General features: G+C 36.6%; 52 protein-coding genes, 1 other RNA gene and 1 pseudogene (2 of these 54 cut by a window edge). 23 read left to right on the top strand and 31 right to left on the bottom strand.

Going from position 1 to position 57,671, the window contains the following annotated elements:
- The 3 genes in view from B4F31_RS13820 to B4F31_RS13810 are tightly spaced (at most 3 nt apart) and all read right to left on the bottom strand, a layout consistent with a single transcriptional unit that may run on beyond the window.
- Positions 1-166, bottom strand: partial view of a LysE family translocator gene (locus tag B4F31_RS13820; RefSeq protein WP_286761540.1) — the 5' portion only. 449 nt of this gene lie to the left of the window's left edge; only the first 166 of its 615 coding nucleotides appear in the window; its start codon is at positions 164-166; its stop codon lies off the left edge, out of view.
- Between the two features lie 3 nt (positions 167-169).
- Entirely contained in the window at positions 170-418 is a 249-nt protein-coding gene (locus B4F31_RS13815) for a hypothetical protein (protein ID WP_075327613.1), read from the bottom strand.
- Complete coding sequence (locus B4F31_RS13810; RefSeq protein WP_286761539.1) at positions 419-1,444, bottom strand: quinone-dependent dihydroorotate dehydrogenase; 1,026 nt, start codon at positions 1,442-1,444, stop codon at positions 419-421.
- A gap of 110 nt (positions 1,445-1,554) precedes the next feature.
- Between B4F31_RS13810 and pepT the strand changes: the two genes are divergently transcribed.
- Positions 1,555-2,796, top strand: coding sequence for a peptidase T (gene pepT / locus B4F31_RS13805; RefSeq protein ID WP_075327615.1), 1,242 nt, complete (start codon positions 1,555-1,557; stop codon positions 2,794-2,796).
- Between the two features lie 22 nt (positions 2,797-2,818).
- Positions 2,819-3,412 carry a YdeI/OmpD-associated family protein gene (locus B4F31_RS13800; protein ID WP_075327616.1) on the top strand — a complete coding sequence of 198 codons (594 nt, stop codon included), beginning with the start codon at positions 2,819-2,821 and terminating at the stop codon, positions 3,410-3,412.
- A gap of 161 nt (positions 3,413-3,573) precedes the next feature.
- Here the strand turns inward: B4F31_RS13800 and yajC are convergent, their stop codons facing one another.
- From yajC to B4F31_RS13780, 4 genes are all read right to left on the bottom strand, one after another.
- Positions 3,574-3,900 (bottom strand): preprotein translocase subunit YajC, encoded by a 327-nt coding sequence (yajC, locus tag B4F31_RS13795; protein ID WP_070053409.1) that lies wholly within the window; start codon positions 3,898-3,900, stop codon positions 3,574-3,576.
- Between the two features lie 3 nt (positions 3,901-3,903).
- Positions 3,904-4,368, bottom strand: a complete 465-nt coding sequence (locus B4F31_RS13790) for a DUF1573 domain-containing protein (RefSeq protein WP_075327617.1) — start codon at positions 4,366-4,368, stop codon at positions 3,904-3,906.
- Between the two features lie 48 nt (positions 4,369-4,416).
- Positions 4,417-5,361: a transcription antitermination factor NusB gene (gene nusB / locus B4F31_RS13785; RefSeq protein WP_075327618.1), complete on the bottom strand. Its 945-nt coding sequence runs from the start codon at positions 5,359-5,361 to the stop codon at positions 4,417-4,419.
- An 82-nt stretch (positions 5,362-5,443) separates the two neighbouring features.
- Positions 5,444-6,547, bottom strand: a complete 1,104-nt coding sequence (locus tag B4F31_RS13780) for a Glu/Leu/Phe/Val family dehydrogenase (RefSeq protein ID WP_075327619.1) — start codon at positions 6,545-6,547, stop codon at positions 5,444-5,446.
- A gap of 136 nt (positions 6,548-6,683) precedes the next feature.
- Here B4F31_RS13780 and B4F31_RS13775 point away from each other — a divergent pair, with 136 nt between their 5' ends.
- The 4 genes from B4F31_RS13775 (at position 6,684) to B4F31_RS13760 (ending at position 12,058) form a co-directional block, all read left to right on the top strand.
- A complete protein-coding gene (locus B4F31_RS13775; RefSeq protein ID WP_075327620.1) occupies positions 6,684-8,441 on the top strand; it encodes an ABC transporter ATP-binding protein in 1,758 nt (585 codons plus the stop codon).
- 73 nt (positions 8,442-8,514) lie between these two features.
- A complete protein-coding gene (locus B4F31_RS13770; RefSeq protein ID WP_075327621.1) occupies positions 8,515-8,895 on the top strand; it encodes a PUR family DNA/RNA-binding protein in 381 nt (126 codons plus the stop codon).
- Between the two features lie 169 nt (positions 8,896-9,064).
- Positions 9,065-11,581, top strand: a complete 2,517-nt coding sequence (locus tag B4F31_RS13765) for a M14 family metallopeptidase (RefSeq protein WP_286761538.1) — start codon at positions 9,065-9,067, stop codon at positions 11,579-11,581.
- A 69-nt stretch (positions 11,582-11,650) separates the two neighbouring features.
- Positions 11,651-12,058 carry a hypothetical protein gene (locus tag B4F31_RS13760; protein WP_075327623.1) on the top strand — a complete coding sequence of 136 codons (408 nt, stop codon included), beginning with the start codon at positions 11,651-11,653 and terminating at the stop codon, positions 12,056-12,058.
- A 3-nt stretch (positions 12,059-12,061) separates the two neighbouring features.
- On the opposite strand, the gene B4F31_RS13755 is transcribed toward B4F31_RS13760, so the two are convergent.
- The gene (locus tag B4F31_RS13755; RefSeq protein ID WP_286761537.1) at positions 12,062-12,397 is read right to left on the bottom strand and encodes a tRNA-binding protein; all 336 of its coding nucleotides are present in this window, start codon (positions 12,395-12,397) and stop codon (positions 12,062-12,064) included.
- Positions 12,398-12,568: 171 nt separating this feature from the next.
- Here B4F31_RS13755 and B4F31_RS13750 point away from each other — a divergent pair, with 171 nt between their 5' ends.
- Together B4F31_RS13750 and B4F31_RS13745 are read left to right on the top strand one after the other, a co-directional pair.
- Entirely contained in the window at positions 12,569-13,138 is a 570-nt protein-coding gene (locus tag B4F31_RS13750; RefSeq protein ID WP_286761536.1) for a thioredoxin family protein, read from the top strand.
- A gap of 142 nt (positions 13,139-13,280) precedes the next feature.
- Positions 13,281-13,922 (top strand): peroxiredoxin, encoded by a 642-nt coding sequence (locus tag B4F31_RS13745; RefSeq protein WP_075327626.1) that lies wholly within the window; start codon positions 13,281-13,283, stop codon positions 13,920-13,922.
- 179 nt (positions 13,923-14,101) lie between these two features.
- Here B4F31_RS13745 and B4F31_RS13740 read toward each other — a convergent pair whose 3' ends face one another.
- The 5 genes from B4F31_RS13740 to B4F31_RS13720 all read right to left on the bottom strand — a co-directional run bounded on the left by B4F31_RS13740 (position 14,102) and on the right by B4F31_RS13720 (position 22,957).
- Complete coding sequence (locus tag B4F31_RS13740) at positions 14,102-15,034, bottom strand: peptidylprolyl isomerase (RefSeq protein WP_286761535.1); 933 nt, start codon at positions 15,032-15,034, stop codon at positions 14,102-14,104.
- 47 nt (positions 15,035-15,081) lie between these two features.
- Complete coding sequence (locus tag B4F31_RS13735; RefSeq protein ID WP_286761534.1) at positions 15,082-16,710, bottom strand: amidohydrolase; 1,629 nt, start codon at positions 16,708-16,710, stop codon at positions 15,082-15,084.
- A gap of 75 nt (positions 16,711-16,785) precedes the next feature.
- Positions 16,786-17,913, bottom strand: coding sequence for a hypothetical protein (locus tag B4F31_RS13730; protein WP_075327629.1), 1,128 nt, complete (start codon positions 17,911-17,913; stop codon positions 16,786-16,788).
- 267 nt (positions 17,914-18,180) lie between these two features.
- Positions 18,181-19,857, bottom strand: coding sequence for a TonB-dependent receptor domain-containing protein (locus tag B4F31_RS13725; protein WP_286761533.1), 1,677 nt, complete (start codon positions 19,855-19,857; stop codon positions 18,181-18,183).
- Between the two features lie 82 nt (positions 19,858-19,939).
- Positions 19,940-22,957 carry a tetratricopeptide repeat protein gene (locus B4F31_RS13720; RefSeq protein WP_286761532.1) on the bottom strand — a complete coding sequence of 1,006 codons (3,018 nt, stop codon included), beginning with the start codon at positions 22,955-22,957 and terminating at the stop codon, positions 19,940-19,942.
- Between the two features lie 161 nt (positions 22,958-23,118).
- On the opposite strand from B4F31_RS13720, the gene B4F31_RS13715 reads away from it, so the two are divergent.
- Positions 23,119-23,802 carry a cell division ATP-binding protein FtsE gene (locus B4F31_RS13715; RefSeq protein ID WP_075327632.1) on the top strand — a complete coding sequence of 228 codons (684 nt, stop codon included), beginning with the start codon at positions 23,119-23,121 and terminating at the stop codon, positions 23,800-23,802.
- Here the strand turns inward: B4F31_RS13715 and B4F31_RS13710 are convergent.
- The 4 genes from B4F31_RS13710 to B4F31_RS13695 form a co-directional block, all read right to left on the bottom strand.
- Positions 23,799-24,059 (bottom strand): YgjV family protein, encoded by a 261-nt coding sequence (locus tag B4F31_RS13710; protein WP_075327633.1) that lies wholly within the window; start codon positions 24,057-24,059, stop codon positions 23,799-23,801. The genes B4F31_RS13715 and B4F31_RS13710 overlap by 4 nt on opposite strands.
- 141 nt (positions 24,060-24,200) lie before the next feature.
- A complete protein-coding gene (gene typA / locus B4F31_RS13705) occupies positions 24,201-26,000 on the bottom strand; it encodes a translational GTPase TypA (protein WP_075327634.1) in 1,800 nt (599 codons plus the stop codon).
- Between the two features lie 143 nt (positions 26,001-26,143).
- Positions 26,144-26,341, bottom strand: coding sequence for a hypothetical protein (locus B4F31_RS13700; protein WP_093305072.1), 198 nt, complete (start codon positions 26,339-26,341; stop codon positions 26,144-26,146).
- A 41-nt stretch (positions 26,342-26,382) separates the two neighbouring features.
- Complete coding sequence (locus B4F31_RS13695; RefSeq protein ID WP_075327636.1) at positions 26,383-26,868, bottom strand: DinB family protein; 486 nt, start codon at positions 26,866-26,868, stop codon at positions 26,383-26,385.
- A gap of 145 nt (positions 26,869-27,013) precedes the next feature.
- On the opposite strand from B4F31_RS13695, the gene kdsA reads away from it, so the two are divergent.
- From kdsA to B4F31_RS13675, 4 genes are all read left to right on the top strand, one after another.
- Positions 27,014-27,832: a 3-deoxy-8-phosphooctulonate synthase gene (gene kdsA / locus B4F31_RS13690; RefSeq protein ID WP_075327637.1), complete on the top strand. Its 819-nt coding sequence runs from the start codon at positions 27,014-27,016 to the stop codon at positions 27,830-27,832.
- 335 nt (positions 27,833-28,167) lie between these two features.
- Entirely contained in the window at positions 28,168-29,322 is a 1,155-nt protein-coding gene (locus B4F31_RS13685; RefSeq protein ID WP_286761531.1) for a hypothetical protein, read from the top strand.
- Positions 29,323-29,345: 23 nt separating this feature from the next.
- Positions 29,346-30,971, top strand: a complete 1,626-nt coding sequence (locus B4F31_RS13680; protein ID WP_093305076.1) for a BCCT family transporter — start codon at positions 29,346-29,348, stop codon at positions 30,969-30,971.
- Positions 30,972-30,983: 12 nt separating this feature from the next.
- On the top strand, positions 30,984-31,841 hold the full coding sequence (locus B4F31_RS13675; RefSeq protein WP_286761530.1) for a universal stress protein: 858 nt from the start codon (positions 30,984-30,986) through the stop codon (positions 31,839-31,841).
- A 102-nt stretch (positions 31,842-31,943) separates the two neighbouring features.
- Here the strand turns inward: B4F31_RS13675 and B4F31_RS13670 are convergent, their stop codons facing one another.
- A complete protein-coding gene (locus tag B4F31_RS13670; RefSeq protein WP_075327640.1) occupies positions 31,944-32,777 on the bottom strand; it encodes an endonuclease/exonuclease/phosphatase family protein in 834 nt (277 codons plus the stop codon).
- Between the two features lie 121 nt (positions 32,778-32,898).
- Here B4F31_RS13670 and B4F31_RS13665 point away from each other — a divergent pair, with 121 nt between their 5' ends.
- The 5 genes from B4F31_RS13665 (at position 32,899) to B4F31_RS13645 (ending at position 35,431) form a co-directional block, all read left to right on the top strand.
- Complete coding sequence (locus tag B4F31_RS13665; RefSeq protein ID WP_075327641.1) at positions 32,899-33,528, top strand: hypothetical protein; 630 nt, start codon at positions 32,899-32,901, stop codon at positions 33,526-33,528.
- Positions 33,528-33,830, top strand: a complete 303-nt coding sequence (locus tag B4F31_RS13660) for a winged helix-turn-helix domain-containing protein (RefSeq protein ID WP_286761529.1) — start codon at positions 33,528-33,530, stop codon at positions 33,828-33,830. Before B4F31_RS13665 ends, B4F31_RS13660 begins: the two co-directional genes overlap by 1 nt.
- Positions 33,831-33,905: 75 nt before the next feature.
- Positions 33,906-34,190, top strand: coding sequence for a hypothetical protein (locus tag B4F31_RS13655; RefSeq protein ID WP_286761528.1), 285 nt, complete (start codon positions 33,906-33,908; stop codon positions 34,188-34,190).
- Between the two features lie 34 nt (positions 34,191-34,224).
- Positions 34,225-35,016: an oxygenase MpaB family protein gene (locus tag B4F31_RS13650; RefSeq protein WP_075327644.1), complete on the top strand. Its 792-nt coding sequence runs from the start codon at positions 34,225-34,227 to the stop codon at positions 35,014-35,016.
- Positions 35,017-35,026: 10 nt separating this feature from the next.
- Positions 35,027-35,431 carry a DUF2809 domain-containing protein gene (locus B4F31_RS13645; protein ID WP_232228864.1) on the top strand — a complete coding sequence of 135 codons (405 nt, stop codon included), beginning with the start codon at positions 35,027-35,029 and terminating at the stop codon, positions 35,429-35,431.
- On the opposite strand, the gene B4F31_RS13640 is transcribed toward B4F31_RS13645, so the two are convergent.
- The gene (locus tag B4F31_RS13640) at positions 35,413-36,618 is read right to left on the bottom strand and encodes an NAD(P)-dependent oxidoreductase (protein ID WP_286761527.1); all 1,206 of its coding nucleotides are present in this window, start codon (positions 36,616-36,618) and stop codon (positions 35,413-35,415) included. The genes B4F31_RS13645 and B4F31_RS13640 overlap by 19 nt on opposite strands.
- A 134-nt stretch (positions 36,619-36,752) precedes the next feature.
- Between B4F31_RS13640 and ssrA the strand changes: the two genes are divergently transcribed.
- Together ssrA and B4F31_RS13630 are read left to right on the top strand one after the other, a co-directional pair.
- Positions 36,753-37,155: a transfer-messenger RNA gene (ssrA, locus tag B4F31_RS13635) on the top strand.
- 256 nt (positions 37,156-37,411) lie between these two features.
- On the top strand, positions 37,412-38,662 hold the full coding sequence (locus B4F31_RS13630) for a site-specific integrase (RefSeq protein ID WP_286761526.1): 1,251 nt from the start codon (positions 37,412-37,414) through the stop codon (positions 38,660-38,662).
- A gap of 28 nt (positions 38,663-38,690) precedes the next feature.
- On the opposite strand, the gene B4F31_RS13625 is transcribed toward B4F31_RS13630, so the two are convergent.
- The 3 genes from B4F31_RS13625 to B4F31_RS13615 all read right to left on the bottom strand — a co-directional run bounded on the left by B4F31_RS13625 (position 38,691) and on the right by B4F31_RS13615 (position 42,638).
- Positions 38,691-40,073, bottom strand: a complete 1,383-nt coding sequence (locus B4F31_RS13625; protein WP_286761525.1) for a S41 family peptidase — start codon at positions 40,071-40,073, stop codon at positions 38,691-38,693.
- 179 nt (positions 40,074-40,252) lie between these two features.
- Positions 40,253-41,707: an alpha/beta hydrolase family protein gene (locus B4F31_RS13620; protein WP_286761524.1), complete on the bottom strand. Its 1,455-nt coding sequence runs from the start codon at positions 41,705-41,707 to the stop codon at positions 40,253-40,255.
- Positions 41,708-41,867: 160 nt separating this feature from the next.
- Positions 41,868-42,638: a LytR/AlgR family response regulator transcription factor gene (locus B4F31_RS13615; protein WP_286761523.1), complete on the bottom strand. Its 771-nt coding sequence runs from the start codon at positions 42,636-42,638 to the stop codon at positions 41,868-41,870.
- Positions 42,639-42,719: 81 nt separating this feature from the next.
- Here B4F31_RS13615 and B4F31_RS13610 point away from each other — a divergent pair, with 81 nt between their 5' ends.
- Positions 42,720-43,115 carry a MotA/TolQ/ExbB proton channel family protein gene (locus B4F31_RS13610; protein WP_286761522.1) on the top strand — a complete coding sequence of 132 codons (396 nt, stop codon included), beginning with the start codon at positions 42,720-42,722 and terminating at the stop codon, positions 43,113-43,115.
- Between the two features lie 114 nt (positions 43,116-43,229).
- On the opposite strand, the gene B4F31_RS13605 is transcribed toward B4F31_RS13610, so the two are convergent.
- Together B4F31_RS13605 and B4F31_RS13600 are read right to left on the bottom strand one after the other, a co-directional pair.
- Entirely contained in the window at positions 43,230-43,571 is a 342-nt protein-coding gene (locus tag B4F31_RS13605; protein WP_286761521.1) for a hypothetical protein, read from the bottom strand.
- Between the two features lie 100 nt (positions 43,572-43,671).
- Positions 43,672-43,970, bottom strand: a pseudogene (locus B4F31_RS13600) (type II toxin-antitoxin system PemK/MazF family toxin).
- A gap of 350 nt (positions 43,971-44,320) precedes the next feature.
- On the opposite strand from B4F31_RS13600, the gene B4F31_RS13595 reads away from it, so the two are divergent.
- Entirely contained in the window at positions 44,321-45,418 is a 1,098-nt protein-coding gene (locus tag B4F31_RS13595) for an ATP-binding protein (protein WP_286761520.1), read from the top strand.
- A gap of 70 nt (positions 45,419-45,488) precedes the next feature.
- On the opposite strand, the gene B4F31_RS13590 is transcribed toward B4F31_RS13595, so the two are convergent.
- Complete coding sequence (locus tag B4F31_RS13590; protein WP_286761519.1) at positions 45,489-46,799, bottom strand: paraquat-inducible protein A; 1,311 nt, start codon at positions 46,797-46,799, stop codon at positions 45,489-45,491.
- Between the two features lie 190 nt (positions 46,800-46,989).
- Here B4F31_RS13590 and B4F31_RS13585 point away from each other — a divergent pair, with 190 nt between their 5' ends.
- Positions 46,990-47,397 carry a BLUF domain-containing protein gene (locus B4F31_RS13585; RefSeq protein ID WP_286761518.1) on the top strand — a complete coding sequence of 136 codons (408 nt, stop codon included), beginning with the start codon at positions 46,990-46,992 and terminating at the stop codon, positions 47,395-47,397.
- 764 nt (positions 47,398-48,161) lie between these two features.
- On the opposite strand, the gene B4F31_RS13580 is transcribed toward B4F31_RS13585, so the two are convergent.
- From B4F31_RS13580 to B4F31_RS13555, 6 genes are all read right to left on the bottom strand, one after another.
- On the bottom strand, positions 48,162-49,640 hold the full coding sequence (locus tag B4F31_RS13580; protein WP_286761517.1) for a glutamate racemase: 1,479 nt from the start codon (positions 49,638-49,640) through the stop codon (positions 48,162-48,164).
- 4 nt (positions 49,641-49,644) lie between these two features.
- Complete coding sequence (locus tag B4F31_RS13575) at positions 49,645-51,213, bottom strand: N-acyl-D-amino-acid deacylase family protein (RefSeq protein ID WP_286761516.1); 1,569 nt, start codon at positions 51,211-51,213, stop codon at positions 49,645-49,647.
- Between the two features lie 33 nt (positions 51,214-51,246).
- Positions 51,247-52,602, bottom strand: a complete 1,356-nt coding sequence (locus B4F31_RS13570; protein WP_286761515.1) for a serine hydrolase domain-containing protein — start codon at positions 52,600-52,602, stop codon at positions 51,247-51,249.
- A 100-nt stretch (positions 52,603-52,702) separates the two neighbouring features.
- Complete coding sequence (locus B4F31_RS13565; RefSeq protein ID WP_286761514.1) at positions 52,703-54,118, bottom strand: RagB/SusD family nutrient uptake outer membrane protein; 1,416 nt, start codon at positions 54,116-54,118, stop codon at positions 52,703-52,705.
- Between the two features lie 11 nt (positions 54,119-54,129).
- On the bottom strand, positions 54,130-57,516 hold the full coding sequence (locus B4F31_RS13560; RefSeq protein ID WP_286761513.1) for a SusC/RagA family TonB-linked outer membrane protein: 3,387 nt from the start codon (positions 57,514-57,516) through the stop codon (positions 54,130-54,132).
- Between the two features lie 90 nt (positions 57,517-57,606).
- Positions 57,607-57,671, bottom strand: partial view of a FecR family protein gene (locus tag B4F31_RS13555; RefSeq protein ID WP_093305770.1) — the final stretch only. Its footprint extends 904 nt past the window's final position; the window shows 65 of its 969 coding nt (coding positions 905-969); its start codon lies off the right edge, out of view; it ends in the stop codon at positions 57,607-57,609.

Here is a 57,671-nt window from a genome sequence, read left to right as displayed (position 1 = left end):
CAAGACTGGTATGAATAATAATCCCCGCAGCAAGCCCCAAAGCAGTTACAAAACCGTGTTTTTTTCCATTGGCCATTCCCTGTACCATTACATAAATAATATCGGGACCGGGAGAAATGGTAAGAATTGCCGAGGCAGTTAAAAACGGAATAAGTTGTTCTAACAAAATTTATCTTCTTTCAGATTTTTTCCTAGTAAGCAAAAAATAAATCACGTAAAACCAGCTAAAAATTCCGTGTATAATCATTAATAAAACCGAACGGTTACGCTCCCATGAGGTGATGGCAGCTACAACGGTTCCTAAACTAATCCCATTCCTAATTACTGTATGGGTAACTTCAGAAGTAGTTTCAGAGAAGCTATAGGCATCAAGACTAATTATAACTATTAATAAAAAACTTAGGTGAAATTTCTTCATTTATGACTTGTTTTTAGCTAAAATTGCCTGGTTAATCTTTTTTATTAATTCTGGGCCTTCATAAATAAACCCCGTATAAAGTTGTACTAAACTGGCACCGGCTTCAAGTTTTTCCAAAGCATCTTTTGCAGAATGAATTCCGCCTACACCAATTATAGGAAAAGCTTTATTGCTTTTTTCAGAAAGAAACCTAATCACTTCTGTAGCGCGATTTTTTAGGGGTTTTCCGCTTAGGCCGCCCATTTCGTTCTTGTTTTCTGACTGTAAACCATCTCGCGCAATGGTGGTATTTGTAGCAATAACCCCGGCAATTTTAGTTTCCTTAACTATGTCTATAATATCTAAAAGTTGCGCATCAGTAAGATCGGGTGCAATTTTTAGTAGAATTGGTTTCTGTTTTGGCTTTGTAGCGTTTAAGCTTTGCAGCGTATTTAGTAAATTAGTGAGTGGCTCTTTATCCTGTAATTCCCGTAAGTTTGGAGTATTGGGGGAACTCACATTTACCACAAAATAATTCACATAATTGTAGAGTGCTTCAAAACAAATCTTATAATCGTCTACGGCATTCTCGTTTGGCGTAATTTTATTTTTACCAATATTTCCGCCAATCAGCACGTTTTTATTCTTTTTTAGTCTTTCAACAGCGGCTTCTACACCATCGTTGTTAAAACCCATTCGGTTAATAATCGCGCCGTCTTCTTTTAATCTGAATAATCGCTTTTTTTCATTTCCGGGTTGCGGCTTTGGAGTCACGGTACCAATTTCAATAAAACCGAAGCCAAGATCTGATAATTCCTGAAATAGCTTTGCGTCTTTATCAAAACCGGCAGCAAGCCCAACCGGATTTTTAAACTTTAAACCGAAAACTTCACGCTCTAACCTCGAATCTTCCACCCGAAAATTCTTCCGCACAAAACTTTTAAAAGCAGCTGTTTTGCCGAATTTCTTTAGTGTTTTAAAGGTGAAGTGATGTACCCATTCCGGGTCAAAACGAAATAATAAAGGCCTAATCGAAGATTTATACATGGCGGTTGGTTTGTGCAAAAATAGCAGAAATCATAAAAAACCGGCAGTAAATCTTAAAAGGTTTTGAAGCTGAAACGTGAATGTTTAATTTTGAATCAAACTACTAACCAATGATTAATAAACAGCGCATCATAGATCGCTTTATTAGCTATATTACAATTGATACCCAAAGCGATCCCCATAGCACAACAACTCCAAGCACCGACAAACAATGGGTTTTAGCCCAAAAACTGGCTAGTGAATTAAAAGAAATGGGAATGACCGAGGTAAGCATAGACGATCACGCCTATGTAATGGCTACGCTCCCGGCAAATGTTCCGCATAAAGTACCGGTAATTGGATTTATTTCGCATTTTGATACTTCGCCAGATTTTAATGCTACCAATATAAAACCCCAAATTATTGAAAATTACGACGGTAATGATATTATCCTGAATAAGGAAAAAAACATCATATTATCTTCAGAATATTTTGATGATTTAAAACAATATAAAGGCCAAACCATAATTACAACCGATGGTACCAGCCTTTTAAGCGCCGATGATAAAGCGGGAATTACCGAGATTATGACCGCAATGAAATATTTGCTGGATAATCCTGAAATTCCTCACGGGAAAATTAGGGTAGGTTTTACACCCGATGAAGAAATAGGTCGTGGTGCTCATAAATTTGATGTAGAAAAATTTGGTGCAGAATGGGCGTATACTATGGATGGTAGCCAAATTGGCGAACTGGAATTTGAGAATTTTAATGCCGCAAAAGCAATTGTTAAAGTTAATGGGAAAGGTGTTCACCCCGGCTACGCAAAAGATAAAATGGTAAACAGCCAGTATATTGCCGTAGATTTTATTAACTCGCTACCGCGTTTGGAAACCCCAGAGCATACTGAAGGCAGACAGGGATTTTTTCACCTAAGTGATATGAAAGGCGATGTTGAAGAAACCGTGTTGGAATATATAATTCGGGATCACGATTTAGGCCATTTTGAAGCTCGTAAAGAAATGATACAGGACCTGGCTTCAGAGATTTGTTCGCAATATGAAAATGATTGTATTTCAGTTGAAATTATCGATCAATATTTTAATATGAAAGAAAAAATAGAGCCGGTAATGCATATTATTGAAATAGCTGAGAATGCAATGAAGGCAGTAAATGTTGAGCCTATTTTAAAACCAATTCGTGGCGGAACTGATGGCGCGCAACTAAGTTACATGGGACTACCCTGTCCTAATATTTTTGCCGGCGGCCACAACTTCCACGGGAAGTATGAATATGTACCGGTAGAAAGTATGCAAAAAGCCACTGAAGTAATTGTGAAAATCGCTGAATTAACTTCAGAAAATTATAAGTAATCAGTTTGTCTAAAAGTTAAAAATGGCAGTAAAATCGGTAGATCAGTATATTGAAACCCACCCAACCTGGGAGCAGGAATTACTTTCTTTACGTGAAATACTACAAAACACTGAATTGGAAGAATGTATAAAATGGGGTGCACCCGTTTATGCTTTAGATGGGAAAAATGTAGTAGGAATGGCTGCTTTTAAAAATCATTGTGCACTTTGGTTTTTTAATGGCGCTTTATTAAAAGAAAATACCGCTTTACTTTACAATGCCCAGGAAGATAAAACCAAAGCTTTAAGACAAATAAGGTTTAAAAAAGAAGATGAAATAAAACCGGAAATTCTTCAGAAGTATATAGCCGAAGCCATACAGAATCAACGGGAAGGAAAAGAAATAAAACCTTTAAAAAATAAAACACTGGTACTGCCTTTAGATCTCAAAGAGGCATTAGAAAAAGATGAACATTTCAAGAATTCCTATTATCAGTTAACTAAAGGTAAACAAAGGGAATACGCCGATTATATTTCTGAAGCAAAAAGAGAGGTTACAAAAAAATCCCGCCTGGAGAAAATTAAACCGATGATTCTAAGCGGGGTCGGGTTAAATGATAAGTATAAAAATTGCTAAGATCTTTTATAAGAACCTAAAACAGTTTCTGTTTCTAATATCTTAGATTCTGAAACGAGTTCAGAATGACGTTTTTTACAGTTCTTAAATCTTCTATAAAATAAGAATCCCCAGCGCTATGGCCTGGGGATTCTAAATTCTATTGATTAAAACAGAAAAAACTATTTCTTTTCTTTAATAGCTTTTGCCTTACTTTCTTTTTCTGGCTTCGCCGGTTCGTTGAGTTTTTTACTCATTTCCATCGAGATGGAAGAACGATCAAAGGTTATTTTTCCTGCTCCGGTTTCTATAATTACCGCATTATTTTTTTCGCTAAAATCAACAATTTTGCCGTGCATTCCGCTTTTGGTAACCACACGGTCACCACGCTTTAATTCTGATGCAAAATTACGTTCCTGTTTAGCTTTTTTCATTTGCGGGCGTATCATAAAAAAATACACCACCACAAACATTAATATTATTGGGGCAAACTGGGTTAATTGATCCATTTACTAGCTAGCATTTTCTTCGGTTTCTACAAAGGCTTTAATTCTAAGACGCTCTGTACCAGCTTCAGTATTAGCAGTTACTGTAACAGTTTTTGTTACCTGTCCTTTTCCAGAACCGTTGAATTTAACCAACATTTCACCACTTTCTCCTGGCTGAATTGGTTCTTTGGTCCAGGTTGGTACTGTACAGCCGCAAGTACTTTTTGCATTGGTAATTACCAATGGTGCCTGGCCGGTATTAGTGAATGTAAAAGTATGCTCTACGTTCTCACCTTTTGGAATATTCCCGAAATCATGTTCAGATTTCTCAAATTCCATTTTAGGATAAACAGTAGCCTGAGCATCACGCTCTGCAGCGCTTTCTACGTTTTCGGCTTTAACTTTTTCTGAGGCGTTATTGTTGTTTTCTTTACAAGAAGTAAATAGCAGCGCCCCTACTGCAGCTAACATTAAGATTCCATTTTTCATAATAGTGAACTTTATAATTTAATTTTTAAAAATAAGAAATTTTATTGACTACATAAGGCCCCGCCCTACTTTATTTAACTTATTATCATCTTTATATTCTTTAGAAAGTTTATCTAAAACTCCGTTAATAAAAATGCTACTCTTTGGGGTACTATACTCTTTGGCAAGTTCCAGGTATTCGTTAATAGTAACCTTTACCGGGATTGATGGGAACTTTAAAAACTCACAAATTGCCATTTTAATAAGGATCATATCAATTTCAGCAATTCTATCTTTATCCCAATTGGGGGTTTTCCCTAGCATTTCGTTGGCCAGAGTTTCATCATTCAAATACGTTTTTCTGAATAATTCTTTGGCAAAATCTTTATCCTCTTCATTTTTATATAGTTTCCCTATCTTAAGATTTTCAGCAGAATTAGGCTTTAATTTCTGAAGGAATTTCAGCACGGCCGTGTTTACCAGCGGTAGATCGTCTACCCAGGTAAGTTTCGCATCTTCTAGATAATCGTATAATTTTTCATTGGGTGCTATTACTTCTTTAAAAATAGCTATGATAAACTCTTTGTCTTCTTTAAAACTGGAATCGCGGGTTTCCATGTAATTTTCGTAAAGATCGCTCTTCTTTATCTCCTGCCAGATAATTTGTACATAATCATCATCCCTTTTCCAGTGTGTTATTTTTCTTGATTCCAGTGCGTCCTGCAGGCTTTCATTATGCTCTAGAATTTCAAAAATGGCGTTAGAAACAAATTTTTTATTAGGATCTTTATCTTCGCTGGTAGCAAGATGTTTTTGTTGGGATTTTTCTAAAAAGTTTTCGGCCTGGCCCTTTAGTTCTGCAATTAGGCTTAATTGTACAAGGAACAGGTCGTACATCTCTTCCATACTTTTAAGCAGGAATCTCTCCTCGGTTCCCAGGTTGTCGTTTTGGCTTTGGTTAAAGGCGTAAAGTGATTGCATTACTTTAACCCGAATATGTCTTCTTGTCAACATAAGTGTAAAAGAACTTTTTAGAATTAGAAAAGGCGAAAGAATATTCTTTCGCCTTGCAAAAATACCAAACTTTTGAAATTGATTACTTCAAATTTTGTTTTTTTCTATCATCAATTCTTTGCTGTGCAATTTTAAGTGCTGCAAAGTGGGATGTCATATCTTCCTTATCTGCTTTAGAAAGAATTTCTAGCGTAGTATTGTAGATATTTTCAGTCTTACGTATAATTTCCTTTTTATCATAATTCTCTAATTCGGCGTAAACATTTATAATTCCGCCGGCATTAATTAGAAAATCCGGAGCGTAAACAATTCCTCTTTCTCTTAAAATTGTACCGTGAGTAACCTCATCAGCCAACTGGTTATTGGCAGCACCGGCAATTACCTTAGCCTTAATACGGTTTACTGTATCATCGTTAATGGTAGCGCCAAGGGCACAGGGGGCGTAAATATCTACTTCGGCTGCATATACATCAGCGTCATCATAAATAATTGCTCCATATTTATTTTTTACTGCTTCAAGACGTTCTTCGTTAATATCACTGATAAAAACTTTAGCTCCATCTTGAGTTAAATGCTCTACAAGGGTCTCACCAACGTGACCAATCCCCTGAACCAATACGGATTTCCCTTCAAGATCGTCACTTCCAAATTTGTGTTTTGCAGCGGCTTTTATTCCCATAAAAACACCGTAAGCGGTTATTGGAGATGGGTTTCCTGCTCCACCTTTATCTTCAGAAATTCCGGTAACGTATTTAGTTACTTCACGAACAGTATCCATATCTGCAGTTTCCATTCCCACATCTTCTGCTGTGATATATTTTCCGCTAAGGGAATCTACAAAACGTCCAAAACTTTTCATAAGTTCAGGAGTTTTTTGGGTTTTAGCATCCCCAATAATTACGGCTTTTCCACCGCCAAGATTAAGTCCGGTAATCGCACTTTTAAAGGTCATACCTCGAGAAAGACGCAAAACATCATTTAAGGCTTCCCATTCACTGCTGTAATTCCACATTCGGGTACCACCAAGTGCTGGTCCTAAAACCGTGTTATGAATACCAATAATTGCCTTTAAACCTGTATCTTTGTCGTTGCAAAAAACTACTTGCTCGTGGTTGTCAAAAGAGAGCTGACCGAATACCGGTGCAGACTTTTTAAGTTCATTTGCATTTAGAACATCAACTTGCATAACTTGTTACATTTTATAAATTAGTGTTTTCATATTTCTGAAAATCACAGTGCAAAAATAAAGAATATTTCAACAAAGAGGTTTTTAAAACGTGTTAAAATAACATATCCTCAATTTTTAGCTTTTTTACTCTTAAATGAAGAACCTTAAGCATCTCAATAAATATTTCCTGAAGTATAAATGGAAACTACTAATTGGCCTCGTAATTACCATCGTTGCCCGTATTTTCGCATTGTATTATATTCCGTTAATCGGTGATTCTACTGATGCGATAGAGCAATATATTAACGGTGAAATAAGTACTATTGACGTTCTTAGAACCGAACTTGCTATAAACATTGCGCTAATTATAGGAGCAACATTAGTAGCTGCATTTCTTACCTTTTTAATGCGACAGACCTTTATTGTGGTTTCGCGTTATATTGAATTTGATCTTAAAAACGAGATTTACAAACACTACCAGGAACTTTCGCTTAATTTTTATAAAAAGAACCGTACCGGCGATTTAATGAATAGAATTAGCGAAGATGTGAGTAAAGTAAGGATGTACCTTGGCCCGGCCATTATGTACACGGTTACCACGTTCACTTCTACCGTTGTGGTTTTAATTTTTATGGTTCAGGCAGCGCCAGAGCTCACTTTATATACTGTAGCACCCTTACCGGTTTTAGCATTTTCTATCTATAAAATTAGCGTTGCCATTCATAAACGCAGTACTGTAGTGCAACAATATCTTTCCAGGCTCAATACATTTACACAGGAGAGTTTCAGTGGAATTGCCGTTATAAAATCTTACGGGATGGAAACCCAGATTAACCACAATTTCGTAGACCTGGCTAATGGAAGTCGCGATAAAAATATTGATTTGGTTAAAGTCCAGGCTTTTTTCTTCCCGCTAATGGTATTATTAATAGGGATTAGTAATGTACTGGTAATTTATATAGGTGGTAATCAATATATAAACGGCGAGATTGATAATATTGGAGTTATTGTTGAATTTCTCCTCTATGTAAATATGCTTACCTGGCCAATTGCATCTATAGGTTGGGTAACTTCTTTAGTACAGCAAGCTGATGCTTCCCAGGAACGCATCAATGAATTTTTAGACGAAAAACCTGAAATTACGAATAAGAAAAAAACACCAGATGAAATTCACGGGAGCATCGCTTTTAATAATGTGAGTTTTACCTACGATGATACGAATATTACTGCGCTTAAAAATGTTTCTTTTGAAGTTGAAAGTGGAGAAACTCTCGCCATAATTGGAAAAACCGGCGCAGGAAAATCTACCATCCTGGAACTTATTGGAAGACTGTATGATGTTGACCAGGGCACTATTAGTATAGACGGAAAAAATATTGAAAATCTAAACCTGGATAGCTTAAGAAACAGCATTGGTTACGTTCCCCAGGATGCATTTTTATTTAGTGATTCTATTAAAAACAATATCAAATTCGGAAAAACCAATGCCAGCGACGAAGAAATTTTTGAAGCTGCCAAAAATGCATCGGTTCATAAAAATATTGTTGGCTTCAGCAAAGGTTATGATACGGTTTTAGGAGAACGCGGTATAACGCTTTCCGGCGGTCAAAAGCAACGTGTTTCTATTGCGCGTGCCATAATTCACGATCCTAAGATCTTATTGTTTGACGATTGTCTTTCTGCCGTAGATACTGAAACTGAAGAGGCTATACTGAATAACCTTTTTAAAATTTCAAAAGAAAAAACGACCATAATTGTAAGTCACAGGATTTCTTCAGCAAAAAATGCCGATAAAATTATTATCCTGGAAGACGGCGCTATAGTGCAACAAGGGACTCATTCCCAATTACTAAACCAGCAAGGCTATTACAAAGAATTGTATGCAAAACAGCTAAATGAAAAAGAAATGTGAAAATTTTTTGCTAGATGTTAAAAATTTTTAGATTTTTGAGCAGTACTAAACCAAATTATAAAGAATCTATTTTATGAGCGACAAGGGAATGATGGAGAAAGAAGAAATATTCTCTAAAGTGCTAAGGGCGGGAAGAAGAACTTACTTCTTTGATGTGAGAGCCACACGTGCAGACGATTATTACCTAACTATTACCGAGAGTAAAAAGTTTACCAACGATGACGGTTCTTTTTTCTACAAAAAACACAAAATTTACCTTTACAAAGAGGATTTTGCCGGTTTTAATGAAATTTTACAGGAAATGACCGACTTTATTCTGAATGAAAAAGGAGAAGAGGTAATTAGCGAACGTCACCAGAAAGATTTCAAAAAAGAATATGAAACTTCAGAAAACGGTGAGACGCAAGGTGTTTCTCCAGAGAAGTTTACCGATGTGAGTTTTGACGACATCTAAAATTTTACCTGAGCATTGAGATTAATTGCTCTAATGCTTAACTTAAAATTACAGTAATTTTATAAAGTGCCTCGTGCATTTGTTTCGAGTTAACTATTTAAAAACTATACAAAACCGTCCCGATATTTTCAGGACGGTTTTTTTATATTTATAACTAAATAAAAATAACATGCAAAGACTTTTACCCCTACTTATTTTCTTTCTTTGTTTTAGCGCTTTTGCCCAACAAGAAGAACTGAGTTTAGATTATTACCTACCCCAGGATGTAAGTTACAATGAAGAAATTCCAAAACCCCAGGATATTATTGGCTACATCCCGGGAGAATGGCACGTAACCCACGATTTACTTTTAAATTATATGCGGGAACTTGCAAGAGTTTCCCCGAGAATTGAGGTAGAAAATCGCGGCAAAACCTATGAAGGCAGACCGCTTATTCTGCTTATTATAACCTCAGAAGAAAATCATAATAACCTGGAAGAAATCAGGGAAAATCATCTTGCTCTAACCCGGGAAAACGCTTCTTCGCTTAATACCGAAGAAATGCCCATTGTAGTAAACCAGGGGTTTTCCATTCACGGGAACGAAGCAAGCGGTTCTAATGCTGCGCTTTTAGCAGCTTATCACCTGGCTGCGGCTGAAGGTGAGGAAGTTCAGGAATTATTAGACAATACGATTATTCTTTTTGACCCAGCTTTTAATCCTGATGGTTTACAACGTTTCTCCTACTGGGCTAACACCCATAAAAGTGAAAATATAAATCCCGATCCGCAGGATAGGGAGTACGATGAAGTTTGGCCGGGCGGAAGAACAAATCACTATTGGTTTGATATGAATCGTGACTGGCTGCCGGTACAATTACCGGAGTCTCAGGCTCGCATTGAAACTTTTCATAAATGGATGCCGAATATTTTAACCGATCATCATGAAATGGGCTCTAATTCCAGTTTTTTCTTTCAGCCAGGAATTCCCTCAAGAACACACCCGCTTACGCCCGATATTAACCAGGAACTTACAAAGGAAATTGGCACTTATCACGCAGCAGCTTTTGATGAGTTAGGCTCCTTTTATTATACCGAAGAGAACTACGACGACTTTTACTACGGAAAAGGCTCTACTTTCCCCGATATCAATGGAAGTATAGGAATTCTTTTTGAACAGGGAAGTTCCCGTGGCCACGCCCAGGAAACCGATAACGGTATTCTTACTTTTCCGTTCACCATAAGAAATCAATTTACTGCGGCACTTTCTACTTTAGAGGCTGCTAAAAATATGCGAGAGAAAATTCTTAATTATCAACGCGATTTTTATAAGAATGCCCGCAATTCTGCTGAAAATGGAGCTTATGTTTTCGGCAGTGAAAAAGATGCTTCATCAGCTTACGAACTGGCGAAAATCCTGGAAAAACATAAAATAGAAATTCATAAAATCAAGGAAAATTTTGAATCTGACGGGAAGAATTTCAAAAAAAATTCGGCTTATGTAGTTCCTAAAAATCAGCGCCAGCATAGATTGGTAAAAGCTATGTTTGAGCGTAGAACCGAGTTTGAAGATAGTTTATTCTACGATATTTCGGCCTGGACGCTTCCTTTAGCTTTCAACCTGGATTATGCTGAAGACGTAAAAATGAATAAAGCCGGGGAGAAAATAAAAAACCTGGAAAAACCAGAAATTGATCAGGTAGAAATAAGCAATTATGCTTATGTGATGCACTGGCACGATTTCTATTCACCGAAAGCTTTAAATATGATCCTGGAAAAAGGTTTGCGTGCAAAAGTTGGGATGCAACCATTTTCTTTGGAAAATAAAGAATACGATTATGGAACAATTTTAATTCCGGTTCAAAATCAAGAATTAGAGGCTGATAAAATGCACCAATTTCTGCAAGAAGTATCTCAAAAATCAAATGTACAAATAGAAGGGATAAACACCGGTCTAACCCAGGGCGTAAACCTTGGAAGTAATCAATTTAGAGCATTGCAACCTGCTAAAGTTGCTTTAATTGTAGGCGAAGGGATCACGCCGTACGATGCTGGTGAGATCTGGCATTTATTCGATCAGCGTTACGACATGAAAATTACAAAACTTGACACCCGAAATTTTTCAAGAGCAGATCTAAGTAGATATACTGACATTATTCTGCCAAATTCCTGGGGCAGCGCTTTAGATGATAGTGATATTGATAAATTAAAAGAATGGGTTCGCGATGGCGGAACTTTAATTGGTTATCGCAATGCCGCTCGATTTTTTGAAAAAGAGGATTTTATGGATCTCGAAATTAAAAAAGACAGCCTGGTGGCCGAAAATATTAGTTTTGAAGAACAACGAGATTTTAGAGGTGCACAGGGAATTGGCGGCGCTATTTTTGAAGCTAATATAGATCGTTCTCATCCAGCGAACTTTGGTTATACAAATGATAAACTTCCTTTATTTAGAAATACTACGATTTTTGTAGAAGCAGATAAACAGAGTTATAATAATCCAATTCAGTATACCGAGGAACCTTTACTAAGCGGTTATATTAGCGCACCGAGATTAGATTCTATTGCCGGGACGGTTCCGTTTAAACATACAGGAATGGGACGCGGAAATGTTATATTGTTCACCGATAATACCAACTTTAGAGCTTTCTGGTTTGGAACCAATAAATTATTGATGAATGCTATCTTCTTTGGCGATGAGATGTAAATTTCTGGATAGATGCACGCAACCTTTTGCGGTTGTGTGCATCTATTTAATATAACTAAAAACCAAAAGATGAAAAATTTGCTCTTTATTGTATTATTCGCAGCGATAACAAGTTGTTCTACCACTCCAAATAGTCCAGACCTTAATTTAGATAACCAAGAAATTACCGGAATATGGCAATTAACCGAAACCCTCGCCGATCCCGGTGACGGAAGCGGTACCTGGCAAACTGTTGAAAATGGAAGAACCCTCGAATTTACCTCTAATGGTTTAGTGAAGACTTCAGGTAGCTTTTGCAACGAAGAGGAAATAAATGAAACCTCGTACGATAACGCTGAAAAAATGATAAGTACAGATTGCGGTGAAAATACTTTTGAGCTTAAATATGAATTAAAAGAAGGAAAATTATTTATTTATCCTCATAGCCCAAGATGTATTGAAGCTTGTGGGAGTAAATATGAAAAAATAGAAGATTAAATTTTAACCGACCCGCAAGCCGTTTTCAACTTTAAAATCGGGGTTTAGTAGCACAATATCATTGTTTTTACCTACTGCCCCCAAAACCAAACATTCGCTCATAATATTAGCGATTTGTTTCTTCGGAAAATTAACCACCGCTACAATTTGCCTGTTGAGTAAATCCTCTTTTTTGTAACGCTTAGTGATTTGAGCGGAAGTTTTTCTTTCCCCAATTTCTTTTCCAAAATAGATAAGCATTTTATAGGCAGGATTTTTAGCTTCAGGAAAGTCGGAAATTTCAGTAATAGTCCCTATTCGCATTTCCACTTTTTCAAAATCTTTCCAGGAAATTTCCATAGTTTATTTTTAAGTCCAATTTAGAAAAAAAATGGCTATTCCGAAGTGAATTCGTAAATTACCTTGTGGCGAGCCAGTGAGGCATAAATATGGAAAAATATTTTAATTTCAAGGCAAGCACGGGAGCATTTTAATTCTCAACTATCGAGTAAATTTATAAGAAAAGAGACTATGGTCAGAACTGCTTCAAATATGATCGCTTTGGGTACCAGGGCCCCAGATTTTAACCTTGTAGATGTAATTACCAGCAATAGGTATTCTCTTGAAAATATTCGGGGAAAAAAGGGCACTTTAATTATGTTTATAAGCAACCACTGTCCTTTTGTAAAACATGTAAACGAAGAAATAGTAAGACTGGCGGGCGATTACCGTGTTTTGGGTTTTGGTTTTGCCGCTATTATGAGTAATGATGTAGAAAATTACCCGGCAGATCATCCTGATAATATGAACGAGGTAGCCAGGAAACATCAATATTCTTTTCCTTATCTCTATGACGAATCCCAGGAAGTAGCAAGAGCTTATAAAGCTTCCTGTACACCAGATTTCTATCTTTTTGACGATGAATTAAAACTAATCTATCGCGGCCAGTTAGATGATTCCAGGCCCGGAAATGGAATTCCCGTAAACGGTAGACATTTGCGGGATGCTATGGATGCCGTTCTTTCTAATAAAAAAGTTCCTGAGCTACAGAAACCCAGTTTGGGCTGTAGTATTAAATGGAAATATGCCCCGGAATCTTAAACATAGAAATTTGCTCATTTTTAAAGCAAAAAGTAACAATCAGTTAATCTTATCACAAAGCAAGTAAATCCTATTGGTTTAATAGGTTTTACTGAATATTATTCTTTAATTTTATAATTCGAATCACTAAAAATATAATATTATGAGCGAATTAAAATTAGGAGATAAAGCACCAAATTTTGATGCTGAAACTTCAGAAGGAAAAATCAATTTTTACGATTATTTAGGAGATAGCTGGGGAATTTTATTTTCGCACCCTGCCGATTATACTCCGGTTTGTACTACCGAGTTAGGAACGGTAGCGAAATATAAAGATAAATTTGAAGCCCGTAACACTAAAGTAATGGCTTTAAGTGTAGACGGCGTTGAATCTCATAAAGGCTGGATAGACGATATTAACGAAACCCAGAATACTACGGTTAATTTCCCAATTATTGCCGATGAAGATAAGAAGGTTTCTAACCTATATGGAATGATTCACCCAAAAGCCGACAACACGCTTACAGTACGTTCGGTTTATGTAATTGGGCCAGATAAAACCATTAAATTAATGATTACCTATCCCGCCAGTACCGGGAGAAATTTTGATGAATTACTTAGGGTAATAGATTCGCTACAACTTACCGCCTATCAAAAAGTAGCCACACCGGCTAACTGGAAGCACGGAGACGATGTAGTGATAAGTCCTTCGGTTTCTAATGAAGATGCCAAAGAGATGTTCCCTAAAGGTTTTAAAGAGGTAAAACCATACCTTAGAATGACCCCGCAACCAGATTCTAAGTAAAACGAACTGCTATTAAGCACGTCATTCTGAATTTGAATCGGGATTCTAAGCTTTTATATTTCGAAACAATTTAGATTCTGAAATAAATTCAGAATGACGCATAAAAAAAGACCTCACAAGTTTCGAAACTTGTGAGGTCTTTTTTTATTCAAATTCCCCCTCCAGGGGTTAGGGGGCTGTTATTTTACCGAAACCAATTCCACATCAAAAACCAAAGCTGCGTTTGGCGGTATCACACCACCGGCGCCCTGTTCCCCGTAAGCCAAATGCGACGGAATCACAAAACGAGCCTGGTCTCCAACATTCAATAGTAAAATACCTTCATCCCATCCGCTAATTACGTGCCCAACTCCTACCGGAAATTCCAACGGCTGATTTCTCTTGTAAGAAGAATCAAAAACACTACCATCGGTAAGCATTCCTTTGTAATGAACTGAAACGGTTTGTCCTTTTTCAGGTTTTGCGCCTTCGCCTTTCTTTTCAATTTTATACCGAAGTCCGCTTTCTGTGGTTTTAAAACCTTCTGAAAGTTTTCCTAGCAGTTCGTCTTCCCTTTTTTTAGCAGCTTCTTCTCTTTTAGCTTTAGCTCCATCAAATTGTCTAAAAGACTCTACAGCATTATAGTTTTCTGCTTTCTCTCCAGCTCTAAGGATTTCCAATTTTTCAATTTTATCTCCTTGCTTAATACTATCTACCACATCCTGGCCTTCAATAACGCTACCAAAAACAGTGTGTTTCCCGTCTAACCAGGGAGTTTCGGTATGCGTAATAAAAAACTGGCTTCCATTAGTACCGGGACCGGCGTTTGCCATAGAAAGTTTTCCCGGGGCATCGTGTTTTAAATCGGGGTGAATTTCATCTTCAAATTTATAACCAGGGCCACCAACACCTGTACCCTGGGGATCACCACCCTGAATCATAAAATTAGGAATCACACGGTGAAATTTAAGATCGTTATAATAAGGTTTTCCCTGCGGAAAAGCTTCGTTTTCCAGTTTACCTTCAGCAAGACCTACAAAGTTACCCACTGTACCGGGTGCTTTTTCAAATTCAAGCTCCACTAAAATCTGGCCTTTAGTGGTATAAAATTTTGCATATAATCCGTCGTTCATTTTCTTATATTTTTAAGGTGCAAAGATATCTATTTTAATAGAATGCATTAATATACTTTTTCAGCATTTACGTAAGTTTCCAAAACTTTTATTCCAGGAATTTCAGCGGCATCAACTTTCATAATATCCTTATCAAGGATTATAAAATCGGCAAATTTACCTGCTTCAATACTTCCTTTTTCTTTTTCTTCAAAATTAGCGTAAGCCGCCCAAATAGTCATTCCTTTTAAAGTTTCTTCGCGAGATAAGGCCTGCTCCATCATAAAGCCATCTTCAGGATAATTATCAGTATCCTGTCTAGCTACAGCCGCGTAAAAAGTAAGAAACGGGCTCACTTCTTCTACCGGAAAATCGGTTCCAAGGGCAACAATCCCAGCTTGGTCCAGTAATTTTTTAAAGGCATATGCCCCTTGCATTCTTTCTTCACCCAAACGATCTTCTGCCCAATACATATCACTGGTTGCATGTGTAGGCTGTACCGACGGAATAATATTTTTGCTGAAATATTTAAAATCTGCCGTATCTATCACCTGGGAATGTTCTACCCTCCAACGGCGGTCTCCACCATCTTTTAAGAGTTCATCGTAAATTTTTAAAACCAGGTAATTAGCTGAATCTCCAATTGCGTGAGTATTTAACTGAAACTTTGAAGCAGCAAGGCGTTCAGCGGTTTCTTTAAAATCTTCAACCGGTGAAAGTAATGCTCCAAAATGCCCGGCACGATCGCTATATTCTTCTTTTAAAGCCGCGCCCCTGGAACCCAGTGCCCCATCGCCATAAAATTTAACCGACCGTACATTTAATCTTTCGGTTTTAATTGGGTCTTTGTCCAGATAATAATCAAGGTTCTCCTCGGTGTTACTAATCATCGCATACAGCCTTATTTTAAGACTTTCCTCCTGGTGAAGGCTATCCATAAGTTCTATAGTTTCCCTATCAATTCCCGCATCTACCACTGTGGTAAGTCCGTATTCAAAAGAAATTTTTTGAGCGTCCAGCAAGGCGTTCACCTGCTCTTGCGTAGAAGGTTCCGGTAGGGCATTGGTAATTAGACTCATAGGATTATCTACAATAATGCCGGTAAGCCTGCCATTTTTTTGTTCAATATCGCCACCATCAAAAGGAGTTTCGGTAGTTATTCCCGCTTTATCTAACGCAGCCTGATTGGCTAAAAGTGCGTGACCGTCTATACGGGTAACAGCAATTGGAGTATCGGGAAATAATTCATCCAGGGTATCTTTTGTGGGAAATTCTTTGTTTTCCCAATCGTTTTGATCCCATCCTCTCCCGGTTATAAATTCTGCGCCACGTTGATTTTGAAAATCAACAATTCGTTGTACAACCTCATCAAAACTTTTGGTGCCGGTAAGGTCTACCCGTTGTTGCTGTAAGCCCAAGCGGTAAAAGTGAGCGTGCCCGTCTATAAAACCGGGAAATACACTTTTGCCTCCTGCGTCAAGCTTTTCAGCTATATCATATTTTTCCTCAAGCGCTTCAGCTGTGCCTATTTCCAGAAATTTACCGTCTTTAGTTACAAAAGCTTCAGCAGTACTAAAGTTATCGTCCACAGTATAAATTTCAGCATTAAAAACCAGAAGGTCGGCTTTTTCTTTATCTATAGAATTACAGGAAATAAGCATCAGGCTGAATAGCCCAAGAAGTAATATTTTTTTCATTGTTTTCAATTTTCGTATAAAAATAAAAAATGCGCCCGTTAAAGGCGCATTTTATGAGTTTTATTTAATTACTGCTTAAAAAATAGCATTGATAATTTGATCGCGAATACTTTTGTTTGCCGCTGCAGCAAGTGCTACAGAAACGAATAAACCAATCATCGCGTAAGAGAAATCTTTAAAGATCATCTTACCGGCTTTCTTACGGTGTTTTTTACCTTTTTTAGTTCTTGCCAAACTAATTGCAATTTCCCTCCCACCAATAATTCCAAGGAAAACCCAGGTGGTACTCATTGGTACGGTACTTATAAATAGTTTGTAAATAAGCAGGATTACGTAGGTTAAATCTACTAAGGTGGCTGCACGAATATCAGAAATCCTGGATTTTTCACTCACCACTTCCTGAATTTTATCTCCCCTTAAGTAAAATAATAGTCCCAGGCCACCAAATATTGTTAAGGCAAAGACTATAAATTGGAAAGTGTCCAGGCTTCGCGGAAGGAATACTGCTATATTAGCTCCATCTTGCATTACCCAAACTCCCCACAGTGTACCACTTACAATCCATTGAACTGCCGTCCAGCTGTGATTAAATTTCCTGCTTTTAAAGTATTTTTTTATAAAATTATAAGAAAGATACCATACTAAAAACGATAGTATAAAAGCCATAATATAGCCTGTCCAACTCTTCCAAACTACCGAGGTAATCCCAGAGGTATCGGCACTAAACACACTTAAAATAAGAAAAGTGGTAGAAACCGGCATTTTAAGCCTGGTGAGGATTAATAGCACCAAAGGTGCTATAATTTGAAAGAAACTGAAAGATTCAGGGTGCGGATAAGGTGAGGTTCCATCGGGTTTCAGCAAACGCTGAAAGGTCACATCTCCATCAAAATAAAACCAACTGAAACTTACAACTCCCAAAAAGATGGTACCTACGTAGAGCCATAGAATCCACCAACGTTTGGCTTTATTACTTTCAATAAAAGTTCCCAAAGACTGGATACTATCATTAGCTACCGTTGCATAGGCAGCGAAGAAAAAACCAAGCCACATGGCTGCAGTTTTATTACCGGTAAAAATTCCGGCCATAATAATACCAACTATAACAATTGCAAGGAATGCCTTTTCCTGAACCATAAAGTCCAGAATATTCAAATAGGGACGGGACCGGTCACTCCTTTTAAACTTTTTGCCTTTTGCCATTTAAGTAGCTTTTTTAATAGTTTTGATACTTAGATTTTGGTCTTTACTAAAAGACCCCCTTAAAAATTTGGATACAATATTAGTTAGTTCTATTGTTAATTTTGAATTTCCAATGTTGTGTTATTGTTAAGGAATTTTACCTTACAAACTCCTATAAACACTTGAATTGAAGCTACCTACCGGCTATTAACTGGCCCAAGATATTATTAATAACAAAAAAAAGCATCAATAAATGATGCTTTTTTTAATTTAAAGATGGCTTTTCTATTAAAAATCGAATTTATAAGTCGCTCCTGCCAGTACTTGTAATCCCTGTACCTGGAAATTTGTCCAACGTTGGTAATCATTATTTAAAAGGTTACTTCCTTTAGCAAATATTGAAAGCCTATCGTTAAACCTATAGCCTAAATGAGCGTTTACATCAAAATAGCTATCCAGGCTAATTGTATTCATAGAAGGCTCTCCTGCTGAAGCAATTCTTTCCTGGTCAAAACGCTCGCCTACGTAAAATAAATTAGCGCCGGTATACCACTTTTCATTAATTTGATAATCGGCATTTAATGAAGCTTTAAAATCTGGAAGGTTCCAGGCTTCAACCTGGTTATCTGTGCTGTAATTAAAATATTCAGCATTAATTCCCAATCTAAAATTTCGGTTTACATCTACATTTAATTCCCCGGCAACCGAAAGGGTTTTTACATCGTCATAAACCACTTCAAAAGAATTTCCGTAGGCATAATTTTCGGTAGTGATATCGTTAGCCCGGGCATTTCGCCTAAACACTGCTTTGTTAAATTGCGACTCATAACCGGTTTTGAAATTATAAGAAATACTATTGCTTAACTTTCCTTTGGCACCAACATAAGCATTATACTCATTATCTGTAGGTTTTATTACCAAGCCCGGAAAAACGTAAGGATTCTCCTGTATAAAACTATAATAAGTGTTTTGTTGCAGGCCACCTTCCAAACCGGCGTAAGGGGTAAAATAATCGCCACCTAATCTATAGCTAGCGGTTACTTTAGGATAGATATAAAAATTACCATCACTATTTTCTACATCCTGACTATAGAAAAATGCAACACCAAGATTTAACGTAAGGTCATCTCTTAAAATTAATAAACTGGGATTTATACCGAAATTCATAAAAGTATAATCATAAGTATCGGTTGCCAGGAATTGTTCTCCCATTTGTCCGTTTACAATATCAGTATAAATATTTGTGGTGATTAGCTCATCGGCAATATTCAGTTCAAAAGTACCGCGGGCATCAAAATGATTTTCTGAAGAAGAATAGGAATCTCCGGTATGCCTAAAAGTACCACGGGCATTATCAAAAAAAGAATCGTAAAGCTCAATTTCGGCTCCTGCATAAGCTGAAAAATAATTCTGTGCAGGATCTATTGAATTTATTTCTTCGTTGCTAAAATTAGCATCTTGCGGTAAACCATACCAGTTAAATAACTGGTGCTGCGCTCCTACTTCGGTTTTCCAACCTAAATTCCTCGTTTTTGAGTTATAACTTAGGTTAAGCTCGGTATCATAAAATTTATCGTCTAGCGCAATCCCGTCAATTCCACCCTGGGACGAATTATGGTCTAAATAAACCCCAAAATTATCGGTGCGGTTCACTTCCAGGTTACTGTAAAATTCAGCTAAAAGGTTGCCATAATTTCCAAATCCAAGACTTGCATAATTATCGTAAACCTTTACTGGGCGTTCTCTTTCTACTGTGGTAGCACGCCCTTTTGCGGGTGTAAAAGTAGAAGCTACAGGCACTGAAAATATACTGTACTGCACCGGTCTTTTTTCTGTACGTACAGAATCTGACTCTTTGGGAGTTTGCTTTATTTTATTTGCATCTTTAACTGTTGGGGTATATGGTTTTACTACGGTTACAGTTTCGCTGTCTATAGGATCCTGAGCAAAAAGAAGCCCACTCATTAAAAACAGACTTAAAAACAGGTTTCTTTTTATTGAAAACATTTGCATATAGAAATTCTTAAATGTTAGATTGAAAGTTGAATTAGTTGTTCGCTTCTACCGAAGAATTGGTTTTTGCTTCTTCTGTCTTTATTCTGGACAATTCCTGCTTAGCTTCCTGAACAATTTCAGGATAATTAGAGAAATTATTGATTACGTTTTCCAGAATATAAGTAGCCTGGTAAGCATCATCCAGCTCGTAGAAGTTATCGGCCATTAAAACCAAGCCTTTAGCGCCCCAGCGTTTATAGCCAGAGAAGTCTTTTGCCAGGATTTGCACCGCTGCGTTAGAAGCTTCGTAATTTCCACTTTCATTTTTAAAGTAAGCATCGTAATATAAAGCTTCAGCAGCTAATTCTCCTTTAGCAGTTTTTTGAACTTCTGAATAAGCATTTTTTGCTTTACTCATATTTCCGGAAGCAAAAGCAGCACGTGCCACTATTACACGCGCATCGTTTCTCGCCTCAGAATCTGACTCTGAATTAGCCAACACCTTATTGGCATAAGTTGCAGCTTTTTCTGGCTGGTCTAATTCAAGATAAGATTTCATAAGGTTAGATTGTGCAAAAATCACATTTTGTTCAGAACTCGCTTCCTTCTCTAATCTTTCTAAATAACTTACCGCTTCCCGGTAATTTTTATTTTCAAGTAAGATTTCAGATAGCCTTGAAAGCGCATCTTCAGTGAATTCATTTTTAGGCTTATTGGCTACAGAACGGTAATTGGCAGCCGCTTTCTGCTTGTTTCCATTTCTAAAATACATTTGTCCTAAATAGAAATTCGCGTTTATAGAATGAATTCCATTTGGGAAACGTTGCAGGTAATTTTCAAAGCCACTAATCGCCCTGTCATATTCATTCTTGAAATATTGATTTTCTGCAGACTCGTAAGTAGTATTATCCAAATCGGCATCAGTCACTTCAACAAAATCTATATTTTGTACCCAGCTGGCATACTCATCGGTTCGGCCAAGATCTACGTAAACCATTCTTGCTGTAGAAACGGCTTGCATAGCTTCAGGTGTATTAGGATAATCGTTTACCACCTTTTTTAATCTTTCTAAAGCACGGTTGCCGTTATCGGCATTATAATGAATAAGCGCCTGTCTAAGCATTGCTTTGGGTACAAATGCACTTTGAGGCACTTCTCTAATTAGCCTGTCGTAAGCAGATAAGGCTTCAGAAATATTATTTGCAGCAACATAAGTATTTCCCAATTCGTACATTGCATCGTCTCTAAAAGAAGAACGAGAATATTGATTTATAAAGCTTTTTAGGTCAGAAATTTTGGTGTCTCTTCTATCAATAAACCCATAGCTCATTGCTTTTTGAAACGCAGCATAATCATTATCGCCGCTTAGCGAAAGTGCTTCATCATAGGCTTCAATGGCCGGCCAATATTGGCTGCTTACAAAATATGTGTCACCCAAACGCAATAAAGCATCATTTCTACGGGCAACATCGCTAGATCCATTCGCTGAATAACGCTTAAAGAATTCAATTGCTCTCGAATATTCATTTTTTTTGAAATATGCATAACCAAGATTATAATCCAGGTTTTCCAGTTCATCGGTGCCTTGTGCAGCATTCATTCCGGAAAACTCCCGATAACCTATTATCGCATCATCAATTCGGTTGATGTTATATTCACTTTCGGCTTTCCAGAAAGTAGCTTTAGCCGTAATTTTTTGATCTCTGGGTTCAGAAAGCGCTTTTTCAAAATTATTAATCGCTCTTTCATAATCACCTTCTTCATATAACTGAAGTCCGTAATAGTAAGCTACTTTTTGATAGGCTTGTTTATCGCTAAAGTTGCGATTGTTTTCCAGCAAGCGCATCGCTTCTTCAAAATTTCCTGAAGTAAGAAAAGAATCTATAAGTAAACTTTCCATAGCTTCCCGGTTTTCAGATTCCGGGTATTTCTCAATATAATTGATTAGAACCTGCGACGGACTTTCATAACTATTTCCTATCTCATAACTGAGTTTTGCATAATTCATATACGCATCCTCCTGGATTTGAGAATTGAAATCCATTTCACTGGCATTTTTAAATGCGTTTAAAGCTTGCTGTTTTTGGTTAGATTCTAAATAAGATTGCGCTAAATGATAATAGGCGTTTTGGGCAATCTCATTTTTTCCATCAATAATTTTATTGAATTCAGAAATCGCTTTTTCGTAATCTCCCTGCTTGTAATAAGCATAACCTAACTGGTAATAATCGGTATTATTCCATCTTCCGCGTTCACCATCATATTCTTTTAAATAAGGCAGCGCTTCTTCATACTGCTCTAAGTTGAAATAACTTTCACCAATAATCTTATTTAATTGCGAACGTTCTATACGATTAGAACTTTGTAATTGTTCTTTAGCCAGTTTTATGGCTTCTTCAAAATTCCCGAGTTTAAAGTTCATATCGGCCTGGAAATAAGAAAGGTCTTCACTATACCTGTCGTTACTACGTACCGCTTCAAAATTTTGATTGGCTTCCTCATAATCATCACCCTCGTAGGCCATATAACCAATGTAATATTTTGCCTGCGAACCAAACTCCTGCGAATCCCGAACCCTTTCTAAATATGTGCGGGCCTGGTCGTATTGTTTAGCTCTAAAATAGGCGTAGCCATTATTAAAATAATAGCGTTCCCTTTCTGTCCTGCTCATACTTTTTTCATCAACTTTATCATACCACTTGCGGGCAAGGGAATATTTTCCGGTTTGAAAATAATAATCGGCTACATCCAAATAAGCCGAATTAGTTTTTGTGCTGGTGGGATAACGACTTACAAAGCGCTCCATTAACCGGTCTGCACCGGGCTGGTTTAACCTTACGGCCGCATTGGCAATATAATAAGCACAATCTCCTTCAATTTTCTCGTCATCGGTTTGCTCTTTTACTTCATCAAACAAGTTTTGGGCAGCCAAAAATTGCTGATTATTATAAAGTTCAAGAGCTTTGTTAAATTCAGCGAGATCGTGGGTATAGTTAGCCGATCGCTGAGAAATTCCTTTAAAAGAGAAGAAAATTAAAACAACAAACAGTAAAATTTTGTTAGGTGTCATTTATTGATTTTTAAGTTGAGTATTCAAAGATAATTTAAACCTTGCTTTATTAACGCCGATATAAAGTGATAATTATGTTAATGTAAAAAAAAGTAAACCCGCGCCTTTTGAAAAATGTATATTTACCGATATTTTTACACTGAAGAAAAGCCTAAAACTTTATGTCTAATACCGTCCTGGAATTAAATAACGCTGCTATTTATCAGCGTGAAAGCCTTATTTTATCTGAAGTAGATGTACACATAAACAAAGGCGATTTTGTTTATCTTATTGGTAAAACCGGAACCGGGAAAAGTAGTTTTATGAAAACACTTTACGGCGATTTACCACTTACCGAAGGTGAGGGAACTATTGTAGACTTTAATTTGCGTACACTTAAGGAAAAAGATATTCCTTTTTTAAGACGAAAACTTGGTGTTGTTTTCCAGGATTTTAAATTGTTAACCGATAGAAATATAAAAGACAATTTACTTTTTGTACTAAAAGCAACCGGCTGGAAAGACCAAAAAGCAATGGATCTTAAAATTGACGAGGTTTTAGATAAAGTAGGAATGAAATCTAAAGGATTTAAATTTCCATATCAACTCTCTGGCGGGGAGCAGCAACGGGTAGCTATTGCACGTGCTCTTTTAAACGACCCCGAACTTATTCTTGCCGATGAACCTACTGGAAACCTGGACCCGCAAACTTCAGTAGAAGTTATGGAAGTACTTCAGGAAATTAGCAAAAATGGGAACACCATTCTTATGGCTACACACGATTATGCTTTACTGCTTAAATATCCTTCAAAAACTTTAAAATGTGACGGGCAGCGTGTTTTTGAAGTTGTTCAAAAATCGGTTTAAGGCTGAACTTCATCAGCTTTTACCCTGTGCGGTTTTTTATTGATAAAGAGGTAGTAGAAATTTACACAAACAATTACCGCGTTGGTAATAATTACCGGCCAGGAATCTATTAAAACTCCGTAGACAATAAAAAAGACACAACCCAGGCTATTTACAATTCTAAGCTTTATGATATTCTTCATAAAGAAAGAAATCGCTACAAAAAAGGAGGCTAGATAACCTATCCATTCAGTAAGACTAATTCCTAGGAATTCCATATAAAAAAAGAAGAGTTTGTTTGAAAAAGTTCCCGAACTCGTCATTCTGAACTGGTTTCAGAATCTAACATGTTAGACCCTGAACCGAGTTCAGGGTGACGGAGAAAGCAACCTCCAAACAAACTCTTTAAAGTTGAGTGATTAAACTATTTTATTTCTCTTACGCTCGTTTTCGGTAAGATAAATTTTACGCAACCTTAAGTGACTTGGAGTAACCTCAACATACTCATCTTTCTGAATATATTCTAAAGCTTCTTCCAAAGAGAACTTAAGTGCAGGCACAATCTTAGCTTTATCATCGGCTCCAGAAGAACGAACGTTAGAAAGCTTTTTGGTTTTGGTAATATTTACCGCCATATCATCCTGACGGGAATTTTCACCAATAACCTGGCCTTCATAAATTTCTTCTCCCGGATCTACGAAAAACTTCCCTCTATCCTGTAATTTATCAATAGAATAAGGAATTGCTTTTCCGCGTTCCATAGAAATTAAAGAACCGTTTTGACGCTGTGGAATTCCACCTTTTAACGGCTGATATTCTTTAAAACGGTGAGCCATAATTGCTTCACCTGCAGTAGCAGTAAGCAACTGGTTACGCAAACCTATAATTCCTCTGGAAGGAATCATAAACTGAATAATCATACGTTCGCCACGGGTTTCCATGCTTAGCATTTCTCCTTTTCGCATCGTTACCATTTCTACCGCTTTTCCTGAAACTTCTTCAGGTAAATCTATAGTTAGTTCTTCAACCGGTTCACATTTTTCACCATCAATTTCCTTGATAATCACCTGTGGCTGTCCAATTTGAAGCTCGTAACCTTCTCTTCTCATTGTTTCAATAAGTACAGAAAGGTGCATTACCCCACGGCCATAAACCAAAAATTTATCGGCACTATCGGTTTCCTTTACCCTAAGGGCAAGGTTTTTCTCTAATTCTTTGGTAAGTCTTTCCTTAATATGCCTTGAAGTCACAAACTTTCCATCTTTTCCGAAGAAAGGAGAATCGTTAATAGTGAAAAGCATACTCATTGTAGGCTCATCTATAGCGATGGTCTTAAGCCCTTCAGGGTTTTCAATATCAGCAATAGTATCACCAATTTCAAAACCTTCAAGACCAACAATAGCACAAATATCACCTGGTTGAACTTCGTCTACTTTTTTACGGCCTAAACCTTCAAAAATAAAAAGTTCTTTTATTCTTGTCTTTTTTATACTTCCGTCACGCTTCACTAATGAAACCTGCATTCCCTCTTTTAAATGCCCACGTTGTAATCTACCTATAGCGATTCTTCCTGTAAAAGAAGAAAAGTCTAAAGAAGTAATAAGCATTTGAGGAGAACCTTCCTGTACTTTAGGTGATGGAATGTGTTCCAGTACCATATCAAGAAGCGGTTCAATATTATCTGTTTTTACATCTGGATCGTCGCTCATCCAGTTGTTAAGCGCTGAACCGTAAACGGTTGGGAAATCAAGCTGCCATTCTTCAGCACCTAATTCAAACATAAGGTCAAAAACCTTTTCGTGTACCTCATCTGGAGTACAGTTTGGTTTATCTACCTTATTCACTACAACGCAAGGTTTTAAACCAAGGTCTATAGCTTTTTGCAACACAAAACGGGTTTGCGGCATTGGACCTTCAAAGGCATCTACCAATAATAGAACCCCATCGGCCATATTTAATACTCGCTCTACCTCTCCACCAAAATCGGCGTGACCAGGAGTATCAATAATATTGATTTTGGTGTCTTTATAGACTACCGATACGTTTTTAGAAGTAATAGTAATACCACGTTCTCGTTCCTGATCGTTGTTATCCAGGATAAGATCTCCGGTGTTCTGGTTGTCCCTGAACAAACGGCAGTGATACATAATCTTGTCTACCAGGGTAGTTTTACCGTGGTCTACGTGCGCGATAATCGCGATGTTTTTAATAGCTGTCATATAAGCGCCTCATTTTTAAGGCTGCAAATGTACGGCTAATTTTAAAGATACAAGTATCTAAGGCGACTAATTCAAAATAAAAAATATAGAAGCAAATTAACTGATATTCAAAAGGTTAATTTTGAAAATGCAATTTAATAAAATCAGGAAGTAGATTTTAGCTTTTTATAAACGAAAAAACCAAAATAAATAGCCGCAATTGTTCCGAAACCAACACCTAACAAAGGCTCTTCGGGTCTTTGATAGATAAAGAAAATGGTAGCAGCCGTCATTATTAGTGCGTTGATAAGTAAACGCTTAGGGGTATAATAATTACTGAACTGTTCTTTTAATCCTTGCATAGCTAAATTTTTTGCAAAGCTAAGAATTTAAAATTGATCTTTTAATTTTCGTCGGCTGATGGCCCATAAGTGGCCGGCACCGGTATATCCAGTAATCTAAAATAAACGCCCAATTGCGCCCTGTGGTGTGGCAATTGATTAAGAACCATCATTCTAAGAACAGAATATTTAGGCATATCCATTAACACTTTGCCATCCTGCATCATTTTCCAGTTTTTCTCGTATTCACTATCCGGTTTTCTTAAAGCAGCTTCGGCTTCAGAGGTATTATTCTGCAATATTTCAAGAATTTCCTCAATACTATCAAAATCTGGAGATTTATAACCAACCATATCCATTTCGTCCATTTCCATAGTAGCGGTTATCCAACTTGGAATTTCAGCAAGATGATTCGACAATTGCTTTATGCTCATTGATTTTTTATGTGGTCGCCATTCCAATTTATCGGCAGGAATACGTTTCAAAAATTTTTCGGTAAGCACAACTTCGTGTTGTAGTTCAGAAATTAGCAAATGTTGCAGCTCCATATTTTAAAAATTACCACGGGAAATTACAACAAATAGTTCTTACGTATAATGTAGTAAGTAGAAAATTAAACTCGGGAAAACACTTATTTTTTGAATTGTAACACCCGCTTAATTCTGTTATCTTTGCTTTCCTAATTCCCATTTTATGAAACTTGAAAAGATTCCGCAGTTAAAACATATTAATTCTAACAATTTTTTCTTACTAGCCGGGCCCTGTGCAATTGAAGGGGAAGAAATGGCGCTGAGAATAGCTGAAAAAGTAGTTGAAATAACCAATAAACTGGAAATTCCCTACGTTTTTAAAGGATCTTTTAAAAAAGCTAATCGCAGCAGAATTGATAGTTTTACAGGAATTGGAGATGAAAAAGCCTTAAAAATTCTTCGAAAAGTTTCTGAAACTTTTGAGATCCCTACTATAACCGATATTCACGAAATAAGCGACGCAAAAATGGCTGCTGAATATGTAGATATTCTCCAAATCCCAGCATTTTTGGTGCGGCAAACAGACTTAGTAGTTGCCGCCGCAGAAACCGGAAAAGTGGTTAATCTTAAAAAAGGACAATTTATGAGTCCTGAAAGTATGAAACACGCGGTTACCAAAGTAACAGATTGCAATAACGAGCAGGTTATGGTTACCGATCGTGGGACTATGTTTGGTTACCAGGATATGATTGTAGATTTTAGGGGAATTCCCACTATGCGTGAATTTGCTCCTACCGTTTTAGATGTTACTCATTCTCTCCAACAACCCAACCAAAGCAGCGGTGTTACCGGGGGCAGACCAGAAATGATAGAAACTATTGCCCGCGCAGGAATAGTAAATAAAGTAGATGGCCTGTTTATAGAAACTCATTTTGACCCGGCTAACGCTAAAAGTGACGGCGCCAATATGCTAGATCTTAATTACCTAGAGAAATTACTAGGTAATTTAGTTGCAATAAGAAAAACGGTAAATAGCTTATAAAAATTTCTTTAAGTCCAAGGTGGATGTCGTTCTACTTACCACTTATTTTATCAAAACACCCGGTCATATGTCTTGGGTGTGATTGTTATTGCACTACCCTATTTAATAAAATTATCAAAATTTAAGGTTGTTTTTCTTCAGTTGCAATCTTTTATATTTTAAAGCTGCTGGAGGGCATTTATTGTCCATAGCTTTAATTATCTCCTGCTAGTAAACAAAACCTATAGCTCTCTTAACAGCTGTTATATTTAATTAAATAAAAGTTAATCTAATTCATTATTAAGAGTTTCCGTTTTAAATTAAGTTAATTTGAAATTCAACCAACCTAAACCTTAATGCAAAAACAACCTATTTCGAAAGGTGTATTTACCTGGAAATTCTGTTTAGCTATTTTCTGTATATTTTTAGTAGCTCCTTTAACTGCGCAGGAAGAACCAGAAGTATCTGTTGGTGGTGCGCTTCGTTATAATTACAACCTTTCTTCCTGGAAAGACGGACAAAAAAACCGTGGTGGTGATTTTGGTTACGATATTTTTAGAGTAAACTTCAATGCAAAATATAAAGGGGTTTACTTAAATGCTGAATATAGATTATACTCTGACGCTTTTGGCGGTGGCGTAATGAAGCAAGGCTGGATGGGATATAAATTTAATGATATAGACGAAATTCAAATTGGCCTTACCCAGGTTCCATTTGGTATTCAGCAATATAATTCCCACAACTGGTTCTTTAATTTAACCTATTATATGGGGCTGGAAGACGATCACGATATGGGCATAAAATATATTCACGCCGGGGAGAAATATGAATATCACTTTGCTTTCTTTAAAAATTCGGAAGAATTGCGATTTGGCAGTGATACCGAATCTTCTACCAGTAGATATTCTTATGACGTTATAGGCAGAAACAAAGAAATAAATCAATTTAACGGGAAATTTGTTTATAAATTTGGGGATAAGGCTGCTAATAGATTAGGCGTTTCGGCACAATATGGCGGCCTATATAATTTAGACACTCAGGAAACCGGAAACCATTACGGTTTGGCCGCGCATTACGAAATCACTCAAAATCGTTGGAATTTAAAAGCCCAGGCTTTAACCGCTTCGCATAATCCAATTAATGCCGAAGGAGAAAGCAGGGAAGCTTTAAGTTTTGGTGCTTATGGCGCACCTTATGAAGTTGCTGCCGACTTTAATTTATATTCCCTGGCAATTTCAAGAAATATCCCTGTAAACCTGGGGCCCGTTTCTAATTTGGAATTCTATAACGATTTTGGTTATATGCAAAAACATAAGAGCAATTTTACTGATTCTTATATGAACGTTACAGGAGTACTGGTTACCGCCGGGCAGGTTTATACTTATATAGATTACGCCGCCGGTTATAATCACTCCTGGTTGGGAGGTAATTTTGTAGACGATTTTGCAGCCGGTAACCCTGATGCAAAATGGGAAGCAAGATTCAACATCAACATAGGCTACTATTTTTAATTTAATTTCTGAAAACCACTTATATGGCAAAGAAAGTTACCAGAAGCGATGAGAAAAAGTCAATTTTTGGATTAGAAGTAAACGGTCCCGTTTTCTTTATTTCATCCTTTATAATTATTGTAAGCATCGCTCTTACCCTCATTTTTGAAAAACAGGCAGAAACTATTTTTGCAGATATTCAAACCGCGGTTGCCAATAATGCCGACTGGTTTTTTATCATGTGTGTAAATATATTCCTGGTTTTCCTGGTCTACCTGGCCCTTGGGCAATTTGGGAATATGCGCATAGGTGGCCAAAATGCCAAACCCGAATTTAAAACCCTCTCATGGTTTGCCATGCTGTTTAGCGCAGGGATGGGAATTGGGCTGTTATTCTTTAGTGTGGGCGAACCTGTAATGCATTTTACAGCACCTCCAACCGGTGAACCAGGAACTGCAGCTGCCGCGCAGGAAGCTATGAATTTCACATTTTTACATTGGGGTTTTCACGCCTGGGGAGTGTATGCCTTAGTTGGCCTGGCACTTGCTTATTTCACCTACACTCGAGGTTTGCCACTAACTATACGTTCTATTTTTTATCCTTTCCTGGGAGATAAAATCTATGGAAAAATTGGAGATGCAATAGATATTTTTGCGGTTCTAGCTACTTTATTTGGCTTAGCTACATCGCTGGGGTTCGGGGTTCAGCAAATTGCCTCTGGTTTAGATCACGTTTTCAATATTCCCAGCGGAATTACTACACAAGTATTATTAATTGCTGGAATTACGCTTATTGCCACAATTTCAGTAGTTCTTGGGGTAGATAAAGGAGTTAAATTTCTTAGTGAATGGAATATGCGGGTTGCCTTGCTTTTGCTTGGCCTGGCTTTAGTGCTTGGTCCTACCGTTTTTATTTTTAGATCTTTTGTTGAAAATACCGGAAGTTATCTTTTCAATTTTATTGAAATTTCTACCTGGAGTGAAACTTTCACTAATAGCTCCTGGCAAAACGACTGGACTGTGTTTTACTGGGGCTGGTGGATTGGCTGGTCGCCATTTGTTGGGATGTTTATCGCCCGTATTTCTAAAGGACGAACCATTAGAGAATTTGTGTTAGGTGTATTATTAGTACCTTCTTTAGTAACTTTCTTCTGGCTTTCAGCCTTTGGTAGTGTTTCAATCCAGGAAGCGCTTGGTGGGGATATGAGTATAATAGACGCCGTTAACGATGATATTGCCACTGCCCTATTTGTTTTCTTTGAAGATTACCCGCTTTCTATGGTAATAAATGTAGTAGCAGTAATTTTAATTGCCGGCTTTTTTATTACCTCATCAGATTCTGGATCTTTGGTAATTGATAGTTTAACTTCTGGAGGAAAAATAGATGCACCAAAAGGTCAGCGAATCTTTTGGGCAGTTACCGAAGGAACTGTAGCCGCAGTTTTATTAATTGGTGGCGGGCTACAAGCGCTCCAAACCGCAACCATAGTTACGGGATTACCCTTTGCTGTTATACTGCTTATTATGTGCTACTCTCTCTACAAAGGTTTAAAAGAAGACCTGGTAGAAATGCAGGATAAAAAAGAACAAAAGGAGATGGAAAATTATGAAGATATCGTGAATGATATTGTTAAGAAAAGAAACCTCGGGAAAAACAATAACCAAAACTAAAAAACAGGCATTATGGAAAAATTCACCAACATTCTGGTTGCCTTAGACCTTTCAGACATTGATAATTCAGTTATAAAATATGCTTCATTCTTATCGGATACGCTAAAAATTAAAAAGGTATATTTTGTACATAATATTAAGAAATATGAAATTTCTTCGCTTTTTGATGAACAAATGAAAGATGTAAATCTTGATGAGATAATTGGCGACGAACTCAATGAAAAAGTAGAAACTCATTTTAATAGTAAGGCAGAATGGGAAGTTCTTATTTCTGAAGATCCTTATACCGAATCTTTGATAAATTATATCGCCAATAAATATTATATAGACCTGGTGATGGTTGGAAATAAGAATAGAAAAAAAGGAACCGGAATTGTAAGCAATAAATTGCTGCGTCTTTTAAAATGTGATATTCTCTCTGTTCCACGAGACTTTCATCCAGAAATAAAAACAATTTGGGCAGGAACCGATTTTTCCCGTGAATCCCGAAAAATATTTCCAATAGCTCAAATGCTTCAAAAGGCTACTTCGGCTCCTGTAACTGCCGCACATGTATATTCGGTACCGGTGCAATTTTCACCTTATGTTCCTAAAGAAGCAATGGCACCGAAAATTGAAAAACACGCCAGGGAAAAAGGAGATAAATTTCTTATCAAATTAGATTACCAGGGCGAAGTGACTCCCTTAATTATTCCCGGCAGGGACGCCAGTGTGGCCAGCAATTTATTGGAATGTGCAAAGAAAAATAACGTTGATATTTTAATTGTGGCAGATAAAGGTGCGAATAATATTTCCAGCCTATTAGTGGGAAGTGTAACCGAAGAATTATTCGGGAAAAACCCCGAAGTACCGTTATGGATTTCTAAATAGTTCTAATAAAATTCGTCATCCTGTAACCTGGTTTAGGATGACGAATTTTTACGGATAGATTATAGAGAAAAGTTTTAAAAAATATCTCCAGAAATGGGTCTATTAAAGATCAACTTCCACCCAAACCGGCAGATGGTCTGAAGGGTACTTTAGGTCTTTGGAATCACTCAAAACGCCATATTTTTTAACTTCAATCTCATCTGAAGTAAAAATATAATCAATTCTTCGAGTTACGGATTCCTCAAAATTATAACCGTTATAAGTACCTTCTGGTCCAAAATCGAGTTTAGCCACCGCTTTAGAATCATTCATTTTTCGCATTAAAAATCTTATTCCGCCAGTATGGGGTTCCAGGTTTAGATCACCCATTAAAATCACCGGCAGATTTTCTTTATTTAATGCTGAAATTCTTTCCCAGATTAATTTTGCACTGTTCTCCCTAGCTTTTTCTCCAACGTGGTCAAAATGCGTATTAAAAACCCAAAATACTTTTCCCGATTTTTTCTCTTTGAATTTTGCATAAGTACAAATCCTTTCCATCGCAGCATCCCATCCTACCGAAATTTCAGCTGGAGTTTCCGAAAGCCAAAAAGTATCATTTTCCAGCATTTCAAACTCTTCAGCATTATAAAAAATAGCACTGAATTCACCGGCTTCTTTCCCATCGTCTCGCCCTACTCCAACATATTTGTAATTATCCATTTCGGCTTTGAAATGTTTTAACTGAATCGCCAAAGCTTCCTGAACTCCAAAAATCCCGGGTTCGTAAAACTTAATTTGTTTGGTTATATGGTTCTTGCGATTAGACCAGGAATTTTCACCATCATTTTCATTGGCATATTTAATATTGTAACTCATCAGTTCTACTTCCTGGCTAGAAAGAGTAGTTCCGGTAAAAATGAAAAGCAGTAAAACAAAGAAATTTCGGTTTATCATATTTCTGATTTTGGATAAAGTTCGGAAAAAAATTAAAAAAACAGGCCAATTTAATATTTTGATGATTTTTAACTAATAATTGAAGTTTTTTATTTTACTTTGTATTTCAAAGTACTTTATAATGGAAAATGAAAAGTATGTTCAAGACCTAAGCGACATCAAGCACATGATGAACCGCTCTTCTCGATTTATTTCCCTAAGCGGGCTCGCGGGAGTTTTTGCAGGTGGCTATGCAATTATTGGAGCTATAGTTGGAAAAGGTTTATTGGATGGGCATAATTCAGCCATAGATTCGCTGAGCCCGGCTTCAATGGACGCGAAAATATTGACGCAGTTATTTTTATTAGCTCTTGCTGTTCTTCTTCTGGCTATTGGTACGGCGGTTTTTCTAACCACCAGGAAAGCTAAAAAAACAAACGAAAAAAGCTGGGATAGCACCAGCAAACGATTACTTATCAATTTTTTTGCTCCTTTAACATCAGGTGGAATTTTCTGTTTAATCCTTTTGCAATATAATCTTATAGGACTTATAGCTCCCTCTATGCTTATTTTTTACGGGCTTGCCCTTATTCATGCCAGCAAATATACTTTTGGCGATCTTAGAAGTTTAGGGTATTCAAATTTAGTCCTGGGCCTTATTGCAACCCAGTTTTTGAGCTACGGATTATATTTTTGGGCAGTTGGTTTCGGATTTTTTCATATTGCCTACGGTATCTGGATGTACAATAAGTATGACAGAAAAAATGCTTAATGAAAAATATTATAAGTGATATAAATAAAGCTTTTGATCACCGGGTACGCCTGGGAATAATGAGTGTATTAATGGTAAATGAATATGCTGATTTTACAAGCCTAAAAGAACTCCTGGGAGTTACCGATGGTAATATTGCGAGCCATATTAAAGCCCTGGAAAAGAAAGGTTATGTAACGGTAGAAAAATCTTTTATAGACCGAAAACCAAATACGCGCTACAGTGCCACTAAAACCGGCCGGATAGATTTTCAGAAACATATAAACGCCATTGAAAACTTATTAAAGCAACAGAGGCAATAAGGATAAACCTATTTTTTTATCATTCAACTTTGAAATTCAAAGTACTTAAAATAACTATTAATCAAATTTATTATTATGAAAACTAACCGATTTTTAATTATCCTAATTATCGTGGGAGCACTTTTATTGATTCCCTTTATCGCGATGCAGTTTAGCAGTGAAGTGGTTTGGACTGTTTCAGATTTTATTATTATGGGAATTTTACTCCTGGTTACCGGGCTGGGAATTGACCTTGTGTTGAGAAAGGTTTCCAGCAGTAAAAACCGACTTTTAATCGGTGGAATTATTCTTGCAGTATTTTTTATGATCTGGGCAGAACTTGCTGTTGGTGTTTTTGGAACTCCTTTTGCCGGAAGTTAAAAAAACTATCAGAACAATATTTTAAAATCGCTTAATGCAATATTTTGTAAATAAAAACTCTATAGTTCGCGAAATTTGGGGAAAGGGTGATACCATTCTCTTTATTTTCGCCGGGGCTTCGGCAGAGTTTGCGCTCAATAAAGCTGTAGACTGGCTTTATTATACCGGCCGTTTACCTCAAGATCCGCTTGGCAGGCTTTTCTCAACGGTTTCCTATGCCCGGGAAATAGTTTTTGCTGAAAAATCGTCGGCACTTAAGGCAATAGATCATATAAATTCTATTCACGCTTCGCTGGAAAATAAACGCGGAAAAAATATTCCAGACTGGGCTTACCGGGACGTGCTTTTTATGCTTATAGATTATTCTATCAGGTCTTTTGAAATCCTGGAACGCAAGCTAGAACTTTCTGAAAAAAAAGAAGTTTTTGATGTTTTTTTTAGGGTAGGTAAAAGAATGAATTTAAAATATCTACCAAAAAATTTCCACGAATTTGAAAAGATGCGGCAGGAACACCTGGAGCAAAACCTTAAGTATGGAGAATATACCAAAGACCTTTACCAACAGTACCGCAAACACCTGGGGTTAATGCGTTACAGGCTATTAATGGAAACACAAAGCCTTATTACTCCCGTTAGCGTTCGTAACTATTTAAATTTGCGTAAGTTTTCTTTCTTAAACCCGGTGATCCCTATTTATAAAATTAGCAGAATTATAAAAATAGACGGACTTCTTAAATCGCTGATCCTACCTTCAGAATATCAAGAAGAGATTAAATCCTTAGACATTCAAAATGCATATACCACACAAGAAAAAAGAAGAATCTAAAGAATAAAAATTGAGCATCTTCACACTTAACCGAAATCGCAGAAAAAACTATCTCATTGGCTTTTTCTCCCTGTTAATTACTGAAATTCTTATCGCCAGCTTTATAAAAGATGATTTTATAAGACCATACCTCGGGGATTTCCTGGTGGTAATAATGCTTTATTGTTTCCTAATGGGAATAAGCCGATTCTCCATTTATAAAAGCCTATTTATTGTTCTGATATTCTCCTTTATAATAGAATTTCTCCAGCTTATTGATATCGTAAAATTACTCCAATACCAGCCACCCAAACCTATAATGATAATACTTGGTAGCAGTTTTTCGGTTTGGGATTTGCTTGCTTACCTGTTAGGACTTTTAAGCTGTCTTATTTTAGAGATTATTATGAACAGATCCTATACTCCATCTACATAATTCTGTAAATAACTGAATTTTGGAGTTAACCTGCCATTTTGAGTCATCCGCGCTCGGGCTAAGACGCCATTTTTATCATTATTAAAGAAAGCCGGGATCACGTGTTCCATAAACATTTCGCCAAAACCTTCGCTGGCATCTTTGGGTAATTCGCAAGGCAAATTATCTACCGCCATAACCAGGATACTCTCTTTCTCACGGAAATCTACTTCGCTTTCAGTTGCAGGATCGTAACCGTAAAAAGGTTCAGCTATGGTGGAAGGCCTAATTGTACTGGCAATAGGCTCATTGATATCACAAGAAATATCTGCTATATATTTTATAGTAAAATCTTTAGACTTTGCATCTTCAGCAGTAAAAAATACTGGCGCTCCATCTCCATAAAAATGTCCCGATATAAAGAAATCACTGCATTTAGCGAAACGCAAAAAGTTAGAATCGTACTTGCCGGGTTCTTTAAAAAACTCTTTATGACTGCCCGCTGAGCCATCCTTCTTTTTATTATAATCAAGCACATCTATATTGCAATATACCGGCTCTTCTCCTTTAAATTCCAGAAAATCCTCCACGTCCAGTTCTCTGATCTTTAAATGATCTAAAATTTCTTTTGCGCCCCGGGCCACCTTTCCTGCGCCGGTTAGTAATATTTTAATTGGCGGAATTTTAATTTTATCGAGTTCTGCCAACATGGCATCAAGATCTGGCAGAGATTTTACTTTCGGTAAAGTATATAGATTTTCTTTTAAACCAATTCCTCTAAATCCATTGTAAGTTCCTACCAGACCTGCATATCGGCCGAAACCAATAAGCCTGTGATTTTTTTGATTAACTATTACCTCGTGGTCGTATAATTCGATATTATTTTTTAGAATTTCCCTAAGCAAATCGCGGTTATAAGGTTGCTTTTTAATGGTATGGGAAAAGAAAAAATATTTTTTATTCGGAATTAACGCCGGTAGTGGAACTTCTTTTACACCCAGTAAAACATCGCAATCTGAAACATCTTCAGTAACATCAAAACCGGCATCTCGATATTCCTGATCGGTAAAAATACGAATATTAGAACTTTGCACTTTAAAATTAGCTTTCGGAAACTTTTTTACGAGTTCTTTTAATTTATTAGGTGAAAAAACTACGCGACGGTCTGATGGCGTTTTTTCTTCTTTAATCAGTGCAAATTTTATCATTTATGGTATGGGTTTTGTACTTCTATGTGTGTAACTCAAAGGTATGAATTTAAAATTGTATCTTTGCATGCTCAGAGCAGCTAAAAACTGACTGGATTTCCGCCTTTGCGGAAATAACAATGTTCTTTATTTATGGGGTCGACTTGGTTTTGACAGCGAGTCTAATTGAGTTGTAAGCACGTCGAGCGCTGGGATATAGCTCGTAAATCTCATATTTCACACTTTTTTAAACGGCGAAGATAACTACGCCTTGGCTGCATAATCCGAATCACAGTAGGATTGCTTAGTCCCTGTAAGACAGGGAGCCAAGATGTCCCGCGAAGGCCTTGATTTACGGCATTCGCATTAGGGGCACCGATAAAGTAAATATAGGAACTGTAGGACCTTGATGCAGTTCTAAAATCTAATTGAGGATACGGAAGAAGTTAGGTAGTTTTCGGCCAGACTTTTTCCCGACAATTTAAGTGAAAACTAAACGTGTAGAAAGCATCTGAATTGCTTGTTTGGACGAGGGTTCGAACCCCTCCGACTCCACTTATTACATTCCAAAATGTATCAAAAACCCCGAAATCCTAGGATTTACGGGGTTTTTTGTTTTTAAGAATATCAAAATATCTCAAATAATATCAAATAATTCGAGACCAATTCGGTGACCTATTTTAAAATTGAAAAATAGGTCTCGATTGACACATAAACCCCTATTTCACAAATCTTTATGCAAAGTTAAAATTTTCTATCGAGACCCTTTTTTAGGTATATTTATTACGAATCGAGACCTAAAAAATTCATTATTATGAGAACTGACTTTCACTTACACTTTCACCTATTAAATTCAAAGATCAACAAAAGAGGCTTAGCCCCTATATATCTTAGGCTTACCGTAAATGGTAAGAGAAAAGAATATAGTATTACCAGAAGGATAGAACCCGAAAAATGGAATTCAAAACTTGAGAAAGTGATGGGAAAAAATCATATCTCTCAAGAGATCAATACCCATATCAACAATATTCGGCACAGGCTTAATAAAATTCATCAGGTATTATCTGATAATGATGAAATGATCACTTCTTCCAGAATGATTAAAGAGCTAAAAGGCGAAACCAAACATAAATCAAAAATGACCCTAGAGGTATTTAGAGAGCATAATGAACAAATGGATCGCCTTTCCGGTAAAAGTATCTCTAAGAGCACCGCTAAGCGATATTGGACCTGTTATAACCACATTGAGCAATTCCTAAAGGAAGTTTATAAAGTTGAGGATTTCCGAATGAAAGATATAGACCACCAGTTCATCACAAAATTTGAATATTTTTTAAAAACTGCAAGAAAGTGTAATCACAATTCAGCCTTGAAATACGTCAATAATTTTAAAAAGATTGTACGTATTGCACTTGCCAATCAATGGATGGACAGGGATCCATTTTATAATTATAAGGTTCAATATGAAACCGTAGATCGGGAATTTCTAAATGAAGATGAAGTAAAAGCTCTGGTAGAGAAAGAACTTCATTTTGAGCGTTTAAGAATTGCAAGGGATATGTTCGTCTTCAGTTGTCATACCGGTTTGGCTTTTGGTGATTTGGAAAAACTCTCTGAAAAGGATATTACTAAAGGCATAGATGGTGGAAGATGGATAAGAACAAAAAGAAAGAAAACTAAATCAATAACCAGCGTTCCCTTACTACCAATAGCGGAAGAAATCATTGAGCGCTATAAAGATCATCCTGAAATAAAAGACAAGGACTTAATACTTCCCGTTCCCAGAAATCAAAATTATAATGCATTTTTAAAAGAGATTGCTGTGTTATGTGGAATTAAAAAAAACCTTACAACGCACCTGGCTCGCCATACATTTGCAACCACTATTACATTAACTAATGGAGTCCCTATAGAATCTGTAAGTAAAATGCTAGGTCATAAAGATTTAAGAACAACCCAGCATTACGCAAAAATTGTGGATAGAAAAATTAGTGATGATATGAAAGCGTTGAGAAAGATATTGGAAGAAAAGGCAGCTAAAGATTCAGATAAAAAAAAACTCTAAGAAAAAATAATGAGAATCCTTATTTGAATTAAGAATCTAATCTCTGCAACAGGCTTTCCAATATCTCATCTTTATCATCTAACAAGTGATCCTTGATCGTTATTTCTGGTTTGACTCCTTCAGGCTTTTTGCTTTTGTTTACTCTTACCATATAGCCCTTAGGGACCTTTACAGGAATCTTGGTATTTGGTAAATAAAATGTAAATAATGACGCGTATAAGGATGGAAAATCCCCAGTTTCTTCACCTACCAATGTAGCGAACTGATAATCCTGAATTAAACCGGCAGCAACAGCAGCCTGAGAGTAGGTTTGCCTGTTTATCAAAACATAAACTTTTTCATTAAATCTTTTCCCAGGTGCCTGGGGTTCCATTGCTTCAAAATGATAAGAAAAAATCTCTCCATTGGGCTGCTTTAAAATTTCCTGAAAATAAACCTTGGTAGTGTCGTTATTTAACCTGGTATTTTGCTTCAAATATTTACTTGTTTTTAAAGTAAAACTTGAGTTCCAACGAAAGGGTTTATGAGCAAAATAAGAAATGAGATAATCACTAAATGAATTATTCCCACCCGCATTATTTCTGAGATCAATAATTAGATCTTTTGATGATTTTTCCTTTATAAAGGCAAAAGCCGAATCAATAAATTTCTGATAATCTTCTTCATCTCCACTGAAATTCCCAGGATTTAAATAAGCGGTATTCCCATAAAATTTCACTCGTCTGTTGGAGCTTAAAATGTCCTTTCTTTTATATTCGTAATCTTCCAAGGCTGCAACTGCCTGCAGCCGATACTCTTTTATTTGGTCGTTTTCTTTTATTAAAGCGGAAAAGTTTTCTTCTTCCCCAAAGATTTGCCAGTATAGTCGTGGAAAGGACCAAAGCTCGATCTTTGCTTTTTTCAAGTAAGGTCTTTCGGCAGAAATATGTGGATAGATTAATTTGAGAATATCATCAATTTTCGCATTGTTTATTTCCAATACTTCAGAACCGCTTCTAATATCCTGATTACCGGAGTAATTCTTTCTTATATAAGCTTTATCATCTTCCAATGCGATTTCCAGGGGAAATATTCTTCCCCCCTTCTGAACAAAATCTATATAGGACTTGGCTGGATAATCAATCTCAGCGTGACCGGTATTGGCCTTTGAGATCACCTTTTGAAAAATTCCTACGGCATCTTTAAATGAGATGGAATCTTTTTCAACTGAATTCTTCACCTCATCAAAGTTTAGGTCAAACTCTTTTTTTGGAGTATAAGCATATAAATTATAGTGGCTTTTTTCCAGTAGAGTCTTTAAGGTGTCCAAATCCTTTAAAACTTCTTCTTTTGAAAGTTCTTTAGTCTGAGAATAACCAATAGAAAAAGTAAAGAGAACAAAAAGCATTAAAATAAGTTGGTTGTATCTCATATTATATTTTAGCTAAAGACTAAATTTTAATTAAGTCGTTGCAACTCTTTTAGGACCAGCCGACAAAAATTTACAAATGCCAAACACTGAATCCCAGCTACCATTTTTCAGCAATAGACATCTTCTAAAATAATCATTTTCAACAAACTAAAGCTTATCTAAAAATTACGGATTCAGCTTTAATTATTTACAAGCTCCCTTTTGTAGATTTTAAGGTTCAGCAGTTCGTATTCTGAAGCCAGCAAATCAACATCTACTTCCTTATTTTTAAGATGCTTGTCAAAAAATGTAGTTATTAGCCTGCTTGTAATTTCAATGCCCTTCTCAGGTTCAATTTCCCCTGCTTCGCTAAGCATTTCTAAGGGAATCATAAACGGAATATCCATAAAATTGCTATGGCCTGTGTTATATATTCTGGCTTCATAGAAAATAGATCGGCTTTTGTTAATATAAGCGTGTGCGTTAAGGTCTTCTTTATCTTCTGGCCAGTCTGCAGAAATATATAAGAATGGATCCTCAAAAGCACTATCTACTATACGTCCCCACTGCACGCCATCAACATTGGCTCCGGCCTTAATCCTTTTATCAGTTAATAGTGTTTCTCCAGCTGCACCTCCTCCTCTAGAATGACCAAAAACGCCAATATTGTCTGTATCCAGCTTTGCTTTTAAAAATCCTGACGTGTTCCAGGAATCTATATGATCCACAACGCCTGTAAGATCTTTAGACCAACGCTCAACCATTTCTCTCACAAAATAATTTTTCAAACCCTTTTTTACGATAGGATGTCGATCTTTAAAAGACAGATCATCCTTAAAAGCTGCGACCACCGGTTCCATATCTTCCCAGGTCCCCTGTTCAATTTCTTGAGCATATTCATAATTGAAATAAGTTTCAGATCCATCCGGAAAAGTACTTCCTGTACTTTCATAGGTGTGATTGACCGCGAATACCACATAGCCCTGACTTACTACTTGTGACAATAATGCATAATAGCTATTGGCTTTAGAGTTATACCCATGTGAAAAAACGAGGACAGGAAATTTTCCCTCAGCAACGTTGGCGTTTCTATATACGTGTGTATCTACTTTATCCAGATAGTTAAATGTCGAATTAGGAAGTCCATATTTCTGGGCAAACCCGTGTCTTCCGCCTTGATCAATATATGGATCGATTTCGCCTTCTCTATCGCTTGAAGGGTACCAGACTTTTACCATAAGCTTACGCTTGTCATCCTCCTCTTCTGTAATTACCTCTTCACGGTTTAGTTCTAATAAAATATCGCGAGTACCAACGGAATATGGACCTTCGGGTTCCGGTAGATCGAATACGGGTAGAACAGAAGGAAGAAAGATTGCGATTATTAATAAAAGTGATAACCTAATACCTTTAGAAACCTTTATAAATGTTCTGGAACTTTTTTTTGACCTCCGTAAACCGGAGATAAAAGCAATTACCCAGAGCAAATAAGCTGGTATCATTTGCCATCGATAACCCTCCACTAAAAAGTGAACTAAAATTACTAATATTAATACTCCAGAAATATATTTTGGTTCAATAGTTTTCTGAGAAAACAGATGAAACCCAAGGTAAATTGTTGAAATAGATAATAAGAGAATTTCAAATAACTGCATGATAAATTTTTTATAATTGTAGGCTCACAATTTCGCTAATGCAGGTAATTCGATGCAATGCAGAATCCATAACTAAAACTGCATTCTACCGATAAAAGCCCGGTTTTATTAGGTTCGGGAGTTTCAAGAAAGAAATTACTACAGAATAATGCGATTTAAATCAGGAGTTTGGCTGAAGGCTTTCCAAAATTTTGACAGCCTGTTTTTTATAAGTTCGACTGATTGGTATCGTGGTGCTTAAAATGCTTATTTCGGTAGCGCTAAATGAAGTCACTTTCTCAGAATTTACCAGGAAAGACCGATGTATTCTTATAAACCTATCTGGTAATTTATTATTTAGGCTAGTGATCTTTTCTCTGGTGATAAGCTCAGAATCTGCTGTAACTACCTTCACATAATCATTTAGGCTCTCGATATAAAAAAGTTCATCCAGCGGAATAAGATGATTTTTACGCTGTGCACGAACCAGTAGATTCTCTTGTTGATTTCTTGTTTTATCTGATTCAAGACTGGCTACGAGTTCTTCTTTCTGCTGAAAACGTATAACCAGTCTTATAAAAGCTGTTAAAAATACAATGAGGTAAAGACTTATGCCAAGGGTGAAAATAGAGATACCTTCTAAATTTACCACTGCTTTATCCATTTCTGCAATGATCACGAACGAAAATAGAGAGACCAGCATTTCGCAATAGAGCGAAATCACTAGCATATAAAAGAAATAGAGCGTAAATTTTCTATACCTGCCGGTTAAAAGATACTTCGGTACCAAAAACGAATTAAAAAAATAGGTGGTAATTATAAGGATTGGAAGTAACAAAGCTGAAAAATAGAAGGCCAAAAGAGGACTTTCCCAGCTAAACCCGAAAATTAGTGTGAAGACCAGAAGAACTGAGCTCCAATAAAAAACCTGAATGAGTAAGGACTTTTTCATTCTTTCAGATTAACGAAACTCGCTATATTTGGAAAACAGAACATAGCATAACTGGTTCTTCCGTAATTTAAACTTAAAGAAATGACAGAATTGTTCTTTAAAGGAGGCCCAATTTTTATGGGAATCCTGACCATTATTTTACTTATAATTCTTATCATTTCGGTGGTTTTCTTTATCAATGTTTCCACTCGCAAAATAAATAATTCTGAACAAACCTTAAGAAAGATAAACACTGTAAAGTCTTTAGGCATCTTTGCTCTGATTATTGGAATTCTTGGTCAGTTGATAGGTTTGTTCTCGGCTTTTAGAGCTATCAGATTTGGCGAAGTGGAGGCATCACATGAACTTTTTGCAGAAGGATTTAAAATTTCAATGATCCCTACTGCTTACGGTATTTTTATTTTTACATTTTCTATAATACTCTGGTTTCTCTTGAAAAGAGTTCTGAAAATATATAGAAAATCAAGCCTTAAGTAATAAACCAGAACTAAAAAGCTGTTAAAGACTTAGAAAAAACATACATCTCAGGATAGTAAATAGAATGTAATTTTTTAAAAATCTATGTAAAAAACTTTCAACATTTAATAGAGTCTATTCTTCGTTAAAGAGATCGAATACCTCTTGATTAAGGTCTGGAATATAATTACCCAGGGCCTTCAAGGCTCTTTCCTGAATTTTACCGAAACTTTCTGATTCTAAATCTCCCCAGGCAATCTCCCAATCCTCAAAGTGAAGAACCTGTGAGAGATAAGTGTCATCTTCACCATAGTACATAACTGTAACGCGAGTCCCACTAAAAGCCAATTGTAAAGAATAGAAAACGTTCTTAAAATAATCTGGAGTATGAATTTCAGGCAAATCCAATGAAATTATATTGGTTTCCGGATCATAAGAAAGCCATGTTGGTAAATAAACTTTTCCCAGTTCTAACATTAGAATTTAATTTACAGACCAGTTCCATAAAAGTAATATTTTTTAATATAAAAGATTGCTTTTCAAGGAATAGTACTTTGGCAACTCAATTCTTGGGGCATCAATACTTAATCCCCAAATGTTTCTTTAGGTCTTCTTTACATTTTTGAATCTCAGGTTTAGATAGAGAATCCAAAACCCGTATAATTCTTTGTTTATCAACTGGCCTAATTTGGTCAAGTGCTATTATTCCTTTTATACTATCTGTTTTTATCGCAATTCGAGTCGGGTACTTTTTGAGATTTGTAGTCATTGGGCCACAACAATAGTTCTCAAATATTTATTCATTTCGTTTGGTGAAATAATTACACACGGTCCCGTTTTCTTAATTTCGCCTCCAACAGTTGGTTCAAGATTCACTAGAATAATAGAATACAATCGAGTCTAAGATCAAAAAAGGAAAACGCTCAGGATACAATAAGTAAATCATTTCATAAAAGCTCAAAAAGCAATTATAGAAGAACTAAAATTTAAAATCGAGATAAGCCTTAGTTAACACTAAGAAGTACTTTACAAATTAGTGAAGTCCTTCTTATGCATAAGTAAATAGCAGAAAATCAAATTATTAAGGTTCAGCTCTAACATTCTTCCCTCAACCCCCTATCTCTCACCCAATTATCATTATTTTCTATTGTTTATATACCAAACATCGGCAATGTTTATTACATTTGAACAAATCTTAACTTCAAAGTTTTTCTCAAGAACCTTCTATGTCTAAACAATTAAAAAAAGATATTGGCCAATTACGTAAACTGGATTTTGACTTGGCCAATTATTTTTCAAATACTATTATCCCCCAATTATTCGTAGATGCCGATATGGTATTAAGGATTTTCACCCCTCCGGCAATGGCACAGTTTTCTTTGTCCTATGATGATATTGGTAAAAATATAAAGCAAGTAGAAGATAATATTCGCTATCCAACTTTCGTGAATAATATCCAGGAGGTTATGACCACGAGCGAAATTTTTGAGAAAGAAATTCAGACTACCGATGGAAACTGGTTTCAGATGAATATCATTCCATACGTAGATCATGAGCGTAACGAGATAAACGGAGTGATAATAACATTTGTGAATATTACGGTTCGATTAAATTCCATCAAGGAACTGGAAAAGATTAATGCAAAACACAATGTGCTAATGTTTGCATTATCACATGATATGAAGCAACCAATATCTACCATAAAACTACTTTCTAGCGGACTTTTGGAAACTTATAAAAGGCAAGATTCAGAAAAGTTTCATACTATGATTGAGAGATTGCAAACTGCGTCCAAGGGACTCAATACAATGTTAAATGAATTTACTTCGGAAGGCGAGGCCAATCTTCAGAATAATGTAGAATTGAAACCACAAAATATTGTAAAATTATGTGGAACTATCCTGAATGCACTCCGAGATGAAATTGTTAGTAAAAATATTCAGGTATTAAAAGATTTTAAAACTTCTGAAGTAATATTCCCAAGAAATACTTTAAGGAGCACAATCTATAATCTTATCCATAATGCTATTAAATATCGCAATAATAATCAGAACCTTGTAATCAAGCTTAAAACTTATAACATTAGAGATTTTGTAATCTTCAGTGTAGAAGATAATGGTGTGGGTATTGCTGAAGAACACCAGGAGATGGTTTTTGAAAAATCTGCAAGAATTAATAACAATATTGAAGGAACCGGTATGGGATTATATGTCATTAAAAAAATGATTGAATCTCAGGGCGGGAAAATTGAGTTAAAAAGTACTTTAGGGCAAGGCTCTAAATTTAAAGTTTTCTTTAAAAAAGAAATTGAAGAAACAGATTAAGCTGAAAGGAAAGTACAGCAAAGCATTTTCCCATAATTCATTTTTATCTTCAATTAAATCCCTGTAAAGTTTAAGCGCTTTTTCCTTCCGAACTTGACTTATCTAAAACCGTAATCTTTTTAAGAATGGTAGAAAGTACAAGACTGAACAAGACGAAGGCTATAAAAATAATGAATCCAGGCTGCAACGATGTTTTGTTAGTAGAAATACTCACGAGGGATTCAGTTTCAACATTCGCATTAGTAAGTTGATGGTCTAAAATACCCTGAAACCCTATATAAGCCATAAATATTGCGATAACATACACATCTGCCATACTCCATTTACCCGATTTAAATGCGAAGAATTTCAGGATTTTGCTTCTTCTTATTTTTTCGTTTCCGGCCAGGTAAATCTGAGTGGAAACAAGTTTAGCCACAGGAAAAATAATACTAAATGCGAGAATTAGAATTCCTACAAAAAAAGAATCTACTTTTCCCGTTTCAAACAAAATTTCTATTACCTGCAGGATACTTTTACTTTGAAAGAAAATTACCTGGTCGTTAAAAGTGATTTGTTCCCCAATCAATAAAAAATTTACTTGCTGAAAACGCGCATCTATTTCTATCATAGGAGCAGTTAACCCTGCAAAAAGAACTACCAGGGATAAAATGACCGAAATAATAAACATTGGCGTATGTAAGAAAAATTGATTTCTTAACAACCACCAAATAAAAAGAAAAGCCACAATAATACCGAGCAAGATATAAGTATGATTGTAGGTTTGATCCTCAAGTGTCATTAATTTTTCTGAAGTTTTCCGGTTAAAATCTTTAAGGCCGGTAACTTCATATTTATTCAAAAGTGAATTTAGTCTTACAACAGCAGTTTCAGAATCTGCGTGGGTCATATCACTGTATTCCTGTAATTTACTTTTAATGACGAATTTAAGCGCTTCTTTATTTTCCGGTTGCTGAATTTCATCGACAATAGTTTGAGCGAACATAGGTACCAGCGCCCTTATCTTTTCTTCGGGCACCAACGTTCTTACGGCAAACTTTCTTAGTTTTCCCTTTAAACTCTTTTGTTTAAGGTCCATTAAACTATCCCCCTTATCTATCCCGGCCATGAGAATATTTTCCACCTGCAGCACAAGCGTATCTTCTTGCGCCGGAGTAAATTCAAATTCATCAATACGGTTTAAAACCATATTAGTTAAATGATCTCTCCAGATATTTACTGAAAGGAGTCCGTGGGTGATGCTATTAAGCTCACTGTAATCTTTCTTGATTTCTGCAGCTTCAGAAGAATATTTATAAACCAAGTAGCTACTCCACCCAGCTAAGCATACCAAAAAACCAGTAAATAAAACAAGGAGAATGCGCTTTATATTTATAGCCATGATGTTGCGAAGTATTCTTTAAAGGTACTCCATTAATCCGGATAAATTCTGAGGGATTTTATTGCTGAAATATTAATTAACTATAATCTTTCTTGTAAAAAGCTCCATTTCATCATAATTAAAATACAAATAGGTAAGCAGCAGCCTAAGGTTATCGTACCTTAATAGATACTCTTTAAAGAATTCACACATGAGACATGCTATATGTTACGTGAGTAACAAAACCAAAGAAACTAGCGACATACAGGTTGAGCACTTATTAGAAGGAACTTTCACAAATAATACATCATCTGGGGTTAAAGGACTTTTGTTATATTCTGAAGGTAATTTCTTTCAAATAATTGAAGGAGAAAAGGTATTTATACTCGATTTATTTGAAACTATAAAAAAAGATTCCCGTCACGATGGAATTATTCAGATTATTGGTCGCGACATAGAAAAGGATGCTTTTGACGGTTATAAAACTGATATCATCACTGGTGATATAAAATATTTAACTGTGATTCCGAAAGAATATACCGATACTCTGGAAGGCTTACCCTTGGACCTCAAGAGAATTATGGAGAGAATGCTGGAAACTTTTATTGATACTCATTGAGTAAGATATAATGGATAACTCTCCCTTTGGATAATGGAGAATTCATTAAAGTAAAATAAAACAAAAATTTATAAATCTTATAAAAAATATCTTACAAGAAATTCCTCATGTTCTCTCCAGGGATGCTTTAATTAACGAGGATAGGATGTAAAAGCTCTTTCAAAGGCTTAATCATTTGGTTTCGTTTAAATCAAGGAGTTATATATCCTTGTTCCCTTGTACAAAATGTTCGGCAATTTAACTCAAACCCCCTCAGCGCATTCCCCTGCATTTCGCAAAAGCTTCATTCCGGGAAAAGCGCTTCTCTACAAAGGTCTTGGACACCATCGAAGAAATTGCGGCTTCCATTACGCTAACCCGATGAAAAATCGGATCGCTTCATTACAGTTCGAAATTTTTCGATGAAGTCCGCTAAATTGGATTTCAGAACATACTCTTTCTTTCTCAATAAAGTGGTGGTGTTTCCTGATCCATATGCAAACATTATCCTTACGCCCCTCCCCTTTTTAAGATGTAAATAACAACATCCTTTCCCGGACAGCGGCATAAAGCCGCTGCGGCTTCGCCCACTCTTTTTATACGCTTTACCAGGCCAGGATGTTATAAAATAAATGCATCAAAAAAGTTAATGTAACGACGCTATAGGGAGTAAATCTACAAGTAAAATATAGTGTCAATCCCAAAACCTAAGAGTTAGATCGAGTTTGAGTTTAAAATAAAAAATAAAATGCTCTGGATATAATAAGTAAATTGACAATATGAAACTATCTGCCAATTTTGGTACCATTATCAATAAATTTTTCTATTAAATTATACGTGAAAGGAAGCTGGAATTCCAATCGTGAAAAAATATCCGCCGAAATGCTTCTTCTGCTAAAGGGTACGACTTTTACATACTCCTGAATTTCTCCTTCAGACCGGCCGTATTTATACTCATAAGGAAAATCTCCTTTTTCATTAGTTATAATATTTGGATTATTCTGGTTGGGGACACTAATGTAAAATTCACTGTTGTTTATATTACCGTTTTCATTGAAAAGCTTTTCCTCCTTCAAATGCTGAAATAATTCTAGGGCAGTATTTACTGCAGGATCAATAAGATCGATATCTTTAGTCATAAACCGACGGTAACGGAGACTCCCATCATCTTCACGGTAGTTATATAATTCGTTTAGTACACGATCGATTTCCCTTGTTAAATAAGGATAATGAGTACAGCCCAGAATAATAGATTTTAAAGGTTGTTGAACATTTGCCTTTCTTATCTTTTCCATTAAAGAAACAAGGTGGTAGCGCACATAATTTTCAGCATCGTTAATTTGCAGAATATTACAATCATCGCTGGCCTGGGTATCACAAAGCATCTTGAAATCGTCATAGTCAAAATTATAAATATCCATAAGAGCCTTATCTATTTTTAAATTCCCCTTAAGATCGGGCCCTTTATAGCTTTCACGTGGCTCGGTTAGTTCTTTATCGAAATAATCGGAATCTTCATCTACTGCCTCTGCGATTCCAACTCCTCCTTGCTGAAAGACTTCAATATTTCCGGTGTAGCCCAGTTTGTCTTTTTGTTCGTAAAGGGTGTTTACATAGCCCTTGGAGGAAACTGTTCCAGCCGTGGCCATTACAGCTATGGTAGCGTCTTCATCGTGCTCCAGTTTTTCCAGAGATCCTCTTACCCCTGCATCAATAACTCCAATTACTTTTATATCTAACTCCGCCAATTTCATAAAAGCTTCAATATTCTCTTTTCCATAGGCCGTAGCCGTATTGCAGGCAATAACTAGCGCCTTAATAGGAGATTTGTCGGTGCTGAATGTTTGGGATTCCGGTGAGGTATAATATTTGTTTCCAAGGATGAACTGTACATCTTTAAGAATATGCTCTAGTAATAGCGCATCTTTATTTTCTGCAGAATAATTTCCATAAGGCATATTGGCCTGATCGGCCAGGTAAATGAATTCTTCTTTTTTAAAGTCGATTTCACCATCGGCACCTGCAGCAAGAGATTCATTGTTGAAGCCATCAAAATTAACAATGGCATCAAGCACCGTTAACCCACCAATTCCGGAATCAAATACGCCTATTGGAAGGCTTTTTTCCCCTTCAGGATAATCCTTGGTATTGATGTAATAAAAGCTATCCTTATCATTTAAGATGCTCTTTGTGATGGCTTCTTGGGCCCAAAGGAGGCTGGGCAGGAATAGAAATATTATGAATAATGATTTGTATGATCTCATGATTCTAAGGTTTTGTGGTTTGTGGGGTGATAAGTTTTCCGGCAGCAGCTCCTGTGAGTTTATTATCTTCCAGGCATATCTGTCCGTTTATGATGACGGTTTCAATTCCCTGGGGATATTGATGAGGTTCTTCAAAAGTGGCCATATCTTTAATTTTTTTAGGATCAAAGATTACCAGATCAGCTATACAGCCTTCCATTATTCTGCCCCGGTCATTGAGTCCAAGGAGATCAGCCGGCATCGAAGTCATTTTTTTTATAGCTTCGGAAAGACCTAGCACTTTTTTCTCTCTTGCATATACACCGAGAACCCTGGGAAAGGTCCCGTAAGAACGGGGATGTGGATGATTTACGCCCGGTTCGGATAATTTCCCGTCTGAAGCTATCATGGTTGTAGAGTGTTTCATGATCCGGTTTACATCATCTTCGTGCATAACATGATAGATCATTTGCGCTCCACCGTTTTTTTGGGCCTCAATGATTAGGTTTACAGCATTGGCGGGAGTAGGCTCGAGCTTTTCCATTTCCAGCCAATCTACCATGGTTTTTCCCTGCAATTCCGGTTTCCAGCCGAACTTTCTGAATTGTAGACGTTCTAATTCGTCTCCAACCCTCACGTGGATTATATTATAAAGAATTCCTTTCTCTATACTGTCTCTTAATTTCTTATCCTGAAGTCGTTCCTTAAATTTTTCACTTCCCCCTGCGCGTGCCCAGGAAGGGATTAAAGCCGATATTCCTGTAGAACTGGCTGTATATGGATATTGATCTAATCTCACATCTAAACCGGCTGCATTGGCAGAATCCACCATTTTCAGCGTTTTTTCACTTGCGCCCCACATCCCGGCCCCCAGGGCTTTATGGTGACTGAGTACTACCGTGATATTGGCCTTTTCAGCTATTTCAATAGTTTCTGAGACAGCTTCGATCAAGCCCAGGCTTTCATCGCGAATATGGGAGGAATAAAAACCTCCATGTTTTGCTGCAACTTTGGCCAGGGCAATTACCTCTTCGGTTTCAGAATATGTCCCTGGCACATAGGTTAGCCCGGTACTTAGACCAAAGGCGCCGTGATTCATGGCTTGAGCTACCAGTTCCTGCATTAGCAATAATTCTTCTTCGCTTGGGTTACGGTTCTCTGTGCCCAAAACCCTCTCGCGAACCGAATTATGACCTACCTGGTAACCCACATTAACCCCTAACTTCAGCTCGCTTACTTTGTCAAGATAGCCGGGGAAATCATCGGGGCCGCCTCCGTCTGCCCCGCCAATGAGAAGACTTACTCCCTGGCGCATGGCACTTTCTGCAGTGGGTAGCTCTCTAATGTTTTCTATATGAGCATGGGTATCAATAAAACCTGGAGCCACAGCCTTATATTTTGCCTCAATATTTTTACTCGCTGTTTTATCTTTGAGGTCTCCCAACTTTACAATTTCATCCTGGTTTATTGCGATATCCTGTACCCTTGGTTCATCTCCTAATCCATTATAAATAGTGGCATTCCTTATAATAAGGTCATAATCCTGCGCATTAATATACTGTCCAAGGAGGAGCAGGAAGCTGAGTGGAATCATTAATTTGAATTTCATATTGCTCAGTTCTATATGTTAGTTTGAGTTTGTAATAAAAGAACTTAGGTCCTTTGCCAGATTTGCCTTTCGGGGCTTATCTATTTCCAAGTATTCCTTTTCCAGATCTGCTAAAGCCTCAAGAGAGATCTCGGCTTCGTCTGCAATACTTTCATACCAGGAATACAGGTTTTCTTTATTTAAATTACAGATTTCTTTTTGTAAAAGATGTTCTATTTTCTGTTTAGGCACCTCCAGAGTTTGACCCTTTAAATAACCTTCAACCTGCTTCCGGATATCTTTTAGGTAAGCGGTATTATACCTGTTATTTAATACAACGATCAAACTCTTATCATCGATATATCTTTTAATAGAAGTGAGGTTTCCTGCCCAACTCCCGGTGTGATAAACTACCTTCCCCAGACTATCATCATTATAAATATGCCATCCAAATCCGTAATCGGAGCTGTCTTTTTCTGGCTTATAAACCTGGAAGATTTTCTGCTTACTTTTTTCGCTGAATATTGCATTGGTATTTAATATACTATCCCATTTAACAAGATCATTTATACTTGAAGATAATCTGCCCGGGCCTAATCTGCCGCTTAAAAAGGTATAGTAATATTTCCCCGGAAGATTCTCCGGCTTGGTATATGCACAGGTTTTAAGGTCCAGCATATACGCGGGAGCATAATTTTTCATTTTCCAGATCGTGTCTCGTTCATAAAAGGCACTCGATCTCATATCTGCAGGTTGAAAGATGTTTTTATGCAGAAATTCATCTAGTTGTTCTCCACTAACTCTCGCAATTATTTCTGCCAATACAACATATCCCGAATTGGAATAGCTATATTTCTCCCCTGGAACGCTTTCCAGATCTGGCTTTTCAGTTTTAAAATAGGAAATTATGTCTTTATTGTATGCAACCTTAGTAGTGTCCCAATTTTTTCTAAAATGGCTGGCATAATTTACCAGGCCTGAAGTATGAGTTAAAAGATGTTTTATGGTAATTTCAGAGTAGGGAAAATCATCTAAATAAGTCTGAACATTATCTTCAATATTTAATTTACTCTGTTGTTCTAATAACACTATAGCTGCTGCTGTAAATTGTTTGGAAACGGAGGCTACCTCCATAGGAGTATTAGCTTTAAAATCCTTATCAAACTGGAAATTTGCTTTACCGTATCCTTTTTTCAACAGAATTTTGCCATTCTTCTTTACAACCACAGCACCACTAAACATGTCTTTTTCCTCAAGTTCCCGAAAAAATCCATCCAACGTCTTGTCAGTAGTAATTTCATTTGAATTCTGTGAAACGGACTCTGGTTTGGTTCCACACGAGAGATTCCCTAACAAGCCTAAAAGAAGGATGAAAGATAATAGGTTTCTAGTCATTGTTGAAATCCTTGATTAATAATTAAAAATCTAAATGCGGAAAAACATGATGCCCTCCCGCGATTTAGATTAAAATACCTATTGAATTATGGCTAATTCATTAGAAACCGGGATTTTGTGGCCCTATCTGTGGATTGGCATTTAATTCGCTTAATGGAATTGGTAATATGAATTTCTCATTGGGATATGAAGCTTCAATTACCTGTCCTTCCCCCTGATCTATACTCACTCCTTTTTTATTCCTGTTTAAATCAAATAGTCTATGACCTTCAAAGGCCAGTTCCTTTCTTCTTTCTAATAGGATTCTATCAACTAATTCATTCCCGACTTCTGAGACCTCCTCAGCATCAGGATTTGCTCTGTTTATCACTTCCTGTAAATCTTGTTGAGCAAGCTCGTTTTGTCCGGTCTTCGCATAAGCTTCAGCTCTTATTAAATACTGCTCTGCTAGTCTTAAAATTTTAATATTATCATCATGCAAAGTCCCATTAGGGAACTTATTCACGAAATAAGCTTCCTCTTCTGCTCCCGGTTTAGAACCTTCTAAAATGGCAAGCAAGCGAACATCACTTTCATCATAAGTAGCAACAAGATCCTCTGTTACCAAGGCATCTGCATATCCAGTCACGTCAAAAAAGTGTCCCAAACCATTGGTCCCAGCATTATCTGCTATAGTATTGATAACTTCCATAAGGGTTTCTTCATTGAAATCCACCGACCATAGATCCATATACCTTTCATTTGGAATAAGTGAAAAAACACTACTTTCAATAACATTTGTACTATAAGTTATGGCCTGCTCGTTTTCTTCTTCATATAAGGCCACTCTTGCCGCTAAGGCGTATGCCGCATTCACGGAAAACCTGCCGTCCTGATTGGCTTCTGTCATTAATGAAACCGCTGTACTGAGATCTGAGTTTATATGTTGATAAACTTCATTTACCGAATTTCTAGATGGGGAAACTTCATTTTCATTAATTTCGGTAATTAGGGGTATACCAGGGTGGCTAGCATCTGCAGTAAAATTATAAGGTTGTGCAAATAAACGTACGAGGTCAAAATGAGCCAAACTTCTTAAAGCGTAAGCTTCTCCAAGTAATTGTTTTATTTGAGCTTCCTGACCGGGAAATTGCTCCAGTAAATTTTCGCCTCCCTCAATTACCCGTGTAGCATTTACCGCCACTTCATATATTGAATTCCAGGCACTTTCTACATAAGAATCCTCTTCACTTACAACGAAATTATTGAAATCAAGATATCTCCCCGTATTTCTCAAACTTAGGTAAAGATTATCAGCCATAAGTTCAGGCATAACATATACATTCCTTCCATAATACCCATTGCTTTGTAAATTACTATATACCCCATTTACCGCAGTTTGAAGCGTATTAATGTCTATTACTGCATTTTCTGCAGCTACATTTTGTTCCGGATCTATTTCAAGGAAATCCTCGCTACAAGAGATAGATAAAAAAGTCCAGAAACTAACTAATATAAATTTTATACTTTTTTTCATTGTGCTTATTTTTAAAATGAAAGATCTAATCCAACTAAAAGCTGTCTTGAAATAGGAATTCTGAGATCAGATTGACCTGTAATTCCAACTTCTGGATCCATTTCTATTTTATCGTCTTTCACCCAGGTCAAAAGATTATTCCCTTTCAGATATAACCGCAGATTATTTACTCTTATACGTTCTATAAAATTTTCAGGCAGATTATAAGATAGGGTGACATCCCGTAATCTTAAATAAGTACCATCATACAGAAATCTTGTGGAGTGTTGGCTTGAAAGTCCTGATTGAGAATTACCCCAAACCACTTTAGGTACATCAGTGATATCACCAGGGTTTTGCCATCTGTTCTCATAGATGTTTTGTGTCATATTGCCTCTGTCATTAAGCCTTGCACTCCCGTCACTGTTTGTATACCTACCCCAATAATCATAAACTTTATTTCCATAGTTTAGGTAAAGCATGAAAGAAAAGCTTAAGTTCTTATAAGTTAACGTGTTCGTTAATCCAGAATAAAAATCAGGCAATGCGCTACCTTGTTTATAAGGTTCCGCTTCGCTATACTGATTGGTAGTATTAGTTTCACTGCCATCGGTATACCATAAAGCATCCCCATTTTCAGGATCTGCTCCTGCAAAGCCCGGCATAAAGAAAGTATAAAAGTCTTCTCCTACTTCTCTTTTGTAATATCCATCAACTATTGCTTCGTCATCCTGCAATTTTGTGATTTCATTTTCGTTAGAAGTAAAATTGAAATTACTAGTCCACGTAAACCCATCAGGATTATCAATATTTACAGTATTAAGTGCAAACTCCCAACCCGAGTTTTTCATTTCACCAATGTTTGCTAAAAAATTTGTTATCCCGTTTGTAGCAGATATAGGAACTCGAAATAAAAGATCTGTGGTTGTCCTATTATAATATTCAATAGTTCCTGTTATACGATGATTAAAATTAAAGTCCACTCCCACATTGAAGGGTTTATTCTTTTCCCAGGTTAAACCAGGATTTGATTGTTGACTATATACATATCCTGGTTGACCATTATAATCGGCTCCTGTGGAATATAAACCCCTCGAGGCAAAATCCCCAATTTCCTGGTTACCATTGACTCCATAACTGGAGCGCAATTTTAATTCTTTTACAACTTCTGCATTCTCCAAGAAATCTTCGGCAGCAATATTCCAGGCCCCTCCCACAGACCAAAAATTAGCATACCTAACATCAGAACCAAAACGCGAAGAACCATCTCTACGGCCGGTAGCATTCAAATAATATTTATTTCCAAATGCATAACTGGCATTAATAAAATAAGAGGAAATCGAAGATGCTGTTCTACTATTTGTAGCATTGAGAAAAACAGACGCATTGTCTAAAGTTGTCAAGCCAGGTGCTCCATAATTACTAACGTAGGCATAAACAGAACTTCTTTCAATTTTCTGAGCCTCTTGTCCTAAAGTAAAATCCAGATTATTATCATCGTTAATTCTCCAGTTGTACTTTAATAGGTTAGTGATATTATAATTAATTATTTTATTGTTATAGGCTCGCCCCCTACCACCGTCATTTCTACCCTCTCCAAAAACAGGATTATCAAAACGAAATTCATCCGCTAAATTGAAATCAACATTTCCTTTTGTTTGAAAACTAAAGTTTTCTGTAAAATCATAAGTTAAACTAAGATTACCCAGGATTCCATAAATTTTGGTTTCACGGATATTTTCTTCTACGAGTCCCACTGGATTATAAGTAAGGAGAATATCAGTATTATAACTTCCATCCTCATTATAGACCGGTTCCCAAGGCACCACCCTAGCCAATGCCCTTACTGGATTATGAGCACTTCCAGCATCGCTATTGGTATTTAATTTCTGATTATTTGCAGCAACCCCGAAATCAATTTTAAGCTTATCGGTTGCCTGATGATTTACATTTAATCGAGCATTCAGTTTATTATAGCCAATTCCTATAATCACTCCTTCTTGCTCATACAAGCCTAAAGATGCGAAAAATTGTGTTTTTTCTGAACCGCCATTCGCGCTAATATTATACTGCTCATAATTTCCGGTTCGGGTAATTACATCTACCCAGTCTGTATCAATTGTTCGATCAACATTACTATATATATAATCTTCTGCCTCTTGTGGCGTATCACCAGCATTTACCCTACTTTCAATGAGTAATTCAAGATGCTGATCGGTATTGAGCGGTTTATTACGATCCGGTAGGAGCATTTGACTAACTCCGCGCTGAGCACTAACATCAAAGGTTGTTTTTCCTTCCTTTCCCTGCTTTGTAGTAATAAGAATAACCCCGTTTGCACCTCTTGATCCATAGATGGAGGTGGCAGACGCATCTTTTAAGACCGTTATGTTTTCAATATCTTTGGGGTTAATTCCAGCAATAGTATTGGAACTGGTAGCAATTTGAGAGATATTACCTGAAATCACAGGAATCCCATCTATAACATATAAGGGATCAGAACTTGCGTTAATAGAGCCAATTCCCCTAATCCTAATATTTGGAGCCGCACCTGGTTGACCGCTCTCGGTTGACATTTGCAAACCGGCTACATTACCTTGAAGGCTTTCTTGAAATGAAGCCAATGGAGATTCGTCAATTTTACTAACATCTACATCAACTGCAGCTCCTGTAAATGATGCCCGACTTTGCTTTCCATATGCAACTACTAATACCTCACTTAACTGATCAGCATCTTGCAACATTACTACTTCTATCGGGGAGTCCAGATCAGTGATTCGGTAGGTGAGTGATTCCATTCCCACATAACTAAATTCCAACACATCCCCTTCCTCGGCTTCGATGCTAAAAACGCCATCAAAATCAGTTTGCGTTCCTGTATTGGTATTTTGAATTATTACATTTACGCCCGGCAAAGGAAGCCCATTGTCATCCAGAACCTTTCCTTCCACTACCTGCTGAAAATCATCAGGATCTAAAATACTCTGCGAGGTTAATGACCGATCTGAGGGATGGTCTGTTATATATTCTGAAGCCTCTGAAAAATCATCTTTATATAGGACGATATTATTATTAATTATCCTAAAATTAATATTCGTTGATTTTAAAATTTGGGACATTACTTCCTGAACATTCTCACTGGAAAAACTGATATTAATTTTCACTTTCTCATTTACTAACTTATTGTTATAGAAAAAATTATAATCGGTTTGTTCTTCAAGATCATACAGGATAGCTCTCAATTCTGTATCCTGATAATTTAATTCAATGTTTTGACCGTACACCGTTAAGCTAGAAGCTGATATTTTTACAATCGTGAGACATAATATTAAGGAATAGATCTTCATAATTCTGATTAACTTTTTAGAAAAATCATCGGTGTCACGAATAGGCAGAGGGCCATTCAACTTTTTTTTCATAGTTTTGAAGGTTTAGTTATTATTCTGGTTCATTCAAAAAGAAACAATGCTAAACAGTAAGGGGAGTGTTGCCGCACTTCCCTTACCTTTTTAATTGTTTTCACTTAATATAAATATCTTTTGTTTTTTATCTAACTGGTATTTTATAGGAGAAG

The sequence above is a fragment of the Salegentibacter sp. UBA1130 genome, assembly GCF_002311535.1.
GTDB classification, from domain to species: Bacteria; Bacteroidota; Bacteroidia; order Flavobacteriales; family Flavobacteriaceae; genus Salegentibacter; species Salegentibacter agarivorans.
This window is presented reverse-complemented; position numbering and strand designations above follow the sequence as displayed.

Excerpts from the sequence above, each read along its gene's own strand:
- B4F31_RS13815 (WP_075327613.1), bottom strand. The coding sequence starts at position 418 with ATGAAGAAATTTCACCTAAGTTTTTTATTAATAGTTATAATTAGTCTT.
- B4F31_RS13810 (WP_286761539.1), bottom strand. The coding sequence starts at position 1,444 with ATGTATAAATCTTCGATTAGGCCTTTATTATTTCGTTTTGACCCGGAA.
- pepT (WP_075327615.1), top strand. The coding sequence starts at position 1,555 with ATGATTAATAAACAGCGCATCATAGATCGCTTTATTAGCTATATTACA.
- B4F31_RS13800 (WP_075327616.1), top strand. The coding sequence starts at position 2,819 with ATGGCAGTAAAATCGGTAGATCAGTATATTGAAACCCACCCAACCTGG.
- yajC (WP_070053409.1), bottom strand. The coding sequence starts at position 3,900 with ATGGATCAATTAACCCAGTTTGCCCCAATAATATTAATGTTTGTGGTG.
- B4F31_RS13790 (WP_075327617.1), bottom strand. The coding sequence starts at position 4,368 with ATGAAAAATGGAATCTTAATGTTAGCTGCAGTAGGGGCGCTGCTATTT.
- nusB (WP_075327618.1), bottom strand. The coding sequence starts at position 5,361 with ATGTTGACAAGAAGACATATTCGGGTTAAAGTAATGCAATCACTTTAC.
- B4F31_RS13780 (WP_075327619.1), bottom strand. The coding sequence starts at position 6,547 with ATGCAAGTTGATGTTCTAAATGCAAATGAACTTAAAAAGTCTGCACCG.
- B4F31_RS13775 (WP_075327620.1), top strand. The coding sequence starts at position 6,684 with ATGAAGAACCTTAAGCATCTCAATAAATATTTCCTGAAGTATAAATGG.
- B4F31_RS13770 (WP_075327621.1), top strand. The coding sequence starts at position 8,515 with ATGAGCGACAAGGGAATGATGGAGAAAGAAGAAATATTCTCTAAAGTG.
- B4F31_RS13765 (WP_286761538.1), top strand. The coding sequence starts at position 9,065 with ATGCAAAGACTTTTACCCCTACTTATTTTCTTTCTTTGTTTTAGCGCT.
- B4F31_RS13760 (WP_075327623.1), top strand. The coding sequence starts at position 11,651 with ATGAAAAATTTGCTCTTTATTGTATTATTCGCAGCGATAACAAGTTGT.
- B4F31_RS13755 (WP_286761537.1), bottom strand. The coding sequence starts at position 12,397 with ATGGAAATTTCCTGGAAAGATTTTGAAAAAGTGGAAATGCGAATAGGG.
- B4F31_RS13750 (WP_286761536.1), top strand. The coding sequence starts at position 12,569 with ATGGTCAGAACTGCTTCAAATATGATCGCTTTGGGTACCAGGGCCCCA.
- B4F31_RS13745 (WP_075327626.1), top strand. The coding sequence starts at position 13,281 with ATGAGCGAATTAAAATTAGGAGATAAAGCACCAAATTTTGATGCTGAA.
- B4F31_RS13740 (WP_286761535.1), bottom strand. The coding sequence starts at position 15,034 with ATGAACGACGGATTATATGCAAAATTTTATACCACTAAAGGCCAGATT.
- B4F31_RS13735 (WP_286761534.1), bottom strand. The coding sequence starts at position 16,710 with ATGAAAAAAATATTACTTCTTGGGCTATTCAGCCTGATGCTTATTTCC.
- B4F31_RS13730 (WP_075327629.1), bottom strand. The coding sequence starts at position 17,913 with ATGGCAAAAGGCAAAAAGTTTAAAAGGAGTGACCGGTCCCGTCCCTAT.
- B4F31_RS13725 (WP_286761533.1), bottom strand. The coding sequence starts at position 19,857 with ATGAGTGGGCTTCTTTTTGCTCAGGATCCTATAGACAGCGAAACTGTA.
- B4F31_RS13720 (WP_286761532.1), bottom strand. The coding sequence starts at position 22,957 with ATGACACCTAACAAAATTTTACTGTTTGTTGTTTTAATTTTCTTCTCT.
- B4F31_RS13715 (WP_075327632.1), top strand. The coding sequence starts at position 23,119 with ATGTCTAATACCGTCCTGGAATTAAATAACGCTGCTATTTATCAGCGT.
- B4F31_RS13710 (WP_075327633.1), bottom strand. The coding sequence starts at position 24,059 with ATGGAATTCCTAGGAATTAGTCTTACTGAATGGATAGGTTATCTAGCC.
- typA (WP_075327634.1), bottom strand. The coding sequence starts at position 26,000 with ATGACAGCTATTAAAAACATCGCGATTATCGCGCACGTAGACCACGGT.
- B4F31_RS13700 (WP_093305072.1), bottom strand. The coding sequence starts at position 26,341 with ATGCAAGGATTAAAAGAACAGTTCAGTAATTATTATACCCCTAAGCGT.
- B4F31_RS13695 (WP_075327636.1), bottom strand. The coding sequence starts at position 26,868 with ATGGAGCTGCAACATTTGCTAATTTCTGAACTACAACACGAAGTTGTG.
- kdsA (WP_075327637.1), top strand. The coding sequence starts at position 27,014 with ATGAAACTTGAAAAGATTCCGCAGTTAAAACATATTAATTCTAACAAT.
- B4F31_RS13685 (WP_286761531.1), top strand. The coding sequence starts at position 28,168 with ATGCAAAAACAACCTATTTCGAAAGGTGTATTTACCTGGAAATTCTGT.
- B4F31_RS13680 (WP_093305076.1), top strand. The coding sequence starts at position 29,346 with ATGGCAAAGAAAGTTACCAGAAGCGATGAGAAAAAGTCAATTTTTGGA.
- B4F31_RS13675 (WP_286761530.1), top strand. The coding sequence starts at position 30,984 with ATGGAAAAATTCACCAACATTCTGGTTGCCTTAGACCTTTCAGACATT.
- B4F31_RS13670 (WP_075327640.1), bottom strand. The coding sequence starts at position 32,777 with ATGATAAACCGAAATTTCTTTGTTTTACTGCTTTTCATTTTTACCGGA.
- B4F31_RS13665 (WP_075327641.1), top strand. The coding sequence starts at position 32,899 with ATGGAAAATGAAAAGTATGTTCAAGACCTAAGCGACATCAAGCACATG.
- B4F31_RS13660 (WP_286761529.1), top strand. The coding sequence starts at position 33,528 with ATGAAAAATATTATAAGTGATATAAATAAAGCTTTTGATCACCGGGTA.
- B4F31_RS13655 (WP_286761528.1), top strand. The coding sequence starts at position 33,906 with ATGAAAACTAACCGATTTTTAATTATCCTAATTATCGTGGGAGCACTT.
- B4F31_RS13650 (WP_075327644.1), top strand. The coding sequence starts at position 34,225 with ATGCAATATTTTGTAAATAAAAACTCTATAGTTCGCGAAATTTGGGGA.
- B4F31_RS13640 (WP_286761527.1), bottom strand. The coding sequence starts at position 36,618 with ATGATAAAATTTGCACTGATTAAAGAAGAAAAAACGCCATCAGACCGT.
- B4F31_RS13630 (WP_286761526.1), top strand. The coding sequence starts at position 37,412 with ATGAGAACTGACTTTCACTTACACTTTCACCTATTAAATTCAAAGATC.
- B4F31_RS13625 (WP_286761525.1), bottom strand. The coding sequence starts at position 40,073 with ATGAGATACAACCAACTTATTTTAATGCTTTTTGTTCTCTTTACTTTT.
- B4F31_RS13620 (WP_286761524.1), bottom strand. The coding sequence starts at position 41,707 with ATGCAGTTATTTGAAATTCTCTTATTATCTATTTCAACAATTTACCTT.
- B4F31_RS13615 (WP_286761523.1), bottom strand. The coding sequence starts at position 42,638 with ATGAAAAAGTCCTTACTCATTCAGGTTTTTTATTGGAGCTCAGTTCTT.
- B4F31_RS13610 (WP_286761522.1), top strand. The coding sequence starts at position 42,720 with ATGACAGAATTGTTCTTTAAAGGAGGCCCAATTTTTATGGGAATCCTG.
- B4F31_RS13605 (WP_286761521.1), bottom strand. The coding sequence starts at position 43,571 with ATGTTAGAACTGGGAAAAGTTTATTTACCAACATGGCTTTCTTATGAT.
- B4F31_RS13595 (WP_286761520.1), top strand. The coding sequence starts at position 44,321 with ATGTCTAAACAATTAAAAAAAGATATTGGCCAATTACGTAAACTGGAT.
- B4F31_RS13590 (WP_286761519.1), bottom strand. The coding sequence starts at position 46,799 with ATGGCTATAAATATAAAGCGCATTCTCCTTGTTTTATTTACTGGTTTT.
- B4F31_RS13585 (WP_286761518.1), top strand. The coding sequence starts at position 46,990 with ATGAGACATGCTATATGTTACGTGAGTAACAAAACCAAAGAAACTAGC.
- B4F31_RS13580 (WP_286761517.1), bottom strand. The coding sequence starts at position 49,640 with ATGAGATCATACAAATCATTATTCATAATATTTCTATTCCTGCCCAGC.
- B4F31_RS13575 (WP_286761516.1), bottom strand. The coding sequence starts at position 51,213 with ATGATTCCACTCAGCTTCCTGCTCCTCCTTGGACAGTATATTAATGCG.
- B4F31_RS13570 (WP_286761515.1), bottom strand. The coding sequence starts at position 52,602 with ATGACTAGAAACCTATTATCTTTCATCCTTCTTTTAGGCTTGTTAGGG.
- B4F31_RS13565 (WP_286761514.1), bottom strand. The coding sequence starts at position 54,118 with ATGAAAAAAAGTATAAAATTTATATTAGTTAGTTTCTGGACTTTTTTA.
- B4F31_RS13560 (WP_286761513.1), bottom strand. The coding sequence starts at position 57,516 with ATGAAAAAAAAGTTGAATGGCCCTCTGCCTATTCGTGACACCGATGAT.